This is a genomic window from Pseudomonas veronii (genome assembly GCF_001439695.1).
Lineage (GTDB): Bacteria > Pseudomonadota > Gammaproteobacteria > Pseudomonadales > Pseudomonadaceae > Aquipseudomonas > Aquipseudomonas veronii.
Map to the genome: position 1 here is coordinate 57,672 of NZ_JYLL01000017.1, position 57,671 is coordinate 115,342.

Below are 57,671 nucleotides of genomic sequence, written 5' to 3' on the forward strand. Positions count from 1 at the left end.
GACATCACCGGTGTTGGCGTGAAAGCTGAGGGCAAGCGTCACTTCTACCTGTCCATCGACGGCATGCCCGAAGAAGTGGTGTTCGAACCGCTCAACGAGTTCGTCGGCGGTGGCGGCAGCAAGCGCAAGCAAGCCACCGAGCCAGGCCATGTGAGCACCACGATGCCGGGCAATATCGTCGACGTGCTGGTCAAGCCAGGCGACGTCGTCAAGGCCGGCCAGGCGGTGCTGATCACCGAAGCGATGAAGATGGAAACCGAAGTGCAGGCCGCGATTGCTGGCAAGGTGACCGCCGTTCATGTAGCCAAGGGCGACCGGGTGAACCCTGGCGAAATCCTGATTGAAATCGAAGGCTGATCCAGCCTTCGACACTACCGTTTAATCCTCGGGGGAGCAGGTGCTCCCCTTTTTTTTCGCCCGTAATTTGGCCGGCGCGCGCAGCGTGGGCTCAGAACCGCATTTGCCATTGGCCCATCAGGCCCTGGTTGCGGCTATGGTTGCCTGTTTCGCTGGCGTAGGTCAGGCCCACGGTGTGTTGCGGCGAGAGCGCGAGGTCCAGGCCGGCTCGGACGTTCAGGCTGTCGCGGTCCAGCGACGTGCCCTGGACAGTGAAGCTGTCAATCAGCCCCGGCGCAGCGCGAAAGGATTGGCTGACCCGGCTGTCGACGTCGCCGTACAGGTGTTTCCAACTGGCGCTGAGGTGGGGGGCCAGGCTCATCTGGTTATCGAACCGATACAGCGACGCCAGGCGAAGACCGAAGGTGCTGCTCAGGTTCTGTTGGTTTTGCGAGCCGACGTTCAGCGCGGTCAGGCCACCCCGCTCCTTGAAGCCGTCGCGGTGATAGCGCTGGTAACCGAGGCCGGCGAAGGGTTCCACGCTCAAATCCGCAGTGCCCAATTGGTAGCCCATTTCGGAGAAGACGGTTTGGCTGTTGGCGTTGTAATTGGCCCTGAGCTGCTCGGTGTAATCGAGCAACTTGACGCTGCGCTTGTTCTGCCCGTCATGGCTGCTGTAGATCGCTCCCAGGCGCAGGGCCAACGGGCCGTCCTGCCGCACGGCATAGCTGCCCAGGTGCCAGCTGTCGAGGTCGGCGGAAAAACGCGCGGCGTCGAGGTGGCTGCTGGATTTGGCGCCCATCACGCCGACACGCCAGGCGTGGTCCAGCGCCCAGTCGGCCCCCAGCAACAGGCCTTGGGTGCCATGTTTCAGACCGGCGCTGCCGCCTTTTTTGTCGAGCGTGCCGTCGTTGCCCAGGCTTTGCACCCAGAAGTGGCCAGCGTCGTCGGCGGGCAGGGTGCGCAGGATCGACAGCAGTTGGCTGCTCAGTTGCTGCGTGGTGTTCTGGGTCGCGGCGGCGAGGTTGGCGTTCTGGCTGGCGGCCAATTGCTCAAGGGCCGCGCCGATGCCGCCGGGCTGCTTGTCCAGCGCGTCGGCGAATTTTTCCAGGGCTTTGATCTGTTCGGAGGTCAGTTCGCCGGACTCCAGCAACTGAACCAGCGCAGGTTCCAGGGCCTTGGCGAGCTGCAGGCCATTGTGCGTGGTGGCGCGCTGAGTGAGGTAACCGTCGATGGGTTCGGCTTTTTCAGACGCTGCGTCGGCCCACTCATTATCAAGCGCCTCATAGGGTTGGAAATGGTACGGCCGGTATTCGATATCGCCCCGCGCCTGGGCGTGTTGAAGGCTGGCGGCGCTGATCGCAAGCGCCATGACAAGTGCAAATCGTGGGGGTGTAAAGGGCATGTGATCCCAACCTCTGATGAATGAGGCCGGAAATTTAGCGAGATGGCGGGGCGATAACTGTCAGGCTATCGACCCCTGGTTTGCGGGAGTTGTCTGTAGTGCGGTGCGATTAAAAACGCATCTGACTGAGTCCTCACCCCCGTCGCACATACCCCTTGCCGTAATGCCGCTCCATGCGCGCCTGGATCAGTTCCAGGCCGAGGGACATCACCCAGTAGATGATCGCCGCCGTGGTGAGCATTTCGATGTAGCGATAGCTGGAGCGGCCGTAGGATTGCGCGAGGAACATCACTTCCCACACGCCCATCACCGAGATCAGGGAGGAGTCCTTGAGCATCGAGATGAACTGGTTGGTGGCGGGCGGGACGATGGTACGCATGGCCTGGGGCAGGGTGACGTGCCAGAAGATCGCACTGTCGCGCATGCCCAGGGCCAGGGCGGCTTCCCGTTGGCCGTGGGGCACGCCGAGGATGCCGGCGCGGAAGATTTCGCTCAGGTAGGCGCCGTAGTTCAGCGACAGCGCGATGATCCCGGCGACGATCGCCCCCGGCACCAGGCCCAGTTGCGGCAGGCCCAGGTAGATCAGCAGGATCTGGATCAGCAGCGGTGTGCCACGGAAGAATGAGGCATAGAAACTCGCGACGCCAAAGGCCACCGCGCTTTTCGACAGGCGCCCCAGGGCGGTGATAAAGCCCAGTATCGATGACGCCACGATCGAGCACAGGCACAGGAACACCGTCAGCGCCGCGCCTTGCAGAAACCCGTTGGGCGCCAGATGCACGCCGACCAGATTGGGCAGCTTGTCGAGGATGATCGAGAACTTCAGGTCAAAGCTCAGGAAGAAGCTGGCGAACAGGCAGAACAGCGCGGCCCAGGTCAGGTACAGGCGCGTGCGAAAACCGAAGAATCGTTGTAGCCGCGACGCGCTGATCGGTGGTTTGGGTGGGGTGGGGAACGCGGTCATTGGCTGATGTCGGCGCCGATCCATTTTTGCGACAGCTTGCTCAAGGTGCCGTCCTGCTTCAACTGCGCGAAGACTTCACGCACTTTGCTGTCCCACTGCGGGTCGCCTTTTTCGATGGCCACCGAGTTGGGCTCGGCGTACAGCGCTTCGCCGGCCAGCTTGAAGCGCTTGTCCTGGCTCAGGCGCGGTTGGGCGGTGACCAGGTTGGTGAGGATCGCATCCAGGCGCACGCCGGCGCCCAGGCCCAGGTCCTGGAAGGCCACGTTGTCGGTGTCGTAGGGGGCAATCTGCACGTTCTCGAACGGGTACTGCAGTTGGGTGTCTTCGGCGCCTTCGATCACCAGGTTTTTGTTCAGGTAGCTCTCGTAGCTGGAGGCGCTGGTGAGGCCGACTTTCTTGCCGCTCAGGTCCTTGGCGCCGTGGATGCGCTCATCCTTGGCATTGACCACGATCACCGCAGGCGAGGCGTAGTACTCCACGGGGAAGTCGAACACTTCGGCGCGGGCCTTGCTTGGGGTCATCGAGCAGATGCAGATGTCGTAGCGCCCGCTCCAGCGGCCGGCGGCGATCACGTCCCAGGACGGGGTTTCCAGGCGCAGTTTGACCCCGAGTTTTTGCGCGACGGCCTTGGCCACGTCGACGTCGAAACCGTCGAGCTGGTTCTGCTCGTTGAGGAACGAGAAAGGCGGATAGCTTTCCATCAGCACGCCGACCAATTCGTGGTTTTGCTCAACCCGGTCCAGGGTTGCACCGCCGAAGGCTTGGGTGGAGGCAGCCAGCATGGTCAGGCCCAGGGCCAGTAGCGGTTTGAGTTTCAAGAGAGGCACCCGAATAAAAAAGAAGTTGTTATGAAGCGAATTTACCGTATTAAATAGTTATAAGAGCGACTCTCATAGTGAGTTATTTTCATAAGCTTATGAGTAAAAAGCATATGGCCGCAGTACGCACAGTAATTCTCGATGGTGGCATGGGCCGCGAACTGCAACGTCGCGGCGCGCCGTTCCGACAGCCGGAGTGGTCGGCGCTGGCGTTGAGCGAAGCGCCGCAGGCGGTGGAAGCGGTACACGCGGCTTACATCCAGGCCGGTGCCGACGTGATCACCAGCAACAGCTATGCCGTCGTACCGTTTCATATCGGCGAAGCGCGGTTTGCCGCCGAGGGCCAGGCCCTGGCGGCGTTGGCCGGTGAATTGGCGCGGCGCGCGGTGGTGGCGTCCGGCCAAGCAGTGCGCGTGGCCGGTTCCCTGCCGCCGCTGTTCGGCTCGTATCGGCCTGACCTGTTCGAGGCCGACCGGGTCAGCGAACTGCTGACGCCCCTGGTGACCGGCCTGGCGCCTTATGTCGACCTGTGGCTGGCGGAAACCCAGAGTTCGATCGTCGAGGCGCGGGCCATTCATGCCGGTCTGCCGGCGGACGGCAAACCGTTCTGGCTGTCGTTTACCTTGAAGGACGAAGACACCGACGAGGTGCCGCGCCTGCGTTCCGGCGAGCCGGTGGCCGAGGCGGCCGAAGCGGCTGCGCAACTGGGCGTGCAGGTGTTGTTGTTCAACTGCAGCCAGCCGGAGGTGATCGGCGCGGCGATTGATGCGGCCCGCCAGACCTTCGAGCGTCTGGGGGTGGCGATCCAGATCGGCGCCTATGCCAACGCCTTCCCGCCACAGCCCAAGGAGGCCACGGCCAACGACGGCCTCGACCCGTTGCGCGACGACCTCGACCCGCCGGGCTACCTGCAATGGGCTGCCGATTGGCAGAAGCGCGGCGCCAGCCATTTGGGCGGTTGCTGCGGGATCGGACCGGAGCATATTGCGGTGTTGGCCGAGCAGCTTGCCGACTGACACCCAGTGCGGATTGCACTGACGATCGAGTGTGGGAGGGAGCTTGCTCCCGTGGCGGCCTGTGGGCCGACCCTTCGCTCGGGTTGGAATGAGTACATATCCATTATTCAGGTGGCGGCCGCTATGGGTTCCGCCCTTACGGCGGCTCACTTTTGAAAAGCGCAAAAGTAAGCAAAACGCTCTTGCCCCACCACTCGGTGCCTCGCTTAGGCTCGGCATGCCCGAACGCAGGCTTGAATCCGTGGGCCGCCGTCATGGGCCATCCCTGGCCCAGGACGGCTAACCCGGCGTCCTGCCGGGTTGCCCACGGATTCAAGCCTGCGTTCGGCCAGCGTGGTTAACGGGGCGCCTAAGATCAAAATCAAAAACAGAGCAAAAGCAGAGCAACAGCAAAGCAACAGCAAAGCAACAGCTCGCGATACGACCGGGGTTTTCAGCGTCATCGGATGTGTAGATACCTACGCCGCGATAGCGGTAGACCAGTCGAAAATCAATCTCGACTGACCCACCGCCTCGCGGGCAAGCCCGCTCTCATATTCTGGTGCTGCGCTGTCTGTGGGATTTAGGCGCGGCACTCCGCCAGGCTTTTCAATTGGCCTGAACCTGCCTGATTGGCTTCCGACAGCCAGTGCTCAAACCCTGCCCCGATCGGCGGCCATTCCGAGTCCAGAATCGAATACCACGCCGTGTCCCGGTTCTGCCCCTTGACCACCATGTGCTGGCGGAACACCCCTTCAAAACTGAACCCCAGGCGCTCGGCGGCGTATTTGGAGCGGGCATTGCCGTTATTGCATTTCCATTCCAGGCGGCGGTAGCCCAGTTCGAAAGCATGCTTGGCCAACAGATACACGGCCTCGGTGCTTTTCGGCGAGCGCTGCATCGGCGCGCCGAAGGTGACGTGGCCGATTTCGATGCGCCCGTGGGCCGGGACGATGGACATCAGGCTGAGGATGCCCTGCACATCGCCGCTGGCGCGGTCGATCACGCTGAAGAAATACGGCTCGTTGTGCTGGGCATGGTTATTCAGCCAGGCATCGAACGCGGTGCGGTCGCTGAACGGGCCATACGGCAAATAGTCCCACAGCTTGGGGTCGGCGCCGGGGCCTTCGAGGGCTTGCCACAGACCGTCGGCGTGGCGCGCCGGGTCGAGTTTTTCCAGGCGGATGAAACGCCCTTCGAGCAGTTGGACCGTGGGCGCCGGGGCGCCTTGCCAGTCAGCGAGAGAGGTGGACATGCTGCGCTCCTTAAAGACCTTTGCAAAATTGGATGAAACCAGGGCGTTCGGCGATGCGTTCGTACAGTTGGATCGCGGTGGCATTGGTCTCGTGGGTCAGCCAATGGACCTCGCAGCAGCCGTCGGCTTTGGCCGTGGCATAGACGTGTTCGATCAATTTGCGGCCCACGCCGCCGCCGCGCTGGGCCGGCGCCACCAGCAGGTCTTGCAGGTAGCAGGAGTTTTCAATGCTCCAGTTGGAGCGATGGTAGATGAAGTTGACCATGCCTACCGCTTTGCCGTCCTGCCAGGCGAGCGCGGAGTGGGTCGGCTCACGGGCGTCGATCAGGCGTTGCCAGGTGCTCTGGCTGACGGCGTCTGGCAGTTCGGTGTTGTAGAACTGCAAGTACGCGTGCCACAGCGCCAGCCAGGCGGCGTGGTCTGCGGCGGTGACGGGGCGGATGTCGATCGGGCTCATTCTGGGGCTCCTTGGGGAATGAAACGGGCGAGGGTCTGGTCGCGCACGTCGAGGCTGGTGGCCAGCCCCTCGCGCACGCCCTGGATGTCGGCGGCACTGCGGTTCTGGCTGAGTTTGCGTTTGCCGATCAGACGTTCGATGGGCAAGGCGAAACCGACGATGGCCTTGAGCATGCCTTCAATGTAGTCGGCCGGGGCGTCGCTGACCTTCCAGGGCTGGGCGCGGCGGCCTTCGTGGCGGTCGGTGAGGGCGCTGACCACGCCGAGCAGGCGCTCGGCGTCGGTAAACACGTCGGCCGTGCCGTAGGCATGCACGGCCAGGTAGTTCCAGGTGGGCACCACTTTGCCGTGCTCGGCCTTGCTCGGGTAAAACGCCGGGCTGACATAGGCGTCGGCCCCGGCAAAGATCACCAGCGCTTCGCCGCCGTTCTGCAGGTCGTGCCACTGCGGGTTGGCCTTGGCCATGTGGCCGTAGAGCGTACCGTTCGGGCCTTCGTTGGGGTTGAGCAGCAGTGGCAGGTGGCTGGCCAGCAGGCCGTGTTCACCCACGGTCACCACCTGCGCCAGACGCGTGTGCTGGATCAGTTGCTGCAGTTCGGGCAAATCGTCGAGGGCAAAGGCGCGTGGTGTGTACATAAAAGTATTCCTTGGCGAATGCCTGCATCCTAGGCAGGCTAATGGTTCGTTGTAAGAGCCATCTATGACCCATTTCATGGGTCCAATTCCGGAGCCTGCCCAATGTCGTCCCTTGCGCCGCCGTTGTCGTTCAACCCTGCGGGAATCGAGCTGGATCGTCGTCAGGGGCTGACCCGCCAGCTGTACGAAGCCCTGCGCCAACGCGTGCTGGACGGGCGACTGGCCGGCGGCACGCGTTTGCCCGCCACGCGCGACCTGGCGGCGGCGTTGTCGATTTCGCGCAACAGCGTGGTGCGTGCCTACGATCAGCTGTATGCCGAGGGCTTTACGCAAAGCCGGGTCGGCGACGGGACGTATGTCGCCCAACTGCCCAGTTCAAAAAAACTATCCACAAAACTGTCCACAGGGTTTTCAACAGGCTTATCCCCAGCCTTATCCACAATCGAGCTGAAAAACGCCGATATTTCGAGCGAAAAAGTTATCCACAGCGCGGCGCTGGAGCGCCTCGAAAACAACCATTTGCCCTTGCCGCCCACGGGGCCTCCACGGGCATTTCGGGTGGGGGTTCCGGCCTTCGACCTGTTCCCTTTTGACGTCTGGGCCAAGCTGAATGCGGCTTTTTGGCGCAAGCCGGACCTCAAGCTACTGTGCTATGGCAACCCGGCCGGGGACGAGCGCTTGCGCAGCCTGATCGCCGCCTACCTGCGCAGCTCGCGGGGCATGCAGTGTACGGCTGAGCAAATTGTGATCACCAGTGGCGCGCAGCAGGCAATCAGCCTTTGTGCACAGTTGCTGGTGAGCCCAGGTGATGGCGTGGCGATTGAAAATCCCGGCTACCGCGCCGCCGGTCATGCCTTCGCCCTGGCCGGTGCGCAGTTGCAAGGTGTGGCGGTGGACAGCGAGGGGATCGACTGCAGCGTGTTGAACGGCCTCGACAACTGCCGCCTGGCCTATGTCACGCCGTCCCATCAGTACCCATTGGGAGTGGTCATGAGCCTGGCCCGGCGCCTGGAGTTGCTGGCCTGGGCCGAACGCAGCGGTGGCTGGGTCGTCGAGGATGACTACGACGGCGAGTACCGTTACAGCGGCGCGCCGCTGGCCCCGCTGGCGGCCCTGGATCGCAGCGGGCGGGTGTTGTATGTGGGGACGTTCGGCAAGGTCGCGTTCCCGGCGCTGCGCCTGGGTTACCTGGTGTTGCCGCCGACGCTGGTCGACGCATTCGCCCAGCGCCGCGCCGTGGACGTGCGGCACTCGGAGGTCAGCACCCAGGCGGTGATGGCGGAGTTCATGGCGGCGGGGCACTTTCAGCGGCATATCCGGCGCATGCGTCGCGCTGCGCTCAGTCGACGCAACGTCCTGTTGAACGGCTGGCCGGACGAGCTGCCGGGGGTCGGCAGCCTGCCGAACAGTGCGGCGGGCCTGCACCTCACTGTGCGGGTGGACAGCCTTGCCCGCGAACAACAACTGGTGGCGCAGGCCCGCGCAGTGGGCGTGGAGGTCAATGGCCTGAGCAGCTATTGGCTGGCGCAGGCCGGGCCCCCGGACGATCAACGCGCCGGCCTGGTGCTGGGCTTTGCCGCAGTGCCCGAGGCGGAGATCCGCCAGGCGCTCGCGCGGTTGCGCCAGGCCTGGACCGGTCAGGCTGAGGGCTGAGGCTTGGCTTTCAGGAACAGCGAGCGGGCCAGATGCAGACCGATTTCACTGCGGTACACGGCGATGTCGCTCAAGGGTTCGAACCGGCCGCCCATCAGGCGCTGTTGGCGGTTTTTCAGGTGGGCGGCGGTGTAGGCTTCCTCCGGCCCGGTGAGGGTGGGGTAGTGAAAGTGTGCGTACCACAACGGACGGTTCGTGTTGACGTCCACCACCGCATACTCCTGCAGGAAACCCTTGTCGCGGCCCCTGAGTCGGGTGCGGGCGCCGACAGGCGGGTCTACCGTGACGGCGCCCTCGCGCAACAGCAATTCGACGTGCGCCGCCTCCGGTGGTCGGCGCTTGAGCACCTCGAGCTTGATCCGTTTGCCTTCCCGGTAAAGCTGGGTGATCGCCTCATCAAGGCGGCGGTTAGTCAACGCAGCTGACGGCGAGGCGCTTTCGGTCTGGTTGCTGGAGGTCAACGCCTCTTCGATATCCTGGTTGGCCCGTTGCAGTTTTTTGGCGTGCTGGTGGAAGCGCTCTTCGATTTCCACCGGCAGTTGCCGGGTTTCCTTCGCCCAGGCTTCCTTGTTGGCGATAAAGGCTTCGACCCCATCGACCAGCGCCTGACCGTCGCTGATGCTGTTTGCCAGGTTACGCGCCTGGCTGCGGGAAGCGGGCTTGGGCGTCAGCTCGCGTTCGACCCAAACCCCCGGCTCCTTCTCATGGAAGGTTGCAATCACTTTGCCGGTCAGGGGTTCCTTTACGTCGACCAGCGTCTTGCCGTCTTCGTCGGGGCTTTCACGCTCTTCGCCGACCACCATCCCCTTGAAACGCGTCTTGATGTATTTTTTCTTCGCCCTGGGGACGGTGCGCGACGGGCCCGCGGTGGGCTCCATGGCTCTGCGTTCGCGAAGCAGGGTTGTCAGTTGTTTCTCTGCGAGCCGAGCGAACTCGTCCACTTGCTTGCGCAGGTTTTCCAGGTCGGGCTTGTTGAGGTCATTGGGAAACTCGGCCGGCAGATCCACCAGGTTCTGGTCAACCCTGGAAAACTGATCCATCAGGCTGTCCAGGGTTTCGATCAACTGCTCCGGCGGCACCAGGTTGCGCGGTTGTGCGGCCTCTCTGAAACTTTGGACCGCCAGCTCCGCCACATCGACGATACGGCGCAAGGCTTCCCTGGCGTCGGCGCGTGTGGCCGATGCGCCTTCGGCCACGCACAGGAAGTGGCCCAGGGTAATCTTGAACGCCTTGAGATCATCAAGGGCATAAGCGGGCAGGTGCGGCTCATGCTGCTGGATCAGCCTGACCCCGCGCGCACCCAGGGCACGAGCCTCCTTGAAGCGTGCCTGAAGGTAGCCCAGGCGCTCCGCCATGGCGTGTGTCGCGGTATACATGTTGCGGTAGTGAACGGTGGGCAAGGCTTCTTCTTCAACGCCCTCGATGTCGAGGTGGCCCTGTATGGCTTCCAGTCGTTCGCGAAACGGGATCTGTTGTTCGCTGATGGCGGAGCGCGCCAGAAACAGCTGATGTTCCAGGTAGCCGACCATGGCGTCCTGATAGTTGGGCACCGTGTCGAGAATATTCAGGGATTTGAGCTGGGAAATCGGTACGTCGAATTCTTTGAGACGCGTATCCACCTGTTCGAGAAAGGTGGTTCTGGCCGCGGCTTTGGCGTCACCCGCCGTGCGGTCGATGGCGCCTTGCAAGGCTTCAAGACCGTGCTGGCGCTGGGCTTGCTCGCTGTCGAAGGTTGCCAGTTGCCGGCGTAAATCGGTGATTTTCGGCGGCCTGAGGGCTTCGCCTTTTTTGCGCCGGCTGCGCAGGCCGCCTGCGCGTAGGCGCAAGCGCGTGTCGACGAACCATTGCCCCAGGCGATTGGCGATCAGCGGCGGGCCGCGCCGGCCGGGTTGGCGCGGATCGATGATCAACACGGTGTCGTTTTCGTCGACCATCACTTCAAACCATCGTGTACCCACCGGGGCGTACCAGTGTGAGGCTTTGGTATAGAGATGCTGATGAGGGCCTTCCACGGTCTGTTGCGTACCCAATTGATCGGGCTTGGCCTGCGCAAAACTGTCGAGGAACGTGCCCAGGTTCTGCGCGCTGCGGTTCAGGGCACCACTGATGTGCAGGGTGTGTTCGTGGTCGACGGGCAGCTCTGCCGTCGCGATATCCGGCTTTTGGACGACTTCTACCTTGACCTCCGGCGGCGGCAATGCGCGCGGCTTGGCGGGCTTCCCGATGGACGACTCGGGCCGATGCGCCGTGGCGACATGCGTCGTTAACACCATGCCGAGCGTCAGCAAGATATCCACCAGCGCCGAGAGCCCGGCGGAACGGTCACCGACCTCATTGGTGTCGACCATCTGTTGCAGGTCATCCATCAATTGCCAGATCCAGGTCGCGGCGCCCGCGGCGCGGCCCATGAACGGCAGCACGGTATTGAACATCAGCCACCCGGCGTGCTTGAAACTCTCCCAGCGCGCCTCGGCATTGGACACCGATTGGCGGTCGGCCAGGGTGACCAGCGCGTCGGCGTTGGCTCGGAACAGTGTGGCGAAGTCGTCGTTTGGCAGCACTTCCCGCCCCAGTTCGACGGGGCCGGTCATCACCAGTGCATTCAGCGGGTCGTTCAGCACACTGGTAAATACCCACGGCGAGGGCAGGCTGCCGGGAAACACAAACTGCGCGTAAGCCGTTCGCACCTTATCGGGCAGCCAAGCCAGGACCGATTGGCGCAATGGCGTGTCTTGTTTGATCGCGTACAGCAGGTTGGTCGGTGACGGGAACTGCATCAACGGTTGGTTGGACAGCGGGCGATAGAGCAGGCAAGGACCTTTTTTCGGGTCTTGAGGGCCAATGACGAACATGTTGCCGACGACGTCGACGGCCGAGCCCAGACGGCGTTTGGGGAGCAGGGACAAGCGGCGGATGACCACCGCCGCGCCGTCGACCACACGGGCTGCGCTGTCTGGATGCATCGCCGCGCAGACATAGCGATAGCCCTGTTCGCTCAGGTCGTGGACACCTCGTACTTTGTACTGCAACGCCAGTAGCGGCAGTTGCAGGCGTAATTGAGCGGTGTAGAGACGGTGCCTTCGCAGGGACTCGGCAGCGTCGTCAAGCAGCGTGCGTTTGACCAAGGCCGGGTAGTGCATGCCGACGTTCGCCTGGGTAATCAAGTGCTCCAGGTAGGCCGCCGTCATCCAGGCGGGCACCGCGCTGCCGTTTTCATAACCGACGGTTTTGTTGCCCAAGGGCAGGGCTATCAGGTTTTCCAGGGCCAACTCGGCGAGGGTAAAGGTTTGGGTCTGGGTGTTTCCCGGCACGATCAGGGTGCCCCAGGCTTGCACGCTGGTGACGCTGATCCGCACGCTGTCCAGCGTCGTGCGGGTCACGCCGGGGTGGTCCTTGACCATCAGGGTGTGGATCGCATCCAGGGCAAAATCGCCGATGTGCTTGATCCCATCATCAAAGGCTTTACCCGCGTGCCGCAGGTGCAGGGCCGCGAGGTCCATCATGTAGCGCCCGTAGGTGGCCTGATCCGACGAGGACGCGGTGAGTATCCAGTCGGGCAAGGCGCGATGTACCCAGCCGATTCTGTCTTGATTCAGCGGGGCGCGGGGGGCGATTTCGCTGCCTGGCTTGTCGTGCGCCATGGTCGGGATCAGCTCACCGCTGTTGAACGCGATTGCGCCGATTGCCTGAATCTGCAGGGAAATAAACGCACAGGCCTGCTGCTCGAAAAAGTCCCCTGAGGGTTGGAAGAGTCGCCAGTGGAGCTTGGTCGCCTGTGGAGTGGCCACTTGAATGCTCAGGGCGTCGCCAAGCGCTTGCAGGCTCTTGAAGGCGGCGTAACCGTCGGCGATCGAATAGCTGAGGATGATGTCGCGCTCGCCGAGGCGCCCGACCAGTACCGCCAATGCCGACAGGTTGAGGTGTTTGACCTGTGTGGCGTGTTCCAGGTCGACGTCGATCAGATAAGCCTTGGTCGCGTATTTGTCCTGGGGCAAGCGCTGGGCGTAATCCGGCGTGTGAAAAACTGCCCTGGCGACGTTGCATTCATCCTCGTCCCAACCCTCCACGCTGTCGACATTCCAGATCGTGCGCAAGGCGTTGGCAAAGGTGCGCCAGCGTGGGCCGTTCGGGTGGTTGCTGGCATTCCAGAACGCGAGTTGCTGCTCTTGGTACGCGACGCACAGCAACGGTGCCAGCTCATTGATCAGGCGGCCGACGGAGTCCACCTTGACCGGCAGATGCACGTTCGGCCCGGTGGCGGATTGATAGATCAGGTAGTGCTCGCTGTCGAGCCAGGTGACAGGTGCGCCGGATGTTGCACTGCGGCACAACGCGCCGGTCAGTGTTTGAAATCGCGGGGCTCCGGGCAGGATCGCCTCGGCGGTGATCTGCCAGTGCGGTGTCACCAGAAGGGTCAGATCGGGGTCGATGTCGAGATCCGGGTACAGCTCGCGCAAGCTCGAGCGCAGGGTGGCGGCCGCGACTTCGCGCAAGGAGGGGCCGGTGGTCAGTTGAGTCAACAGGTCGTTGGCACTGGGAGGCGATGAGGGCAAGGGCGGGCTCCTGACGGGCGAGGTGAGGCGGGTTGCCGACGGCAACCCAGGACCTCGACCACGTTAGGGCGCGTGCCCGTCCGGAGGTGGTAGTTAGATAGCGGGCGGCCTCTATGTCCCCGACTTGATCTTGGTCCACGCCCGCGTCCGGGCGCGCTCGGCGTCGCGGCCCAGGGGTTTGAGGGTATACAGCGTGGCCATCGCCGCCTCGGTGGGGTACAGGTTGGGGTTGTGGCGGATCGCTGGGTCAACCAGTTCCGTCGCGTCTTTGTTCGGGTTGGGGTAACCGACGAAGTCGCTGATCGGCGCGATCACCTGCGGTTGCAGCAGGTAGTTGATGAAGGTGTAGGCGTCCTGCGGGTTTTTCGCGCCTTTGGGCAGGGCGAGCATGTCGAACCAGATCGGCGCGCCTTCCTTGGGCAGGCGCATGTCCACGATCACGCCATTCTTGGCTTCTTTGGCGCGGTTGGCGGCCTGGGAGAAGCTGCCGGAATAACCGACGGCCACGCAGATGTCACCGTTGGCGATATCGGCCATGTACTTGGAGGAGTGGAAGTAGGTGATGTACGGGCGGACTTTCATCAGCAGCGCTTCGGCTTTTTCATAGTCCTTGGGGTTGCTGCTGTTGGGGTCCAGGCCCAGGTGCTGCAGGGCCAGCGGCAGGATCTCGGACGGCGAATCGAGCAGCGCGACGCCACACTGCTTGAGCTTGCTGATGTTTTCTTCCTTGAAGATCAGGTCCCAGCTGTCCACCGGCGCATCGGCACCCAGCGCGGCCTTGACCTTGTCGGGGTTGAAACCGATCAGGATGGTGCCGTACATGTAGGGCACGGCGAACTTATTGCCGGGGTCGTTGGCCTCGAGCAGCTTCATCAGCTTGGGATCGAGGTGGTTCCAGTTCGGCAGTCGGCTGCGGTCCAGGGGCTGGAATACTCCGGCTTCGATCTGCTTGGCGAGGAACACGTTGGACGGCACCACCACGTCATACCCGGAGTTGCCGGTGAGCAGCTTGGCTTCCAGGGCTTCGTTGGTGTCGAAGATGTCGTACACCAGTTTGACGTCGGGGTTCTGCGCCTTGAAGTCTTCCAGCGCCTTGGGCGTGATGTAGTCGAACCAGTTGTAGACCCGCAGGGTTTTCTCTTCGGCATGGGCCGCGCCACCGAGAACGGCGGCGCAGAGGACGAGCGACCTGAGCATGTTCATTGGATGGACCCCTCAAAACCTTCTAGAACGTTGACGGCGTTGATGCCGATTTCTGCCACGGCGTAGCCGCCTTCCATCACAAACAGCGTGGGTTTGCCCAGGCGCGCGATGCGTGCGCCCATGGCCAGGTAATCCGGGCTGTCGAGCTTGAACTGCGAGATCGGGTCGTCCTTGAACGTGTCCACACCCAGCGACACGACGATGATGTCGGCGTCATAGCGCTCGATCTCCCTGCACGCCTCGTCAAGCGCCGCGCTCCAGCGCGCCCACCCGGAACCGGCCGGCAACGGGTAGTTGAAGTTGAAGCCTTCCCCGGCGCCTTCTCCCTGCTCATCGGCGTAGCCCAGGAAAAACGGGAACTCCGCCTCCGGATGCCCATGGATCGAGGTAAAGAGCACGTCGTTGCGTGCGTAGAAGATCGATTGAGTGCCATTGCCGTGGTGGTAGTCCACGTCGAGGATCGCCACCTTGCGATGGCCCTGGTCGAGAAACGCCTGGGCGGCGATGGCGGCGTTGTTGAGGTAGCAATAACCGCCCATCAAGTCGCTGGCGGCGTGGTGCCCCGGCGGGCGACACAGCGCGAACGCACAGTGGGCACCGCGCTGGATCGCTTGCTGTGCGGTCAACGCGACCTGGGCGGCGCTGTAGGCCGCTTGCCAGGTGCCGGCGGTAATCGGTGCGCCGCCGTCGAAGCTGTAGTAACCGAGCTGGCCGTGCAGGCTGGTGGGCAGCACGCGGCGCAAGGTGCGCGCGGGCCAGGTGTAGGGCAACAGGTCGCCGTCCTCGCCGAATGCGGTCCAGCGTTGCCAGGCACCTTTGAAGAAGTCCAGGTAGTCGCGGCTGTGGACACGTTGCAGCGGCGCCAGGCCAAAGTCCTGCGGGGCAAGGACCGGGCCCAGCCCACGGGCTTTGACCCGTTGCAGTACGTGGTCGGCGCGCGAGGGCATTTCGAAGCAGGGCATCAGTTGCCCGTCCATCAGTTCACAGCGGCCGTGGTGCAGGTGGTGATCGTCCGAGTAGATCGTCAGCATTTTGTTGTTCTCCGCAGGCGGTATCGGTGCCTGCAGTCTTGCGGGCGGGGCGCTTTATGAGAACGGCAGGAGCGGCCAAAAGGGGATAAATCGGGCCAAATTGTGTGTCCGCAATTCGCCCATCAATGGGGCGTCATGCACGAAATTGGCTCGGCGCCACGCCGCTCCAGCGCACAAAGGCATGCCGGAAGCTGGCGGTTTCGCTGAAACCCAGTTGCTCGGCGATGCGGTAGATCGGCAGTTCATCCGCCGCCAGCCATTGCTTGGCGCGCTCGAAGCGCAGTTCGTCGAGCAGTTCCTGATAACTGCACCCCAGGTCGTGCAAGTGGCGGCGCAGGGTGCGCGGCGAGCAGTTCATCTGTGCGGCCAGGCCTTCGATCCCCGGCGCGGCGCCGAGTTGGCTGGTGAGCAACTGGCGGATTCTGCCCAGCCACGCCTGGCGGCCGGTGAACTCCAGGTTCTGTTTGCGGCATCGCTCGGCCATGGCCTGGTGCGTGACGGCGTCGGCCAGGGGCAGGGGCTGGTCCAGCCAGCGCTTGTCGAAGGCGAAGGCGTTGGTGCCGGCGTCGAACTGCAGCGGGCAGGCGAAACACTCGCTGTAGCGCGCGCGATAATCCGGCGCGCTGTATTCAAAGCGTGCGCCAAGCAGCGCCAGCGGCTGGCCGAGCAGGTCGTCGCAGATCACCTTCAGCGAGGCCAGGCACAGTTCGACGTTGAACATCTGCATGGCCGGGGTTTCGCGATAGTCCGCGGCGGTAAACCAGATGCGCTCGCCGTCCGCCTCCAGGCTCAGCTTGAAAAGTGTTCCCAGCAGCGCCGGATAGCGCAGCGCCAGGCGCAAAGCGTCACCGAAGGTGGCACTCGTCAGCAGCGCGTAACCGAGCATGCCGTAGGCCGATACATGCATCTGGCGGCCCAGCGCCAGGCCGACATCCCGGCGCAAGGCCACGGCATTGGCGCATACGCGCATTTCCTGATTGGTGGTAATGCGCGTGTCGGCGCGGCTCAAGTCCGCCGCGCAGATGCCGCTGCCCGCGAGCAAGGCCTCGCTGGGCAGCCCTTGGGCCTTGAAGGTGTCGAGCACCAGCGACACCGCGTTGAGGGTGGTGAGATGAGCGTGCAGCATCGACGGCTCCAACGTGTCAGGTACGGTGAAAGAGCAAGTTGTGTGCCGTCGGCCGTGTGTCAGGCGAGGTTGAAAAACAGCGTACTGGCCTGACTCTCGTTGATCTCGCTGCGGTGGAATGCCACGCGTTGTGCGCTGCTCAGGCCTTTGGTGGTGTCGGCTGCCGCGCCCAGGCTGTGTTCCTGCGGTGTCTTGAGGCGCGCGCTGATAAACGCCCTGGGCGTGGTCCAGTCGGTCGAGTAGTGGAAGTGTGCATACCACAGCACCTTATGGGTGCTGCGGTCGGTGATGGTGTATTCGTCCAGGTAATCCGGCCGGGCGGACTTGATGCGTCGGCGGCTGATGGTTTTTTTGATGCTTATCGCGTTGCGGGCCTTCAGCCATTGCACGCCGGAGGGTGTCGGCGGGTGCTGTTGGGTCATCCTCAGCACATTGTCTACGGATTGTTGATAGAGGGCTGTGGTGGCGTCGCTGAGGGTCTTTTTGACGGTGCTGGCCAGGGCCACGTCGCCTTGCGCGAGGTTCTTCTGGCTCAGGGCTTGCTCGATACTGCGCGTGGCTTGCTCCAGGCGCTGGGCGTGTTGATGGTACAAGTATTCGATGCCGATGGGCGTGCGTTGGGCTTGGCTGGCCAGGCCGGTGATCCGTTGTTTGAAGTCCGGTAGGCCGTCGAGCAGGTTCTGGCCGGCGTCCACGCTGGTTTGCAGGTCGATGGGCGTGTTCACCGTTTGTTCGCTCCTGGCCCGTTGCACCCAAAAGCCGTCCGGTTTCTCGTGAAACGTGGCCACCACGGTGTTGGACAAGGGCGAGCGAACATCCACCAGCCCGGTGTCCAGGCCTGTGGCGGACAATTGCGGCTCACCGACGACCATGCCGTGGTAACGGGTGCGGATGAATTTTTTCTGCGGGTGTGGCGGGACGGGCGGCGGGCTGGGGGTGGCTCTCAGTGAGGTGCGTCGGTCGGCCATTTGCGCAAGATGGGTGCTGGCGCGTTTGGTGTACTCGCCGAGTTGCTCGCGCAGGCGGGTCAACGGTTCCGTCAGGGAGACGCTGGGGAATTCCGTGGGAAAGTCCTGCAGGCGCTCGCCCAGCACCGTGAACTGTTCGATCAGGCTGCCCAGGGTCTCGATCTGTTCGTCGATGCGCTTGTCACTGCGCTCGCGCAGGGTGTCGCGCAGGGCCTGGATGGCGATGTCGCAGGCGTCGACAATATGGTCGATGGCGGCCCATGCCAGTGGTGCGCTGAGGGTGGTGGTTTCGCGCAGGCACAGGTTGCGGGCCAAGGTGACTTGCAACGCCTTGAGGTCGCCGCTGCTGTAGGCAGGCAGCAGGCTTTTGGTGTTCTTGATCAGGCGCAGGCCTTCGCCGGGCAGGTCACGCAGTTCGTTGAACCGCGTTTCGAAGTAGTCCAGGCGCTCGATCATGCCGTGCAGTATTGCGTTCATTTGCAGTGCGTCGGGGATGTTGCGCACGCGTGCGTCGGCGGCCTGCTTCGCGATGTGGTCGAGGATTGTACGGAGTTTGGGCGTAAAGGCTTTGAGCACTTCGTTGAGCCCGGCCCAGCTCAGGCTCAACTGAGCCTTGAGATACCCCACGGCGCTGTGCAGGTAGTCCGGCGTGGGGGCAAGTACATTCAATTCTTTCAGGTTTTTCAGGGCGGTCTCGTAGTCTGTGCGTTGGGCCTCCAGTTGATCGAGGTAAGCCCTTTGCGCGGCCTGGGCCGAGGTGGGCGGTGCGTCGACCAGTGCCTGATAAGTCTTTTCCAGGGTGTCCTGGGCGGTCTTTTTTTGTTGCTCGAAGGCGGTGATCTGCCTGCGCAGTTGGCTGGCCTGACGTTCGGCTTGCGCCCGGGCTTTGCGCTCCCGGCTTCTTGAACCGCCGCCACGCAGGCGCAGCCGGGTGTCGATGAACCACTCGCCCTTGAGATTGCCGATCAGAAAGGGACCGTTGCGCGCGGGTTGTTGGGGATCGGTGATCTGCACTTCGTCATTCTCATCCACCGTCACTTCGAACCAGCGTTCGCCGACCTGTGCGTACCATTTATCGAGCAGCGGGTAGAGGTGGCGATGGGGGCCGATGCGCGATGAGGCCTTGTTGCGCACCTTCGGCTTTTCGACCTTGAAACTGTCCAGCAGGCTGCCCAGGTCGCTGGGGCTGCGGTTGATCGCGGCCAGGGTGTGCAGTGCATGCGGGTGATTGCCTGGCAGCTCAACTGCCGAAAGGTTGGCCAATTGTTTGACTGTCACGGGCTTGGCGATCACCTCGGGCCTGGCGGCAGGTTTCGGTGCCGGCTCGTCCTTGCTCAAGGCGGGGGCTGACGGCGCTTCGCGGCTGGCGATGTGCAGGGTCAACACCATGCCCAGGTTGAGCAACAGCCCGACCAGGGCGGACCATTCGGCCGGTTTGTCCTTCTGCTGTTGCGCGTCGACGACCGCTTGCACCTGATCCAGGATCTGCCAGATCCAGGCGGCGGTGTTCACGGTGCGGCCCAGGAACGGCAGGGCTGCGTTGAATATCAGCCAGCCCGCCTGCTTGAGCGAGGCCCAGCGACTTTCGGCATTCGACGCCGACTGACGGTCGGCCAGCGTGATCAGCGCGTTGGCGTTGGCCTTGAACAGCTCGCCGGGCAGATCACCGCTGAGCACTTGCGTGCCCAGGTCCATGGGCCCGCTCATCATCACGAGTTTGACCGGGTCCGCCAGCAACGTCACGACTGCCCAGGGCGAGGGCAGTTCGCCAGGGAATGCGTAGCGTGCGTAGTCGTCGCGCACGTTGTCCGGCAGCCAGGCCAGGACCGAGTCGCGCAGGTGGCGTGATTGGCGGATCGCATACAGCAGGTCGGCCGGTGACGGATATTGCAGCAGTTGTAATTCCGCCATCGGGCGATACAACAGGCAGGGCCCGGCGTTCGTGTCCTGGGGGCCAATCACAAACATGTTGCTCACCACGTCTTGCGTGTCGGCGCTGCGGTTTTTCGGCAGGAAGGCCAGGGGACGAAGAACGATGGCTTGCCCGTCGACCTGACGGTCCGCTGCCTCTGGCGCCAGCACGGCAGCGACGTAGCGATACCCCAGTTCGTCGATCCCGGCGTGTCGGCTCATCTTGTATTGCAAGGCTTGCAGCGGCAGTTGGATGCGCAAATGGCTGCTGTACAGGGCGCGTCGGCGGCTGGATTCGAGCGGGTTGTCGAGCAACTTGCTTTTGGCCAGGGCCGGGTAGTGTTGGCCGACGTCCACCTTGCGGATCAGCGTTTCGATGTATGCCATGGTCAGCCACGCCGGCACGGTGCTGCTGTTGCGCAAGCGCACGCTTTTGTCGCCGAGGGGCAGGCCGATCAGGTTTTGCAGGGCCAGGTCGGCCAGGCTGAAGGTGGTGGTGTCGACCTTGCCCGGCAGGGTGAAACTGCCCCACACAATCGGGCTGCGTACCTGAATCTCGATGTTCTCCAGGCGCAGGTTCGCCGCGTCGGTGTGGTCCTTGAGCATTTCGGCGCGCAGTCTGTCGAGCGCGTAGGTCTGGATGTGCGGGATGTCATCGTCGTAGGACTTGCCCGCGTTGAGGCTGTGCAGCGCGGCGAGGTCTTTCAGGTAGCGTGCGTAGAGACTCAGGTCGGTGGTGGAGGCGGATGTCAGCCAGGACGGGAGTGCGTCGAGGTAGGGTTTGAGGTCGGGTTGCTTTTCGCCGACCAGCTCTTGGGTGGCCGGTGGCAGGTTGAGTGAGGATTCGCTGGGGGCGGTGCGCCGCAGTTGCTGAGTGTCGAGCTGCCCGATGAACGCAAGCTGTTGGGCAATCAGCGTGCAAGCCTGGTGATCGAAAAAATGCCCGGTGGGTTCGAACAGTCGCCATTGGATGTCAGTGGGTGCATGGCGACCTACGTAGCCGGGCAAGCTCTGGCCCAGTTGCTCCAGCGTGGCGAATTTCTCGTAGCCGTTGAACAGGGAGTACGTGAGGATAAGCGTCTCGCCGTCGTGGTTGCCGATCAGCACGGCAATCGACAGCAGGCCCAGGTGGGTGACGGTTGCGCCATCGACCTGATCGACGTCCACCAGGTAGGCGCGGCAGGCGAATGCATCGTCGCTCTGGCGGCGTGTCAGTTCCGGCGCGGCGTACAGCGTGCGGGCCATGGCGCAGTCCTGCTCGTCCCAGCCGTCGACGCGGGTCACGTTCCACACCGAGCGCAGCGTGCTGGACAAGGCTTGCCAGTGGGGGCCGGAGGTGCCGTTGCTGGAGTTCCAGAACGCCACTTGTTGTTCCTGGTAGGCGGTGAGCATCACCGGTGCCAGCAGGTTGATCAGGGTGGCGATCTGCGTGATGCGTACCGGCAGGTGTGCGGTGGGTTGCTGGTTTTTCGGCTGGATAAGGTAGTGCGCGCCTTCGATGTAGAGCGCGGGTTCACCTGAGATGGCCTGATTGGTGAGGATGTCGGTGAGGGTTTGGTGCGCGGTGGGGCCGGCGACGATTTCATCGTCGACAATGCCCCATGTCGGCGTGCCGACCATGGCGATGTCCGGGTCGATGCCCAGGTCCGGGTAGAGTTCTTGCAACGAGCGGCGTAACAGCGTGCTGGCGGCTTCCCGGAAGGCGGGGCCGACGCAGAGTTGGGTGACCAGCGTATCGGAGGGGTTGTAACGAAGGGTGGAGGTTTGTTGGCTCATGGGTTCCTGCCTTGCCATTTCATGGACGCTGCCGGAAGAACAGCTTCGGCATGCTAGAAAGCGGCAAGGCAGGGAGGAGGCTAACTATATAGTTGGCCGAGGGTTTTTACGCGGGTTCGGCTGTACGATTCAGGCCAGTTCACCGCACAGATCGAGTTCCACCAGGTGCCGGATGGTCTGGGTGTCGAGCCCGGCGCCGAGCAGCGCGTTGAGTTTGCCGAACGCCGCTTCACGGGTCATGCCGCCACCGGACAGCACGCCCATTGCACGCAAACGGCTGCCGGCTTCGTACACGTCCAGTTCCACGCCGCCCTCATGGCATTGGGTGATCGCGACCACGACCACGCCTTGCGCCTGCGCGCGCTGGAGGCTGGCGAGGAACTCGGGGTTATCGCTGGGCCCGGTGCCGCTGCCGAAGCATTCCAGGATCAGCGCCTGCAGGCCGCTGCCGATCAAACCGTCCAGTTGGGGCGCGCCGATACCCGGCACCAACGGCAGCACGCCGACATTGGCCAGGGCCTTGGGCTGACGGTAGTCCAGCGCTGCAGGAATCGACGCGGCGCGGGCCACGCCGCCCTGGCGTTGCAACGCGGCGAACGGGTGGCGCCCGAAGCTGCGGACTTTCGCGCAGCGTGTCGGCGCCATCAGCGTGCCGTGGAAGTACAACTGCACACCCGGCGCCAGGCCTTGGCCCAGGGCCAGCAGCGCACCGCTGACGTTTTCCCAGGCATCGCTGTCGGGTACGCCGGCCGGGAGCATGGAGCCGGTGAACAGCACCGGCGCCGGCAGGCCCAACAGTTGGAAGCTCATGGCGGCTGCGCTGTAGGCCAAGGTGTCGGTGCCGTGCAGGATCAGCACCGCGTCGCAACCGTCGTCCACGGCTTCGACCACGGCAGTGCGCAGGCGCTGCCAGTAGGCCGGGGTCATGTTGGCGCTGTCGATCAGCGGCGACATTTCCCGGAAGCGCCATGTAGGCACCGGCTGGCTGGCGAGTTGTTCGCGCATGCGGGCTTCGAAACCGGATGCGGGGGTCAGGCCGTTGGCACTGGCTTGCATGCCGATGGTGCCGCCGGTGTAGAGCACCATGACGTTGTTAGCTGCTTGCATCGAAAATCTCCTGAACGAAAAACGCCGCCAAGCCCAGAGCATGCCCAAGGCCCGGCGGCGTGTCATCTGCGCTTAGCGTTGCGACAGTGCGATCGATTCAGCAGGCGCTTTAGCGGCAGGCTCCGGTTTCACCGGGTTGGCCGGCCAGGCCTTGTGGTCCAGGTCCAGGTCGGGGAACTGGCTGGAGTCGAACACCGGGGTCTTGATCCCCGCCGCGCGCTGGTTGTCGTAGTCATTCAGGATACGCATGGCGATCTTGAACAGGAACGCCAGGGCGAACAGGTTGACGAACGCGAGCATCGTCATGGTGATGTCGGCGAAGGCGAACACGGTGCTCAGGTTCTCGATCGAACCCCAGAAAATCAGCACCAGCACCAACGCGCGGTAGCCCATCAGCACCTTGCGGTTGTTGCCGACCAGGAAGCGCAGGTTGCTCTCGCCGAGGTAGTAGTTGTACATGATCGAGGTGAACACGAACAACGCCAGGGCCACCGAGATGAACATCCGGCCCCAGTCGCCGACCACGGCTGCCAGGGAGTTCTGGGTCAGGGCAATGCCGTCGCCTTCAAAGCCCGGGGTGTAGAAACCGGAGAGCAGGATCAGCAAGGCGGTGCAGGTGCAGATCACGAAAGTATCGAGGAACACGCTGAACGCTTGCACCACGCCTTGGGCGATCGGATGTTCCACCGACGCGACCGCCGCCACGTTAGGCGCACTGCCCAAACCGGCTTCGTTGGCGAATACGCCGCGCTTCACACCCATGATGATCGCACTGCCCACCAGGCCGCCGAAGGCCTGGTCGAGGCCGAACGCGCTCTTGACGATGGTCGCGAGCATGGCCGGCACGTGGTCGAATTGCAGCACGATCACGTAGAGGGTCACCGCGATGTAGACCAGGGTCTTGACCGGCACCAGCAGGTCGGCGATCGAGGCGATCCGCTTGATCCCGCCGATGAACACCAGGCCCAGCAATGCCGCCAGGGCCAGGCCGGTGTAGGTGGTGTCGAGGCCGAAGGCGTTGTTCAGCGAATGCGTCACGGCATGGGCTTGCAGGCCGTTGAAGGCAAAACCGAAAGTCACCAGCAGCAGGAACGCCATCACCATGCCCAGCCAGCGCTTGTGCAGGCCGTGCTGGATGTAATAAGCCGGGCCGCCGCGGAAGGTGCCTTCGGCGTCGGTGCGCTTGTACAACTGGCCGAGGGAGCACTCGATAAAGCTCGAGGACATGCCCACCAACGCGGTGACCCACATCCAGAACACGGCACCGGGGCCGCCCAGGGTCACGGCAATGCCGACACCGGCGATGTTACCGGCACCGACGCGGCCGGCCAGGCTGAGCATCAGCGCCTGGAACGAACTGAGCTGGTCGGAGCTGTTTTTCAGGCTGTCGCGAAACACCGAAAACATGTGGAAAAAGTGACGCAACTGAACGAAACGCGAGCGGATCGTGAAATAACCGCCGAGCCCGACAATGAGCACGATCAGTACTTTCCCTGAGAGGAAGTCGTTGATGACTTCGAGCATGGAGTGTTCCTCGCTGATTTTTCTAATGGCAAACGCAGGACGGTTCGACGCTGTCACTTGGCACCAGGCAGTGCGCGACGGTTCGACCCGATCCTTTTGCGGGTGTTGTTATTCATGCGTTTTCGCGTGTGTCCGGGCCTCGTTACCGATGGCCGCTGGCGCGAAGAGGGGCGGCACTATACCTAGGCGAACGTGATCCGTCTGCCTGGGCTGATTAAAGGTTTCAGCCAGGGCGTGGCGGGCAGGTTCGATATTGGAATTTTTATGGGCGTCATTTCACAACCTTGAGGCAAAAAAAAGGGCCTGAAGAACGAGCCTTCAGGCCCTCAAAAGGTGAGAGGTGTCTAGTCCCTCAACCTGGTGAGCGGTGCAACAAACGCTTAGGCCTTCAGCGGGACCAAACGTGGAGCAATCATGTTTTCGGGGCGCAGGATGTCGTCGAGCATGGCGTCGTCGAGCAAGCCTTCTTCGCGCACCAGTTCCAGCACGCCGCGGCCGCTTTCGAGGGCGATACGCGCGATGCGGGTGGCGTTTTCATAGCCGATGTACGGGTTCAGCGCGGTGACCAGGCCGATGGAGTGCTCCACCAACTCGCGGCAGCGGGCTTCGTTGGCGGTGATGCCGACGATGCAGTGCTCGCGCAGCATGTCCATGGCCCGTTGCAGCAGGCGGATCGAGTCGAAGATCTTGAAGGCGATCAACGGTTCCATCACGTTCAACTGCAGTTGGCCGCCTTCGGCTGCCATGGTCAGGGCCAGGTCGTTGCCGATCACTTGGAAGGCCACTTGGTTGACGGCTTCCGGGATCACCGGGTTGACCTTGCCAGGCATGATCGAGCTGCCAGGCTGGCGGGCCGGCAGGTTGATCTCGTTGATGCCGGTACGTGGGCCGCTGGACAGCAGGCGCAGGTCGTTGCAGATCTTCGACAGCTTCACCGCGGTACGCTTGAGCATGCCGGAGAACAATACGAAGGCGCCCATGTCGGAGGTGGCTTCGATCAAGTCCGCCGCCGGCACCAGTGGCTGGCCGCTGATGGTGGCCAGGCGTTGTACGGCCAGGGCCTGGTAGCGCGGGTCGGCGTTGATGCCGGTGCCGATGGCGGTGCCGCCCAGGTTCACTTCGGTCAACAGCTCCGGCGCCAGGGTTTTCAGGCGGGCCAGGTCTTCGTTGAGGGTGGTGGCAAAGGCGCGGAATTCCTGGCCGAGGGTCATCGGCACGGCGTCTTGCAACTGGGTGCGGCCCATTTTCAGTACATGGTTGAACTCGACACCCTTGGCGGCGAACGCTTGGATCAGGCTGTCGAGGCTGGCCAGCAGCGCGTCATGGCCCAACAGCAGACCCAGGCGGATCGCGGTCGGGTAGGCGTCGTTGGTCGACTGCGCCATGTTCACGTCGTTGTTCGGGTGCAGGTACTGGTACTCGCCCTTGTTGTGGCCCATGGCCTCCAACGCGATGTTGGCGATGACTTCGTTGGCATTCATGTTGGTTGAAGTGCCAGCGCCGCCTTGAATCATGTCCACCACGAATTCTTCGTGGAAGTCGCCGCGGATCAGGCGGGCACAGGCTTCGCTGATCGCAGCGTGCTTGGCTTCGCTGAGCTGGCCCAACTCGCGGTTCGCGTCAGCGGCGGCTTGCTTGACCATTGCCAGGCCGACCACCAATTTCGGGTAATGCGAAATCGGAACGCCCGAGAGGCGGAAGTTATTCACCGCTCGCAGGGTCTGGATGCCGTAATACGCTTGAGCAGGTACTTCGAGTACGCCAAGCAGGTCTTTTTCTGTGCGGAATGATGCAGCGGAGGACATGACGGAAATCATCTCGATATGGACCCGGAACTGGCCGGAACGCTGTGAATGCTAGGCTTGTGGAAGTTTTTGGGCCAATGCTGTTAAACACTGGCCTATGCACAAACGGCATAATAGGCGTGTGACCCGGCTATCATGGCGGGCGTGTGTGCCAAAATGGTGCATACCCGTGGGAGGAACTGATGAACCTTGAGAGCAAATGGCTGGAAGACTTCAGCGCCCTGGCGGCGACGCGCAGCTTTTCCCAGGCTGCTGAGCGGCGCTTTGTCACCCAGCCGGCGTTCAGTCGACGTATCCGCAGCCTCGAAGCCGCGCTGGGCCTGACCCTGGTCAACCGCTCGCGCACGCCGGTGGAATTGACGGCGGCGGGGCAGTTGTTTCTGGTGACCGCGCGCACGGTGGTCGAGCAGCTCGGTGAAGTACTGCGCCATTTGCACCATCTGGAAGGCGGGCAGGGCGAAGTCATGCAAGTGGCGGCGGCCCACTCCCTGGCGCTGGGCTTCTTCCCGCGCTGGATCGCGCAGTTGCGCAACGAAGGCCTGAACATTGCCACCCGGCTGGTCGCCACCAACGTCGGTGATGCCGTGCATGCCCTGCGCGAAGGCGGCTGCGATTTGATGCTGGCGTTCTACGACCCCGACGCGGCAATGCAGATGGACCCGGAGATCTTCCCGTCACTGCACCTGGGCAATACCGAAATGCTCCCGGTGTGCGCCGCCGATGCCGAGGGCAAGCCACTGTTCGACCTGGAAGGTGAAGGCAGTGTGCCGCTGCTGGCCTACAGCGCCGGGGCATTTCTGGGGCGTTCGGTGAACCTGCTGTTGCGCCAACGTGCCCTGCGCTTCACCACGGTTTACGAAACCGCGATGGCCGACAGCCTCAAAAGCATGGCCCTGGAAGGCCTGGGCATCGCCTGGGTGCCGCAACTGAGCGTGCGTGCCGAGTTGGCCCGGGGTGAGCTGGTGGTCTGCGGCGGTCCGCAGTGGCATGTGCCGTTGGAGATTCGTTTGTACCGCTGTGCCTTGGTGCGTAAGGCAAACGTGCGGTTGTTGTGGCGCAAGCTGGAAGGTGGAGCCGCGCAGAATACGTGAGTCCAGCACCGCTTAACTGTGGGAGGGGTTTTGTGGGGTTTTCGCTGACTCTTAAGTCAATAAAACCGCCGGTTTGCGCCGCTAGACAGATGGTCATTCCAGGGGCTGTTTATCTGCGTTATTACGGTATACTGCGCGGCCTTCGGCCGGTCCAACCGGCCAAATTTCGTACACCAAGCCACGCCGGATTTCCCGCGTGGCTTGTTGTTTTTTGACGCGCCTGCGGGCGCCCAGAGAGAAGAGGCACGACGATGAGTGCATTGGTTGGCGTGATCATGGGCTCCAAGTCCGATTGGTCCACCCTTAGCCACACCGCCGATATGCTGGAAAAACTCGGCATTCCGTATGAAGTGAAAGTGGTCTCTGCCCACCGCACCCCGGATTTGCTGTTCCAGTATGCCGATGAAGCAGAATCCCGTGGCATCGAGGTGATCATCGCCGGTGCCGGCGGTGCAGCGCACCTGCCAGGCATGTGTGCGGCCAAGACCCACCTGCCGGTACTCGGCGTGCCGGTGCAGTCGTCGATGCTCTCGGGCGTGGATTCGCTGTTGTCCATCGTGCAGATGCCGGCCGGTATCCCGGTGGCGACCCTGGCGATCGGCAAGGCCGGCGCAATCAACGCCGCCTTGCTGTCCGCCAGCATCCTGGGCGCCAAGCACCCGCAGTTCCACGCGATGCTGAAAAAATTCCGTGCTGAGCAGACAGACAGCGTGCTGGACAATCCAGACCCACGTATCGCCTGAGGTTGTTGACGATGAAAATCGGTGTAATCGGTGGCGGCCAACTGGGTCGCATGCTGGCCCTGGCGGGAACGCCGCTGGGGATGAACTTCGCTTTCCTGGACCCGGCGCCGGATGCCTGTGCGGCCGCGTTGGGTGAACACCTGCGCGCTGACTACAGCGACCCGGACCATCTGCGCCAACTGGCCGAAGAAGTCGACCTGGTGACCTTCGAGTTCGAAAGCGTCCCGGCCGAAACCGTGGCCTTCCTCTCGCAGTTCGTGCCGGTCTACCCGAGCGCCGAAGCCTTGCGCATCGCCCGTGACCGCTGGTTCGAGAAGAGCATGTTCAAGGACCTGGGCATTCCGACCCCGGCCTTCGCCGATATCCAGTCCCAGGCGGACCTGGACGCCGCCGTCGCCAGCATCGGCCTGCCGGCCGTGCTGAAAACCCGTACCCTGGGTTACGACGGCAAGGGCCAGAAAGTCCTGCGCACCGCCGCCGATGTGGTCGGCACCTTCGCCGAACTGGGCAGCGTGGCCTGCCTGTTGGAAGGCTTCGTGCCGTTCACCGGCGAAGTTTCGCTGATCGCCGTGCGTGCCCGCGATGGCGAGACCCGCTTCTACCCGTTGGTCCACAACACCCACGACAACGGCATTCTCAAACTGTCCGTGGCCAGCACCGACCATCCGTTGCAGGCCCTGGCCGAAGACTATTCCAGCCGTGTGCTCAAGCAGCTGGAATATGTCGGCGTGATGGCGTTCGAGTTCTTTGAAGTCGACGGTGGCCTGAAGGCCAACGAAATCGCCCCGCGTGTGCACAACTCCGGGCACTGGACCACCGAAGGCGCCGAGTGCAGCCAGTTCGAGAACCACCTGCGCGCGGTGGCGGGCTTGCCGCTGGGCTCCACAGCCAAGGTGGGCGAGAGCGCCATGCTCAACTTCATCGGCGTGGTCCCGCCGGTTGAAAAAGTCATCGCCATCGACGACTGCCACCTGCATCACTACGGCAAGGCTTTCAAGACCGGGCGCAAGGTCGGCCACGCCAACCTGCGTTGCCAGGACCACGCGACGCTGCAAGCGCAGATCCTCAAGGTCGAAGCGTTGATCGCCGAGCAATAATCCCGGGGGCGGCGGGAACCATTGGTGGCCGCCGTCTCTCTGATTGCAGGATGATAAAGCCTGGCTAGGCTTTTTCATGACTCACATTCAATCAGAGGGAAATGCCATGGGTATCATCGGAACCATCTTTATCGGCCTGATCGTCGGCCTGCTGGCGCGTTTCCTCAAGCCCGGCGACGACAGCATGGGCTGGATCATGACCATCCTGCTGGGTATCGCCGGCTCCCTTGCCGCCACCTACGGCGGTCAGGCACTGGGTATCTACCAGGCAGGCCAGGGCGCGGGTTTCATCGGCGCATTGGTAGGTGCCATTGTGCTGCTGGTGATCTACGGCCTGATCAAAAAGAACTAATCGAGCGACAAAGTCCTCTGCGCTGCGCAGGCGCAGAGGGCTAGAATGCCGGCACTGTTTACCTTGTCGAGCTCCTCCATGCGCCGTCTCCTCTTGATGTTTCTCCTGCTGGGCCCAGGCCTGGCTCATGCTGGCGAACTGCCGGAAACCGACTGGCTCGACCTGATGCCGCTGTCGGACCAGAAAGCCCTCGAACAAATGCCGGAAATCGACCACAACTCTCCCGAAGCCCAGGGCACCTTTACCGACAAAGGTGGCTTGAAGCAGAGCAAAGGGTTGCCGGCGGTGATGTATTCCACCAAGACCGTGGCCGCCATGAACGGCAAGAACATCCGCATCGGCGGTTACCCGGTGCCTTTGGAAACCGACGCCAAGGGCCGCAGCACCCTGTTTTTCCTGGTGCCGTACCCAGGCGCGTGCATCCACGTGCCGCCACCGCCGCCGAACCAATTGGTGCTGGTGCGTTACCCCAAGGGGTTGAAGCTGGATGATATCTACACGCCGCTGTGGGTCACGGGCACGTTGAAGGTGGAGACGGTCAATAACGACCTGGCCGATGCGGCGTATGCGCTGGATGCGGGCAAGGTGCGGGCGGTGAAGGAGTCGGATCTCTAAACCACAACACCGACCAATGTGGGAGGGAGCAACACCCCCTCCCACATTTTGATTGGGTTTACAAAGCGCTACTGGTGATGCTCACGCCCAAGGTGTGGCTTTCGCCCGGCGCCAGCGTCACCACGTCATCCAGCACATTCGCCGTCTCGATGCACAGCATGCCCTGCCAGCCGTCGTCGGCCATGTCGTCGAAGGCTTTGGCACGTTCGGTCCAGGGGTTCCAGATCACGGTCGAGTGGGAGCCTTCGCTGCTGAGCCGGACGCGCCGCTGCCAGTCGTTATCGACGATGTGCAACTGCGCGGGGGTGTCGAGGTAGATGCGGTCGGTCTCGGCGCCGAAGTGCAGCGGCCCAGCCTGTTGCCGGGTGGCCCAGCCGTCGGCGGTATCGATATACGCAAGCCCGTCCAGGCCCTCGACCTGCACGTTGCGCACATCGCTCACGGCGAAGTAGGTGTGCAACGCCTGGCTGAGGGTCACGGTGTCGGTGCCACGGTTATGACTGGTCAGGCCGATGTGCAGGTGATCGTCCAGGCGCAGGCTCAGCTTCAGGTCGACCTGATGCGGCCAGCCGGGGAAGCCGCCCGCGGGTACGGGGAGCACCAGGTCGACGCGCAGGGTGTCGCCTTCGAGTTCGGTGGCGGCCAATTCCCAGAGTGCAGTACGCACGAAACCGTGGGCGCCCGCGGGCTGGTCGCTCTGGCGCATGGCCTGCACGCTGTGCGGGTTGCGATCGAACACGCCGAACCACGGCCAGCACACCGGTACGCCGGTGCGGATGCCTTTGCCAGCCTTGAAGACGGCTGCCTTGTTCGGCCAGATCAGCGGCTGTTCGCCTGCGCGTTGGTAACTGAAGAGGTGCGCGCCCTGTTGGGCCACCATCAGCTCGGCGCCGTTGTGGCGGATGCGCCAGCAGTCCAGCTCGTCGATTTTCACGGATTCAACGTGGGGCGTCGGCATAACAAAGCACTCTTAATAGCAGGCAATGGGGCAATTGACCGTCAAAACCCGGCGAGGTTTAACGCGCTCGCGACGGTACCGAACGGGTGCGGCCGCTGCCATCGATGGCGACGAACACGAACACCGCCTCGGTGACCTTGCGCCATTCGCTGGACAGCGGGTCGTCGCTCCACACTTCGACCATCATCTGGATCGAGCTGCGGCCGATTTCCAGGGCCTGGGTATAGAAGGACAATTGCGCGCCCACGGCCACCGGCACCAGGAACGCCATGCGATCAATGGCCACGGTGGCGACACGCCCGCCTGCGACCTTGCTGGCCATGGCCGTACCGGCCAGGTCCATCTGCGAGACCAGCCAGCCGCCGAAGATATCGCCGAAACCGTTGGTTTCACGCGGAAGCGCGGTGATTTGCAGGGCGAGATCGCCTTGTGGGATGGGATCTTCTTGTTCGAGTTCGATCATGCCGAGGGTGCCTCTGAGCCGTGACGCTTCATGGGTGTTTCAAATGGATAGCCGTCTTGTAGAAAAACATTTCAGCACCAACGCACGACGCGAGCTGTGTTTCTCGTAAGGCGTACTAAAGGGAAACTCTGCCAAACCGGCTGGATGGCACCCAACGGCGTTTTGGCACAGCAGCCCCTCAAGACTGCGGGTCTGGCGCTTGCAAGGGCCGAGTATATCGAGACGCTGGCGTCGCGACGACCTCTCGGCGCTCATTTGGTCGGTAAATAGACGCTGTAACGGAGCTTTTTCCGGCAACTGTTCTCCTGCCCTGGTTGACCGACTCCCTGCGCCGTGAATAGTTCACCGCGCTGCGCTATCAACCGTTCGACGCTGTGCTTTTTCCGGCGATTTGCTATCTTGCCAGACCGCCGCAAGTCCAGGGCGTGCCGTCTTTATTACGCTGATTACTATAAGAGAAGCCTTGCCATGTCCTCCGTGCCCGCAAGCAGTGCGCAACCGTCGCGCCCGCTGACCCGCAACGACTACAAAACCCTGTCGCTGTCTGCCTTGGGCGGGGCGCTGGAGTTCTACGACTTCATCATCTTCGTGTTTTTCGCCACCGTGGTCGGAAAACTGTTCTTCCCCGCCGACATGCCCGAGTGGCTGCGCATGATGCAGACCTTCGGCATCTTCGCCGCCGGTTACCTGGCGCGGCCCCTGGGCGGCATCATCATGGCGCACTTCGGTGACCTGCTGGGGCGCAAGAAAATGTTCACCCTGAGCATCTTCATGATGGCCGTGCCGACCCTGATCATGGGCCTGCTGCCGACCTACGCGCAGATCGGCCTGTGGGCGCCGATCCTGTTGCTGTTGATGCGCGTGATCCAGGGCGCGGCGATCGGCGGCGAAGTCCCGGGCGCCTGGGTGTTCGTCTCCGAACACGTGCCGCCACGCCACATCGGCTACGCCTGCGGCACCCTGACCAGTGGCCTCACCGCCGGCATCCTGTTGGGTTCGCTGGTGGCCACCGCCATCAACACGCTCTACAGCCCGGAGCAGGTCTCCGATTACGCCTGGCGTATCCCGTTCCTGCTCGGCGGTGTGTTCGGCCTGCTGTCGGTGTACTTGCGCCGCTGGCTGCATGAAACGCCGATCTTCGCCGAGATGCAGCAACGCAAGGCTCTGGCCGCCGAACTGCCGCTGCGCGCGGTGCTGCGCGACCACCGTGGCGCCATCGTGCTGTCGATGCTGCTGACCTGGCTGCTGTCGGCCGGCGTGGTAGTCGTCATCCTGATGACCCCGACCGTGCTGCAGACCCTCTACCACTTCAGCCCGACCGTTGCGCTGCAAGCCAACAGCCTGGCCATCGTGACCCTGAGCCTGGGCTGCATTGCCTCCGGCGCCCTGGCCGACCGCTTCGGTGCCGGCCGCATACTGGTGGTCGGTTGCGCACTGTTGCTGGCGACCTCCTGGACGCTGTATCACAGCCTGCTGGACCACCCTGACTGGCTGTTCCCGCTGTACGCCCTGACCGGCCTGTTTGTCGGCACCATCGGCGTGGTGCCCTACGTGATGGTGAAAGCCTTCCCACCGGTGGTGCGCTTCAGCGGGTTGTCGTTCTCCTACAACGTGGCCTACGCCGTGTTCGGCGGGCTGACGCCGTTGGCGGTGTCGCTGCTGATGAAAGAAAGCCCGATGGGCCCGGCCTACTACGTTGCCGTCCTGTGCGTGATGGGGATGGGGGTGGGTGGGTATCTGTGGAAGCGCGGGCGGTAGATAGCTTTAGTCATGAAGGGTGTCGTTTCATTGGTTATCCAATGTCCATGCTGACTTTCTATATCACGCGCCAAGTCGAGAGTCTGGTTTGGCATTCTGATACGGGTAAGCGCGCGCCCCCGGTCAGCATATTTTCTAGTGCCGTTGCTGCAACGGCATTATTGATGACCTGATATTCGACCATTAGGTCGAGTAACCAAAGCGCACCATGCACTTGCAGTCCGTCCCGAATGGCCTGGCGACGGAGCTTTCCATCTCCAGTGAGTAGCGGTCTTCCGGTTGCTTGTGCGAGCAAGTAGCAGGAAACGTCAGCCAAGGAACTGTTGTTGTGTTCGACTTTAAGCGTTAAGAGCTTCTGCACACCGCCTTCGTCAAATGCCTCGACAACCAGCCCCCGGGCGAGCAGTTCATCGTGGGGGAAGTCCTCAAGTTCGTGCATCACGAAATCGGTACAGCACAGAGTGAATGGCAGCCTGAACATATGCTCCAGCAATCCCGCATTTCTGAAGTCAATCCAGATATTGGTGTCGCTGATATAGATCAGGCTCATGCACTCTCCAGTGAGCCCAAAAAATTAGGGTCTAGAGCCTTTATTGGGCGCCGAAGTAACTCTGCCGCTCTTGATTTGGTGATAAGGCCCTCCGCCAATCCCCAGAACACCAGTGATTCGAAACGCTGGGGCGGCTTGCAAGGTAGCGGTTCGGGTTCCGCCTTGCGCCAACCGTTGCTACTGAATTGGATGGTTAGGGATTTGTAACCACCTTCCCCCAGTAGATTGAGGTCCTTCAATCGACGGAGTGCTGCATGCATTGAGAGCCCATATTGGCGTTTGGCTATCAAGAGTTCACGGGGGTGGACGCGTGAACGTTGATGGCTCCCAAAATCGCCGGTGACGCTTTTAGCTGGATATAGAAAAGCCCCCGCAAAGCGGTGACAGCAGTTTTCTTTATCTCGCTCCGGCATATCGTCGGGCAGTTTCATTACCCAGTGCCCCAATTCATGGGCTGCGGTGAAGCGGATACGCTCACCTGGCCGCTGGGCATTCAATGCGATCAGTACATGTTCGCCCTCATTAGTGGCTGCGCAGGCACCGTCGAAATCATCGGGCCCTGCCAGCATTACTACCTTGATGCCATGCTCTTCCAATTGCTCAGTCAGATGGGCGATAGGATCTTCACCGATGCCCCAATATTTGCGGAGCTGATCTGCGGCTCGTTCAGCGTCGTCAATTGAGGACACCGACAGCATTTGTGCGGGAGTTTTGGCAGTCTGGATATCCAACGGATCGAAGCACTCTTCAAGGGCGATGTACCGCTCTAGATGCTCGCGGATCTGTTCCTCAACCTGTACTTGGCGGTATTTGGGCATTTTCGCCAGTTTGCGGAACTCCAGCGGCGCGAGTGGTAGTGCTTGGGGGCGGAAAAAATACTCAGGGCTCACCTCCAGCGCCTTTGCCAATTGTAGAAGGCGCCGCGAGTTCGGGGTACTCAACCCTTTTTCATATTTGCTCAGGCCTTGCTTGGTTATATCGCCGAGACTGAGCGCCAGTGCTTCCAGCGACATGCCACGCAATAGCCTTGCGCGGCGAATCCGGTCATTGATCATGTGCGATCTCCTTAGGTTGACAAGACTATGCTTTGGTTTTGTTTTGTCAACCTGGGACTCGCCGTTCGCTGGTCAGGCTGCAGGCAGCGTTGATGAAGCAACGATTACAAAGTGTTTCTAAATTCAAGCAACATGAGCGTTGCCGCCCCGCAGACTCCAGTTGTTCCGCATATTTCTCGCGCCTAGCCTGATTCCTTTCCAATACTGGCCTTTCATCTAATTGTCATATTCCAGACATAGAGTGTTCACACGGCCTATCAATACTTGGCCCCGATCCAACTATCCCTATCTGCTAGGAGTAAGGCATGAAACTGAAGCGTTTGATGGCGGCAATGACTTTTGTCGCTGCTGGCGTTGCGACTGCCCACGCGGTGGCCGCTGGTGTTGACCCGGCTATTCCGGCTTATACGAAGACCACTGGTGTGTCGGGCAACTTGTCCAGCGTCGGTTCCGATACCCTGGCTAACCTGATGACCCTGTGGGCCGAGGGTTACAAAAAGGAATACCCGAACGTCAACATCCAGATTCAAGCTGCTGGTTCTGCCACTGCGCCACCTGCGCTGACTGAAGGCACCTCCAACCTGGGCCCGATGAGCCGCAAGATGAAGGACACCGAACTGGCGGCCTTCGAGCAGAAGTACGGCTACAAGCCAACCGCTATCCCGGTTGCCGTGGATGCCCTGGCCGTGTTCGTGCACAAGGACAACCCGATCAAGCACCTGACCATGGAACAAGTCGACGCGATCTTCTCCTCGACTCGCCTGTGCGGTGCCAAAGCCGACGTCAAAACCTGGGGCGACCTGGGTGTGACCGGCGACCTGGCCAACAAGCCAGTGCAACTGTTCGGTCGTAACTCGGTATCCGGCACCTACGGCTACTTCAAAGAAGAAGCCCTGTGCAAAGGCGACTACAAGCCTAACGTGAACGAACAACCAGGCTCGGCTTCGGTCGTGCAGTCGATCAGCTCCTCGCTGAACGGCATCGGTTACTCGGGCATCGGCTACAAGACCGCCAGCGTGAAGACCGTGGCCCTGGCCAAGAAAGGCAGCACTGACTTCATCGAAGACAGCGAAGAAAACGCCCTGAACGGCAAATACCCGCTGTCGCGTTTCCTCTACGTTTACGTCAACAAAGCCCCGAACAAGCCGCTGGCACCGCTGGAAGCCGAGTTCGTGAAGCTGGTTCTGTCCAAGCAGGGCCAGGAAGTTGTGGTCAAAGACGGCTACATCCCACTGCCAGCCAAAGTTGCCGCCAAGGCACTGGCTGACCTGGGTCTGAAAGAAGGCAACTAAGTTGCTGGGCCGGGTAAAACCGGCCGTTCTGTAGGAGCGGGCTTGCTCGCGAAAGATGATAGAGCACCGCGTTTATTCAGAAGCGGCGCGTTATCGTTAACGCTCTTCGCGAGCAAGCTTGCTCCTACAGAAACTCCTAATTTTTAGTCCGCTGCCGGCTCTGCCATGCGGCGGATTTCTTGCGTCACTGCATTGTCATCTTTCTGTCATACAGGACCGCTAGGGTGTGCGCATGAATGATCTGGCCAATTCCACTATGACGACGACTTCTCCCCCCAAGCGTATTGACTTCAATACGCCTGAGTTGCAACGCAAGCGCCGCATTCGCGCGCTCAAGGATCGCCTGACCCGTTGGTACGTGCTGATCGGCGGCCTCGCCGTCCTCGGCGCTATCACTCTGATCTTCTTCTTCCTGGCCTACGTGGTCGCGCCCTTGTTCCAGGGCGCCTCGTTGACCAAGGAAGCCGCGCTGACACCGGCGTGGATACAAGACGCGGGCAAGCCGTTGATGATCTCGCTGGAAGAACAGAACCAAGTCGCCATGCGGGTTTCCGACAAAGGCCAGGCGCTGTTCTTCGACGTGAGCACCGGCGCCGAACTCAAGCGCATCGACCTGCCGCTGGCGGCCGGCGTCAGCGTCGTGTCGATTGGTAAAGACCAGCCGGGCAGCCCGCTGGTGATCCTCGGTTTGTCCAATGGCCAGTCCCTGGTGTTCCGCCACACCTACAAGGTGTCCTACCCGGACGGCAAGAAGACCATCAGCCCGGCCATCGAATACCCTTACGGCGAAACGCCGATCGTGCTGGATGACGCCGGTCGCCCGCTGGAACATGTCGCGCTGAACGTCACCGACACCTCGCTGGTGGTGGCCGGTTCGGCCGGTTCGCACTTGAACGTGCTGTCCCTGAGCCGTGAAGAAAACATGATGACCGGCGAAGTCACCAGCGAGCAGAAGCGTATCGAGCTGCCGCAGATGACCGAGCCGGTGAAGGCGATCTTCATCGACCCACGCCAGCAATGGCTGTACGTGATCAACGGCCGTGCCCTGGCGGATGTGTTCAGCCTGCGCGACAAGAGCCTCAACGGTCGCTATAAACTGCTGGAAGACGGCGACGCCGAAATCACCGCCAGCACCCAGCTGGTGGGTGGTATCTCGCTGATCGTCGGTAACTCCAAGGGCGGCCTGGCCCAGTGGTTCATGGCCCGTGACCCGGATGGCGAACAGCGCCTGAAGCAGATCCGCACCTTCGAGATGGGCACTGCGCCCATCGTTGAAATCACCGCCGAAGAACGCCGCAAAGGCTTCACCGCCCTCGACGCTTCCGGCAAGTTCGGCGTGTTCCACAGCACCGCCCACCGCACCCTGCTGGTGGACCCGGTGGTCGATGGCCAGGGCGTGTTCGGCCTGTCGCCACGGGCCAACCGTGTGATCGTCGAAGCCGGCGGCAAGCTGCAACCGTTGCTGCTGGACAACCCGCACCCGGAAGTGTCGTGGAGCGCGCTGTGGAGCAAGGTCTGGTACGAAAACTACGACGAGCCTAAATACGTCTGGCAATCGACCGCCGCCAACACCGATTTCGAACCCAAGATGAGCCTCGCGCCGCTGACCTTCGGTACGCTGAAGGCCGCGTTCTACGCCATGTTGCTGGCCGCGCCGCTGGCTGTTGCCGCAGCGATCTACACCGCGTACTTCATGGCGCCGGGCCTGCGCCGCAAGGTCAAGCCGGTGATCGAGCTGATGGAAGCGATGCCGACGGTGATCCTCGGCTTCTTCGCCGGCCTGTTCCTCGCGCCGTATGTCGAAGGGCATCTACCGGGGATTTTCAGCCTGCTGATGCTGGTGCCGATTGGCATCCTGGTGGCCGGTTTTATCTTCAGCCGCCTGCCTGAGTCCATTCGCCTGCGGGTTCCCGATGGCTGGGAAAGCGCGATCCTGATCCCGGTGATCCTGTTTGTGGGCTGGCTCTCGCTGTACATGAGCCCGTACCTGGAAACCTGGTTCTTCGGCGGCGACATGCGGATGTGGATCTCCCATGACCTGGGCATCACCTATGACCAGCGCAACGCCCTGGTCGTCGGCCTGGCGATGGGGTTCGCGGTGATCCCGAACATCTACTCCATCGCCGAAGACGCCGTGTTCAGCGTGCCGCGCGGCCTGACCCTGGGCTCTTTGGCCCTGGGCGCCACGCCGTGGCAGACCATGACCCGCGTGGTCATCCTGACCGCCAGCCCGGGGATTTTCTCGGCGCTGATGATCGGCATGGGGCGCGCCGTGGGCGAGACCATGATCGTGCTGATGGCCACCGGTAACACCCCGGTGATGGAGATGAACCTGTTCGAAGGCCTGCGCACCCTGGCGGCCAACGTCGCGGTGGAAATGCCCGAGTCGGAAGTGGGCGGCAGTCACTACCGCGTGCTGTTCCTCTCGGCGCTGGTGCTGCTGTTGTTCACCTTCATCATGAACACCCTCGCCGAGCTGATTCGTCAGCGTCTGCGCAAGAAATACTCGTCGCTTTAAGAAAGGTAGAAGTCTGTGAAACAGAACTCCCTGAATGGATGGTTCAAGAGCGGCGCCCCCGGCGTCTGGATCAGCGGTGGCGCGGTGTCCATCGCGGTCATCATGACCCTTGGTTTGCTGGCTGTGATTGCGGTGCGTGGTTTGGGCCACTTCTGGCCGGCTGACCTGATCCAGGCCAACTACGATGTCCCGGGCCAAGAAAACCATATCGTCATCGGCGAAGTGGTACAGAAAGAAGAAGTGCCGCGCGAGCGCCTGAAAAGCGCTGGCCTGCCCGTGCCCGACGTGGGCCCGGAATTCATGACCCGCGAGTTGATCAAAGTCGGTAACCGCGATCTGAACGGCAACGACTTCACATGGATCGTCGGCGAATGGCTGAAGAACCAGACCAAACCGCTGGAATTGATGACCATCGAGCGCCGTGAGTGGGGCAACTTCTACGGCACCCTGGTCAACGTCAAGCAGGATGGCAAGGTCATCGCCGAAGGCCAGGCCGCGTGGCCGGAGCTGCAGGCTCGGGTCGACCGCGTGAACAAGCTGGCGACCCAGCTCAAGACCCTTGAGAAGTCCGACATCGGCGCGATCAACGCCGGTCTTGAACGTATCCGTCTGCACGGTCGCAAGCTGGAACTGGAAGGCAAGCTCGACGCCGCCGCCCAGGCCGACATGGACTCGGGCCGCGCCGAACTGAATGCCCGTTACCAGGACATCGAAGCGCGCCTGGCCGACCTGCACGCCCAATTCAACCGCGACGCCTTGACTGCCCGCGATGCGAACGGCAAGGAAGTCGAAATCGGCATCGGCAAAGTGGTCCACGCCTATCAGCCGAACGCCATGGGCACGATGACCAAGGTCGGCTTCTACTTCAGCAAGGTCTGGGAGTTCCTCAGCGACGACCCACGGGAAGCCAACACCGAAGGCGGGATCTTCCCGGCCATCTTCGGCACCGTGATGATGACCCTGATCATGGCGATGATCGTGACCCCGTTCGGCGTGCTGGCGGCGGTGTACCTGCGTGAATACGCCAAGCAGAACACCCTGACGCGGATCATCCGCATTGCCGTGAACAACCTGGCGGGCGTACCGGCCATCGTTTACGGCGTGTTCGGCCTGGGCTTCTTCGTGTATGTATTGGGTGGCTCGGTTGACCGCCTGTTTTTCGCCGAAGCCCTGCCGGCCCCGACCTTCGGCACGCCGGGCCTGTTGTGGGCGTCGCTGACCCTGGCGCTGCTGGCGGTGCCGGTGGTGATCGTGGCTACCGAGGAAGGCCTGGCGCGGATTCCTCGCACTGTGCGCGAAGGCTCGCTGGCACTCGGCGCGACCAAGGCGGAAACGCTGTGGAAGATCGTGCTGCCGATGGCCAGCCCGGCGATGATGACCGGCATGATCCTCGCCGTGGCCCGTGCCGCCGGTGAAGTAGCGCCGCTGATGCTGGTGGGCGTGGTCAAGCTGGCCCCGTCGCTGCCGCTGGACGGCAACTACCCTTACTTGCACCTTGACCAGAAGATCATGCACCTGGGCTTCCATATTTATGACGTCGGTTTCCAGAGCCCCAACGTCGAGGCCGCAAGGCCGCTGGTATATGCCACCGCGCTGTTGCTGGTGCTGGTGATCGCCACGCTCAACTTGTCGGCGGTGTGGATCCGTAACCACCTGCGCGAGAAGTACAAGGCGCTGGACAGTTAATTGAAGTAAACGCGGACTAAATGTGGGAGGGGGCTTGCCCCCGATAGCGGCGTATCAGAAACACATATGCTGGCTGACACACTGCTATCGGGGGCAAGCCCCCTCCCACACTAGACCACGATATACGCAGAATTTGAGTAAACCGCCCCCGGCGGTTCAACAACACGAATTGGTAGCACAGGGAGCATCCCATGCAACAAGAAACCCATTCCCATGGCATCAACATGTCTGCCCTGGGTCGTGACAAGCAGAGCCTGAGCCTGGCCCAGGAAACCGTGGCCATCGAAGTGCCGGGCCTGAGCCTGTACTACGGCGAAAAACAGGCGCTGTTCGACGTCAGCATGAACATCCCCAAGCAGCGCGTGACCGCCTTCATCGGCCCGTCGGGCTGCGGCAAGTCCACGCTGCTGCGCACCTTCAACCGCATGAACGACCTGGTCGACGGTTGCCGCGTGGACGGTGCGATCAACCTCTACGGCAGCAACATCTACCGCAAGGGTGAAGACGTGGCCGAGCTGCGTCGCCGGGTGGGCATGGTGTTCCAGAAGCCCAACCCGTTCCCCAAGACCATCTACGAAAACGTGGTCTACGGCTTGCGCATCCAGGGCATCAACAAGAAGCGCATCCTCGACGAAGCGGTCGAATGGGCGCTTAAAGGCGCCGCGCTGTGGGACGAGGTCAAGGACCGCCTGCACGACTCCGCACTCGGCCTGTCCGGCGGCCAGCAACAACGCCTGGTGATCGCGCGTACCATCGCCGTGGAACCGGAAGTGCTGCTGCTCGACGAACCTTGCTCGGCACTCGACCCGATCTCGACGTTGAAAGTCGAAGAACTGATCTACGAGCTCAAGTCCAAGTTCACCATCGTCATCGTGACTCACAACATGCAACAGGCGGCGCGGGTTTCCGACTACACCGCGTTCATGTACATGGGCAAGCTGGTGGAGTTCGGCGATACCGATACCCTGTTCACCAATCCGGCGAAGAAACAGACCGAAGACTACATCACCGGTCGCTACGGCTAGGAAGCTGTGGTTCAGATTGCATTGACGCTGCGGTTCTCCGCACCTTTCCGGACGCTCCAAGGACGCCAACATGATTAGCAAAGAAGGCCTTACCCACCACATCTCCGCGCAGTTCAACGCCGAGCTTGAGGAAGTGCGCAGCCACCTCCTGGCGATGGGCGGGCTGGTGGAGAAGCAAGTCAACGATGCGGTCACCGCGCTGATCGAGGCCGACTCGGGCCTGGCCCAGCAAGTGCGCGAGATCGATGACCAGATCAACCAGATGGAACGCAATATCGACGAAGAATGCCTGCGCATTCTCGCCCGTCGCCAGCCGGCGGCTTCCGACCTGCGCTTGATCATCAGTATTTCCAAGTCGGTGATCGACCTTGAGCGTATCGGCGATGAATCCACCAAGATCGCCCGCCGCGCCATCCAACTGTGCGAAGAAGGCGAAGCGCCGCGCGGTTATGTGGAAGTGCGGCATATCGGTGACCAGGTGCGCAACATGGTGCGCGATGCCCTGGACGCGTTTGCCCGTTTCGACGCCGAACTGGCGTTGTCGGTGGCCCAGTACGACAAGATCATCGACCGTGAGTACAAGACCGCCCTGCGCGAGCTGGCCACCTACATGATGGAAGACCCGCGCTCTATCACACGGGTCTTGAGCATTATCTGGGTGCTGCGTTCGCTGGAGCGGATCGGCGACCACGCGCGCAATATCTCGGAGTTGGTGATCTATCTGGTGCGTGGCACCGACGTGCGGCACATGGGCCTCAAGCGCATGAAAGCCGAAGTTGAAGGATCTACCGATCAAATCCCTAATGTTCCGGGCGAATCTGACGATAAGTAAGGTTGCCCGAGATATTAACGCCCGGCCTTTGGTCGGGCGTTTTCGTTTGTGGGCGCTGATTTTTTTGTGCGTGGGGTGAAAGAAAGTCCCAACACAACTACAGAGTTTTGGCAAAATGCCATCAGTCAGGCGTTCTGCGTGCCGCGTTTTTATAGGATAAAGGGTCGATGAGTAAAGTCAGTGTATTGGTGGTGGATGACGCCTCGTTTATTCGCGACCTGGTGAAGAAGTGCCTGCGCAATTACTTCCCCGGGATCAAGATTGAAGATGCGGTGAACGGCAAAAAGGCCCAGGCCATCCTGATGCGCGAAACCTTCGATCTGGTGTTGTGCGACTGGGAAATGCCCGAGATGTCCGGCCTGGAGCTGTTGACCTGGTGCCGTGAGCAACCGCAGCTCAAAGCCATGCCGTTCGTGATGGTGACCAGCCGCGGCGACAAAGAGAACGTGGTGCAGGCGATCCAGGCCGGGGTTTCCGGCTACGTCAGCAAACCGTTCACCAACGAACAGCTGTTGACCAAGGTCAAGCACGCCCTGCACAAGGTCGGGCGCCTCGACGCCCTGGTCGCCAGCGCACCGACCAAGATGAACTCAGCGTTCGGCAACGACTCCCTGAGCGCCCTGACCGGTGGCAAGCCCGAAGCGGTCAAGGTCGCTCCTGTCGCGGCGGCTGCACCGAGCAAAGGCCTGCTCAACAGCCCGCCTGTGAAGGCGGCTGCCGCCGCTGCTCCCGCCAGTGGTCGCGGGCAGGGTCAGTTGCGCCTGTCCAGCGGCACCCAGCAATGCGTGATCAAGGGCCTGAGCATCAAGGAAGCGTTGCTGGTGGTCCGTCGCGGTGAGGTCCTGCCTCAGGTACTGGAAAGCGCGGTGCTCGACCTTGAGCAAGGCGACAACGCCGAAGTCGCGCGCCTCAACGGCTACCTGCACGCCGTCGTCGCCTTCGAGCCCAAGCCCGACAGCGACTGGCTGCAACTGACTTTCCGCTTTATCGACCAGGATGCGCAGAAACTGGACTACATCTCGCGGCTGATCGCGCGGGGTACGGCGCAGAAGCATTTTGTGCCGGGTGCCTGATTCACAGAACGCCACCTGTCCTCTGTGGAAGGGGGCGTGCTCCCGATGGTCTTTCATTCAACATCTTCGTTGGCTGAACTACCGCAATCGCGAGCAAGCCCGCTCTTACATGTGAAGTTCGTTGTTTTCAGTATCGGGTAAATCTCACACGGTCTTGTCATCAAGCCTTGCTAGCCTGCCATTCAGTCCCCCCGGCAGGTTCGCGTCATGCTCATTCGCCTACTGCTGCTCTGCGTATTGGCCACGGTTGCCACGTCGACCCCGGCCATGACCCTCTACAAATCCACCGACGCCAATGGCGAGGTGTTTTTCAGCGACCGGCAAACCCCCGGCGCCCAGGCGTTTGTGATCCGGGAGCGGGGGGCCGTGCGCGTGCAACGGCCGGTGCTCGACCGGCCAAGGCCCGGTTATCCCCAGCAGGCCTACCGCTACCCCTTGCCCTGGCGCGGCGGGCCGTTTCGCCTGAGCCAAGGCCCCAACGGCAGCTTCAGCCATACCGACGCCAAAAGCCGCTACGCCATGGACATTGCCATGCCCGAAGGCACGCCGATCATTGCGGCGCGCAGCGGCAGGGTGGTGAAGATCGAGAATGACCAGGCCGGGCGCGGCAACGATGCGTCAGGGAATTTCGTGCGGGTGCTGCACGATGACGGCACCCAGGGCGTGTACCTGCACCTCAAGCAAGGGTCGGTCAGCGTCAGGCCGGGGCAGCGGGTGGCGGTGGGCAGTGCGCTGGGGTTGTCGGGCAACACCGGCAACAGCAGCGGGCCGCACCTGCACTTTGTGGTGCAGCAGCGGACCGAGGCGGGGCTGGTATCGATCCCGTATGAGTTCAACCAGCCCGTGGGGGTATTGCCCAATTTTGCCTTGGGCAATTGACGGTCAGTCCAGCAGCAGGACCTTGGCCAGCACGATTTTCGGCCCTTTCATCTTCTTGATGATGATCCGCAGGCCTTCAACCTCGAGAACTTCTTCCTCTTCCGGCACCCGCTTGAGGGTGTCGTAGACCAGCCCGGCCAGGGTTTCCGCTTCGATGTGGTCGAGGTCGACGCCAAGCAGGCGTTCCACCTTGAACAGCGGCGTATCGCCGCGTACCAGCAGTTTGCCCGGCTGGTAGGCGAGGATGCCGCGCTCGGCCTTGCGGTGTTCGTCCTGGATATCGCCCACCAGCACTTCGAGCACGTCTTCCATGGTCAGGTAGCCGATGACCTTGCCGTCGGCCTCTTCCACCAGGGCGAAGTGCGCGCCGCCTTTGCGGAACTGCTCCAGCAACTGCGACAGCGGCATGTGCCGCGACACGCGCTCCAGCGGGCGGGTCAGTTCGGCCAGGTTGAACGACTCGGGGAGATGGTCCAGGTTCGCCAGTTCCAGCAGCAGGTCCTTGATGTGCAGCAGGCCGACAAACTCGTTGCGCTGCGCGTCATACACCGGGTAACGGCTGAATTTGTGGCGACGGAACAGCGCGAGGATTTCCTTGAGCGGGGCGTTGAAGTCCAGGGTCACCAGGTCTTCCCGCGAGTTGGCCCAGTCGACCACTTCCAGTTCGCCCATTTCCACGGCCGAGGCCAAGACGCGCATGCCTTGGTCGCTGGGGTCCTGGCCACGGCTGGAGTGCAGGATCAGCTTGAGTTCTTCGCGGCTGTACTGGTGCTCATGGTGCGGGCCGGGTTCGCCTTGCCCAGCGATCCGCAGGATGGCATTGGCGCTGGCGTTGAGCAGGTAGATTGCCGGGTACATGGCCCAGTAGAACAGGTACAGCGGCACGGCCGTCCACAGCGACAGCAGTTCCGGCTTGCGAATGGCCCAGGACTTGGGCGCCAGTTCACCGACCACGATGTGCAGGTAGGAAATCAGGAAGAAGGCGGAAAAGAACGACACGCCTTTGATCACTTCCGGCGACTCGACGCCAGCGGCGCCCAGCAGCGGCTCGAGGATATGCGCAAACGCCGGCTCGCCGACCCAGCCCAGGCCCAGGGAGGCGAGGGTGATACCCAGCTGGCAGGCCGACAGGTAGGCGTCGAGCTGGCGGTGGACGGTGCGCAGGATCTGCCCGCGCCAACCGTTGGTGTGGGCGATGGCCTCGACCCGCGTGGAGCGCAGTTTGACCATGGCAAACTCCGCCGCAACGAAGAACGCGTTGAGCAGTACCAGGATCAGTGCAAAAAGAATCATGCCGAAATCGGCGAAGAGTGTGGCGAGGGTGATACCTGGGGAAGGGTCCATGATGGGGTTTTGCGGGTTCCGTATGTTCAATAGGGGTGACAGGAGCGCCTGAAAGGCGGACACAAGTCGGCCAATGTAGCGGCTGGCGCGGCGCTTGCCTAGTGGTTGCTGCCTGGTGGAGCCAGGAATACCTGCTTTGGAACAATGCAATTCCAAATGTGGGAGGGGGCTTGCTCCCACATTTAGCGTTGTATTGTGTCCGGGCTATTCATCATTCACGACCATCCGCGAACGGGTTACCTGGGGCGGCGGAAAATGGCAGGTAAAGGTGCTGCCGTGGCCGAGCACACTGCTGATTTCCAGGCGTGCGCGGTGGCGCAGCAGCACGTGCTTGACGATCGCCAGGCCCAGCCCGGTGCCGCCGGTGTTGGAGTTGCGGCTGGAGTCGACGCGGTAGAAGCGCTCGGTCAGGCGCGGCAGGTGCTTGGCGTCGATGCCGATGCCGGAGTCTTGCACGCTCAGGTGCGCGCCCTGGGCGTCGGCCCACCAGCGGATGCGGATATTGCCCTTGTCCGGTGTGTACTTCACGGCGTTGAACACCAGGTTGGAAAACGCGCTGCGCAATTCGCCTTCGCTGCCTTTGAGCAGTACCGACGGGTCGGCTTCCAGGGTGATCTGTTGCCCGCGTTGGCCGGAGAGGGCCTGGGCGTCGTTCTTGATGGTCTGCAACAGGCTTTGCACCGCCACCGGGTGGTTATCCGACGGGTAATCGGTCGCCTCCAGCTTGGCCAGCAACAGCAGGTCATTGAGCAGGGTTTGCATGCGCGAGCCTTGCTGCTGCATCTGCTGCAGGGCGCGGCTCCAGCGCGGGTTGATCTCGTCGACGTTGTCCAGCAGCGTCTCCAGGTAGCCGCAGATCACCGTCAACGGGGTGCGCAGCTCGTGGGAGACGTTGGCAACGAAGTCCTTGCGCATCTGTTCCAACTGGTGGATGCGGGTTACGTCGCGCACCAGCATCAAGTGTTCGTTGTTGCCGTAGCGCGTCAGGTACAGCTGGATGCGTACGCGGTCGTTGGTGGGCGAGGGAATTTCCAGGGCTTCTTCGTAGTTTTCCTGCTCGAAGTATTCCTTGAAGCGCGGGTGGCGGACCAGGTTGGTCACCGGTTGGCCGCTGTCCTGGGGCGTCTTGAGGCCCAGCAGGGTCTCGGCGGCGCGGTTCCACCATTCGAGGTTGCCGTCGCTGTCGAGCATGATCACTGCGTCTTTCAGCGCGGCGGTGGACTCCTGCACCCGGTCGATCACCGCTTGCAGGCGCCCGCGTACCCGTTGGTCGCGGCGTTGCAGGTGATAGATGCTGTCGAACACCTCGCCCCACAGGCCGTAGCCGTCGGGTGGCGCTTCATCGGGTTTGTGTTGGCGCAGCCATTCATGCAGGCGCAGCAATTGCTTGAGGGTCCAGCCCAGGTACAGACCAATGCCGACGGCCAGGCTCCAGCCGTATTGGCCGCTGATCAGGCCTACCAGCAAGCAGCCGGTGATCAACAGCAGCAGGTGGCGGATCAGCGTGCCATGCCAGTTTTGGTTCACTTGAACATGCGTCCTTGTCAGCTGTTAAGTCAGGCTCTTGCGTTCAGAAACCGGCTGGCTCAGCCCTTGGTGGAAAACCGATAGCCGGTGCCGCGCACGGTTTGTACCAGATTCTCGTAGGCATCGCCCAGGGCTTTGCGCAGGCGACGGATATGCACGTCCACGGTGCGCTCTTCCACGTACACATTGCCGCCCCACACTTGGTCCAGCAACTGGCCGCGGGTGTAGGCGCGTTCCTGGTGGGTCATGAAGAACTGCAGCAGACGGTATTCGGTCGGGCCCATCTCGGCGGGCTTGCCATCGATGGTCACGCGGTGGCTGATCGGGTCCAGCAACAGGCCGCCGACTTCGATCGGTGCTTCGCCATCGGTCGGGCCGGCGCGGCGCAGTACGGCTTTCAGGCGTGCGACCAGTTCCCGTGGGGAAAACGGCTTGGTGATGTAGTCATCGGCGCCGACTTCCAGGCCCTGGATCTTGTTGTCTTCTTCGCCCTTGGCCGTGAGCATGATGATCGGGATGTCGCCGGTCAGCTCGTCACGCTTGAGGCGCCGCGCCAGTTCGATGCCGGAGGTGCCGGGCAGCATCCAGTCGAGCAGAATCAGGTCCGGTTTGCGGTCGACGATAATGGCATGGGCCTGCTGCGAGTTCTCCGCTTCCAGGCAGTCATAGCCGGCCATTTCCAACGCGACGGCGATCATCTCGCGAATGGGCGCTTCGTCGTCGACGATCAGAATGCTCCTGCCAACCATGCCTAAAATCCTCTTGTCATTTAACTGTCTTGCGCCGCATTAGATAACGGAATTATTGCAGTCGTGTGACAGTAATTTAGCTGCTCGCGCAATTCCCGCCTGCGTGGACTACGCTTTGGGTCCGAATCCTGACAACCACAAAAGGAAGGTTCCGATGACTTACAGTACTTTTTCCTGGAAGGCCCTGCTGGTCACGGCGGCGTTGACGCTGCCGACCCTGGCATTCGCGGCGGACCCCGCGACGACCAAAGACGGGATACTGGTCGATCACAACGGCATGACGCTCTATACCTTCGCCAAGGACGCCAATGGCAAATCCATGTGCAACGATAAGTGCGCCGCCAACTGGCCGCCATTGACGGCGGCGTCCACCGACAAGCCCATGGGCAAATGGACCGTGATCACCCGTGACGACCAGAAGAGTCAGTGGGCCTACAGCGGCAAGCCGCTCTACACCTTCGTCATGGACAAGAAGGCCGGCGACATGACCGGTGAAGGCAAGATGGACGGGGCCTGGAAAGTCGCCAAGCCTTAGTTGGGCCCTCGCGATGAGGGGCCTGGCCCCTCATCGAAACCCGTAATCCGCGACAATCCCGACAAAGATCGCCAACCCGGCCCAGTGGTTGTGCAAAAACGCCTTGAAGCACTTCATCCGGTCCCTGTCCCGGGTGTACCAGAATTCCCAGGCAAAACAGCCCGCCGCCGCCAGCAACCCCAGGTGGAACCAGCCGCCCAGCTCGAACCGCGCGCCGGCCAGCAACAGGCACGCCAGCGCCAGGCCTTGCAGGGTCAGAATGATCGCCCGGTCGGCGTCGCCAAACAGGATGGCGGTGGATTTCACGCCGATCTTCAAATCGTCGTCGCGGTCGGTCATGGCGTAATAGGTGTCGTAGCCCACCGTCCACAGCACATTGGCGATGTACAGCAGCCACGCGGCGGCAGGCAGGTTGCCGGTTTCGGCGGTGAACGCCATCGGCATGCCCCAGGAAAACGCCGCGCCCAGCACCACTTGCGGGTAATAGGTGTAGCGCTTCATGAACGGATAGCTCGCCGCCAGCGCCAGGCCGCCGAGGGACAGCAGGATGGTCGTCGCGTTGGTCAGCAGCACCAGCAGGAAGCTGATGCCCATCAGCAGCGCGAAAAACACCAGCGCCTCTTTCGAGCTGATCTTGCCGCTGACCAGTGGGCGTTGCTCGGTGCGCTTCACGTGGCCGTCGACCTTGCGGTCGGCCCAGTCGTTGATCACGCAACCGCCGGCGCGAGTGAGCACCACGCCGAGCACGAAAATCAGGATATTGATCAAGGACGGCGAGCCCTTGCCGGCGATCCACAGCGCCCACAGCGTCGGCCACAGCAGCAGGTAGATGCCGATGGGTTTGTCCATGCGCGTCAACTGAATGAAATCCCAGGCCCTGGGGTTCAGACGGTTCAAGGATTTGAGCAGGCGTTGATACATCAGCGGTTCTCCGGGTGGTCATGCACCGCGTGCCACAGGCTCGGCAGGAAGATTTCGGCGACCAGCACGCTCAGCGCCCCGCGATCGAACCGCGAGCGGCGCGCCCACAGCCCGTCGAGCTGATCCGCGGGGGGCAGCCATGGGCGCGGGTAATGGCAGACCTCGATCGCCCGGCGCGTGAAGGCGCGGTCGCAGAACAGCAGCTCGCCCAGGGAGCGGCTCCCCAGCTCGTCCATATGCAACCCGTCGCCTTGCAACGCACTGCGCGACGCCACGCTGCGGGCAAACACCCACGGCTGGCCATGCCCGCGCAAATACACCTCGCGCACCCAACCGATGCTGGCCTGGGGCAGGTCAAGCGCCGCGCACTCATCGTCGCGCAACGGCTGCCAGCCTTCGCACAGCGGCGTCACGCTGAAACTGTCGCTGGACAGCCCCGTCAGGCGCCGCGTCAGCGAGCCCTCGTCGAACAGCCAGTCAAGGGTCAACGGCGCGGGCAGGGGGCTCAGAAGGCTCTGGGTCAGCCATTGGCAAGCATCGGGAAGGGCGATTGAGTGCGGCACGGTGCGTCAATATTGGCAGCAAAAGAGGCGGCGAGCTTACCATGGCGTCCGGCTCTTTTGCCGGGCTGAACCGGTGCCTTGTGTCGATCGTACTTGCATCTGCAGGCCCCGATCAGTACAAAACGCGCTGAGCCGCACGGCAACGCGGGATCTATCGACCGTCGGCCAACCTGCCTGGACCCTGAGGAAGCAAGTAAATGAAGAAGTGGCAATGCATAGTCTGCGGCCTGATCTATGACGAGAAAGACGGCTGGCCGGACGACGGAATCGCTCCGGGTACCCTGTGGGAGGACGTTCCGGAAGACTGGCTGTGCCCGGACTGCGGCGTGGGCAAAGTGGATTTCGAAATGATTGAAATCGCGTAATCGCGAATTTAAGAAACGTACTACAAGGAGAAAGGAATGAACGCACCTGTCGTGATCATCGGCACAGGGCTCGCCGGTTACAACGTGGCCCGCGAGTTTCGCAAGCTCGACAGCGATACCCCGTTGTTGCTGATCACCGCGGATGATGGGCGCTCCTACTCCAAGCCCATGCTCTCCACCGGCTTTGCCAAGAACAAGGAAGCCGATGGCCTGAGCATGGCTGAACCCGGTGCCATGGCCGAGCAACTCAAGGCCGAGGTACGCACTCATACCCGTATCACCGGTATTGACCCGGGCCACAAGCGCTTGTGGATCGGCGAAGAAGCGGTGACTTACCGCGACCTGGTCCTGGCCTGGGGCGCGGAAACCGTGCGCGTGCCGGTCGAAGGCGACGCCGCGGAGCTGATTTTCCCGATCAACGATCTTGAAGACTACGCCCGCTTTCGCGCGGCAGCCGTCGGTAAACGCCGCGTGCTGCTGCTTGGCGCCGGCCTGATCGGCTGCGAATTCGCCAACGACCTGATCCTCGGCGGCTACGAAATCGACCTGGTGGCACCGTGCGAGCAAGTCATGCCGACCCTGCTGCACCCAGCGGCGGCCGCAGCGGTACAAGCCGGGCTGGAAGGCCTTGGGGCGCGCTTCCACCTGGGCCCGGTGCTCAACCGCCTGCAACGCAGCGCCGAAGGTCTGGAAGCGCACCTGTCGGACGGTGAAGTGATCCAGTGCGACCTGGTGGTCTCGGCCATCGGCCTGCGCCCGCGTGTCGACCTGGCCGCGGCTGCCGGCTTGCAGGTCAACCGTGGGATCGTGGTCGACCGCCACCTCAAGACCTCCCACGCCAACATCTATGCCCTGGGCGACTGCGCCGAGGTCGATGGCCTGAACCTGCTGTACGTCATGCCGCTGATGAGCTGCGCCCGCGCCTTGGCCCAGACGCTGGCGGGCAACGCCACGGCCGTCAGCTACGGGCCGATGCCGGTCACCGTGAAAACCCCGGTCTGCCCGCTGGTGGTTTCGCCACCGCCACGGGGCGCCGAAGGCGTATGGAGCGTCGAAGGGCAGGGCGCTGACATCAAGGCCCTGTGCCGCGATGCCAGCGGCCGCCTGCTGGGCTACGCGCTGACCGGCAGCGCCGTGATGGAAAAACTGGCGTTGAACAAAGAACTTCCGCCGCTGCTGGCGTAAATACTGGTCGTTCTGTCGGAATAACCCTATTTTTCACCCTAGAAAGGTCGCCACGAGACTGGCGCGGCGTCCGAGGGCATGCCATCCTCACTCCCGTCTGCCGCAGAGTAGAGCCTGCGGCGCCTTGGGCGCTGCTCCATTAGAGAGCAGCACGGACATAACAACAAAAAACCGTCAAAGAGGCTTCACTTATGCGTAAACCAGAACTCGCAGCCGCCATCGCTGAAAAAGCGGACCTCACCAAAGAACAGGCGAATCGCGTCCTCAACGCCGTTCTCGAAGAAATCACCGGCGCCCTGCACCGCAAGGACAGCGTCACCCTGGTTGGCTTCGGCACCTTCCTGCAACGCCACCGCGGCGCCCGCACCGGCAAAAACCCGCAAACCGGTGAGCCTGTGAAAATCAAGGCCAGCAATACCGTTGCGTTCAAGCCGGGCAAGTCGCTCAAAGACAGCGTCAACCCGTAATAGCGGTATCGTCTCGAAGGGGGCGGGGAGGTAGAAAAAGTGGGCACGCCGACTGGGTCGGGTGCCCATTTTTTGTGCGTGTGGAAAAGCAATCGAGGCGCAAGGAGGGGGCTCACGGCTTATACAGTTATTAATATTAGCGGGGCAGAGTTTTTTATTGTTTGTAAAGGACGATTACTTACGCACTGGAACTTAATGGGTATGAGGCGCCACCTATTAGTCGAGATTGCAGGGACGCGCTCAAGACTATTTTAAAGAGGTGTCTCAATGAAACTCACTGATCTAACTTATATTCCTCCAATTACTCCATCACCTCAGCCAACTGTGCCAGGAAACTCAGTTCCGTTGACGTCGGGTAATGGGCAGCAAACGGCTGACTCCTCGAAGATTGTATATGGTTCGAATGCGGGTAACGGAGGGGGTATTGAATATCCCACGGCGAGTAATGAGAAAATAGGTGCTTCTGAGTTAAGTGGCGCTACTAAGGCTGGCGGAGGACGCAGGGGGGGAGGGTCAAGTGGACATGGAGGTTCCGGAAGTGGACCGAATCCAGGTTCGAATCCTCTGCCAAATGGACAAGGAGGTTCGAATCCTCTGCCAAATGGACAAGGAGGTTCGAATCCTCTGCCAAATGGACAAGGAGGTTCGAATCCTCTGCCAAATGGACAAGGAGGTTCGAATCCTCCGCCAAATGGGCAAGGAGGTCCGAATTCTCACGCAAATGGATCAGGGGGCTCCAATCCTCGGTCAAATAAACAAGGAGGCTCCCATCCTCTGCCAAACCCCAAAGCCGCGTCACCTGGTATTAAGGATTCTTTAAAGACCACGCAAAATATTAACGATCTACACGATAAAAATGGGTTCCCGCCGCTCTCTTCTGAACTGGCGTCCAGCGCGCGCAACTCACTTATCAGTGGGGGGGTAAATTTACTGGTGAATATCCCCTTGAATGTGGGGGAACATTTGGCTTCCAAAGCCATCATCGATAGAATCGAAGCGCAAGCTGCAATGCCAGGCGCGGCAAAAAAGAACGCGGACGGCACGACCACGACCGTAGACCCGGCAGCAACAGAAAAGCAAAAAATAGACGCGCGCCTCGAAGACAGTGAAATAAAAACAGAGTTGATGGTCAACCAGATCCTTTCCATTAACGAAGGATCTGAGGCTAATGCGGTTAGTAAAAAATCGGATGCACCAAAAGACACAGCCGGGCGCTTGACCAATCAAGAAAAAACCATGGATGGCATAGAAGCCCAGCTGCAAGACCTGGGTACACGATACGACCTTGTTTATAAGCCGTATGAAGCGCCGAAGTCGTCGGACGCACCGACTGACAAGTCTCGTATGGATGCGATTGAACTGCGCCACAAGCACATGAACAGAATGATTAAAAGATTGATAACGCTTGTAGAATCGGATGTAACGTAGTTTTGATAGACTCTTGATTCAAGAGTGGAGAGTGGCGGATTTGTTTAGGCAAGTCCGCCCTTTAATTTTGAAGTGTTTTTCATACTGTGCAACTGAACCGCCATGTGGGTACGTAGCCTCATAGGCAGACTTTCTGACAAGCTGCATTGTTGTATTGCCGGATTTTGCGTCGAAGTCATCAACCTGGTGCCAGGTATAGTGTTTCTTGGCGCTTCTAGGAATACCTGGTTCTTTGTAGGCTTGAGTAAAGTCGCGCGATTTAGAGCCTTGCATCTTGATCGTCACGATACTTCTGTGTGAGCCTTTTATCGGATACAGGTCACTGCTGCCAGTAAAGTCCACCCCTGCATACGCCCAGCCCCATGGATCGGCCCATCCAATTGGGTTTGGCGCGTATTGGTAAAGATTGAGGCCACCTTCCAACCCAATCGGATCCGGCGTCGTAAACCGCCCCACATCCGGATCATAAAACCTAAACGTATTGAAATGCAGCCCCGTCTCCCGGTCCAGATACTGCCCCTGAAACCGCAAATTCTGCTCTTCAATGTAATAAGGCTCGCGCACCTCTATCTAGCGTGTTACCCCATATCTGATACGTTACCTGCCAGGCCCTGTGTCTGGGGTCAACTTCCCAGCACCGCGCTTCACTTCAAATATATGTGGTTTGCCGTGGCTGTCTTTGGCAACAAACGGAAAATTTCCGCTGCTGCGCCTCCAATTCAAAAGTCTCATCGTAGATCTGGCGACGTGCGATTTTAATTGAGCCAATAGGATGGGTTCCTGCCATATATCAATATAGAACCTTGCTGTTAGTCCTGGGTTTATTAAGCGGGGTATTTATTTGATCTGTGATTTTAAATAAGTTTGCCTCATGTGATATGGTTGAAGTTCGTCGATGTTTATTCCGGATTCTTAAGTTTGTCCGGAGGCAATTTTCGCACTTCCTTACGTATAGCGTTATAAATGCTATCGATTGGCTCCGACATCTGGATCTTTAATGCATCAAAGACCTCTTTTACACCTTTTTCGTGGTACTCAAGGTATTTTTCATAGCCTGTAGGGTCTTTGTTGATAGGTTGGCTGGGCATTCTCAAGGAGTAGCTCACTGCTTTATTTCTCTTAGATACCTCAGGGCCTGTAACATTTAGGTCCAGTAGCCCAGACACGCTTGAGTCCCTCAGGCTCAGCCAATAATTGTCACCATATTTTTTATCGAACACTTCGGTGTTTATTATCTGGCGTTCGAGTTGTTCTCGAATAATTCGGCTAACATGGTGCGATACATAAAAAACAGCAGCGGGATCTGGGAAAAGTCCGCTTATGGCGATAGGGTATGGGTTGCGCATTATTTATCCTCTCTTATTTGCCACATAGCGATTTAGGGCCTTTATAGCTCTTTTTGTTTCCTTCAGGAATCAGTCCGCCAGTTTTTTTGTAATGTGCATCCAATTTGGCAGTTTCGATGGTCTTGGCCGCCTGGGTCGTGCTTATGCCGCTTTCTAGAACGGTACCCTTAATCGTTTTACCAGGATTCAGCCGTTCTAATTTTTCTACTTGTTGGTGAAGTCTGGTCGGGTTGCCGCTGGATTTTGTTACACGGTTCATATCGGCCTTGCCGTACTTGTACAGCTCACCGTCTATTCGAATTTCGTACACACCGAAATTACCTGCAGCGCCGTTGGTGTTGAGATTAAGAAGTCCCCATGGGTCAATCCAAGAGATGGGATTTTGTGCGTATTTGTAGAGGTTGATTCCCCCCGTCAACCCAATCGGATCCGGCGTAGTAAACCGCCCCACATCCGGATCATAAAACCTAAACGTATTGAAATGCAGCCCCGTCTCCCGGTCCAGATACTGCCCCTGAAACCGCAAATTCTGCTCTTCAATGTAATAAGGCTCGCGCACCTCCTCCAGTGTGTTGCCCCACACCCGATACGTCGCGCGCCACACCGTTTCTCCATCTGCTTCGGTCAGTTGCTCCGGCAACCCGTTCAGATCGTTGTGGTAGTAGCGGATTTTCTGCAGCGGGCCGATGCCGTCGACTCGGGCCAAGGGTTCGTAGCCTTCGTCTTCATAGACATACAGGCTCGTCTGACTGTGTTTATGCTCCTGCAACAACCGCAGGCCATCCCACATGAACCGGGTTTCGCCCAGCGGATAGCCGTCGCGGCCATGCTCGGTTTTTTCAATACGCCGGCCCAGCGGGTCATAGGTCATCCTGAGCACGCTGCCGTTTTCATTGCGTACTTCAATCAGCCGGCTTTCGGCGTCGTAGGCAAAGCGCTGCACGCCGCGTTTGGCGCTGCGTTTTTCGATCAGTCGGCCAAAGCCGTCGTAGCGGTAACGCTTGTCCTGATAGGTCAGCAATCGGTTATGGCGCACCAAGCCGCCAGAGGTTTGCGGGCCGTCGAGCAGGTTGGCGGCCGCGTCGTAGGCGAAGGTTTCGCGCTGGCCGTGCAGGTTGTCCTGGCTGGCGATGATGCGGCCGGTGGCGTCGTAGTGCAGCAGTTGGCGATGTTGCGCTGCGGGTTGCTGGTCGAGTTTGCCGATCAGGTTGTCGGCGGGGTCGTACTCGAAGTGTTTTTGTGTGGCCGCCGGCATCAACGAGGGCTGGCTGGCGTGGCGGCGCTGGCGTGCGCGCAGGCGACCGCTGCGGTCGTATTCGCTACGGGTGCTGAGTTGGCCTTGGGTGCGCAGCACTTCGCGGTGCAGGCGGTCGCGTTCGAAGTCGCTGATGACCTGGCCGTCGAGGTTGATCTGGTGCAGGTGGCCGCTGCCGTAGTACAGGCGATTGAGCCAGCGGCCGTCGGGCAGTTGGGTTTGGATCAGGTTGCCGAGTTCGTCGTAGTGATGGTGCAGATTGCCCGCTGAACTTTGTTCGGCAAGCAACTGGCCAAGGGCGTCGTAAGCGAAACCAAGAGCCTGGGTATTGCCCTGCAAGTCGGTGAAGGTGACGGCGGTTAGCTGGTCCACCGCATCGTAGCTGTAGTCGGTGCGGCCATCGTCGGTGGTCTTGGCAATCAACCGGCCAACCACATCGCGCTCCAGCCGATGAACGATGGGGGGCGCTGGCATCTCGGGAACCACCGCCAAGCCATTGCCATAAGGCGCCGCAACGGCGGTCACTGCCGTGATGTTATCCAGCCGGTCGTAGGTGTAGCGCTTGGCGCTGCCGTCGAGGTCTTGTTGTTGGGTCAGCCGATCCCCTGCATCCCACGCGAACCGATAGCTTTCGCCGTTCTCGTTGACCAGCGCTTGCAGCCGCCCATAGCTGTCATAGCCGAATTGCACCTGCCGGCCATGGGCGTCGGTGCGCTGGCGTACCTGGCCGCGACGGTTGTGCTGGTAGAGCGTGGTGTGCCCGGCGGGGTCGGTATAGCCCACCAACTGACCGCTGACATCGCGCTGATAGCGCTCAATGCGTCCGTCCGGCAGTTGGCTGCTGAGCAAACGCCCGTTGGCGTCATAGCTGAATTGAGTGCGTTCGCCGAGGGCGTCGGTGATGACCTGCAAATAGCCTCGCTCGTCATAGCTGAAGCGCGTGGGGTAACCCGAGCAGTCAATGTGCTCGACCAGTTGCCCGAACGAATTCCACCGCAGCTTCTTGCGTTTACCCGTGGCGTCGACGATTTCCACGACCTGTCCATGGGCGTCGTAGCGATAGCGAGTGATATGACCCAGCGGATCGGTTTCGGCGATGCAGTTGCCGCGCGGGTCGTAGCGATACTGCCAGCTGTGGCCGGCGGCGTCGGTTTCCACCAGCGGTAAGGCCCAATGTTCCAGCCACAGCGTCGAATCGCTGCGGCCCAGCGGGTCGGAATCGTCGATCAGGTTGCCGGCCTCGTCGTAACTGTATGCGTGGCGCCCACCCTGTGGATCAGTGGCACTGAGCAATTGGCGTTCGTCGTTCCACTCGAACAACCAGGTCTGGCCGAGGTTGTCGCTGTATTGAATGATCTGATGCTGGGTATTCCAGTGGCGGCTGCTGACGCGTTGCAAGCCGTCCGTAATGCGGGTGAGGCCGGCTTTCAAGTCATAGTCGAACTGGTAGGCGTCACCCTCGTCGGTCCAGTGCCGGACCACGCGCCATTCCAGGTCTTCGACCAGCGCCCATTCATAGAAGCAACGCAACCCGGTGGGCAACTGATGCTCCACCATCCGGCGCCCGGCGTCGTAGGCGAAGCGCCGCTGCACCTGGCCGGTGGTATCGCGTACCTCAGCCAGATTTCCCGCCGTGTCGTAGGTATAGCTGACGAGCACTTCGCGGCGTTGATCGGGATAGATGCGTTCGATATGAGTGACGCGTTCACGCTCGCGCACCAGTTCGACTTGCACCAGATCGAAAGTATCGTGCAGGCGCACCAGGCGCCCGGCGGCGTCATAGTCGACGTGGATACGGTTGTCGTTGCGGTCACCGAGCTGAGTCAGGCGGAGCAAGCCGGCATTGGTCGGGGTCGGTTCGAACAGCCGGTACAGGCCGTCATCACTTTCGATCAGCAATTGCCCGTTGAGGTGGCGCCGCACGGAGAGTCCTTCACCGGCGCTGAACACCGCGCCGCCCAGGGCAATCGAGCCCATGTCGATCGGTCGGCCCTGCTCATCGGTGTAGACCAGCGTATCGCCGCCGTCGGGATGAGGGCGGATCTCGACGCACACCTCATAGGCGACACTCCAGCCCGCGCCGAACAGACTGCCGGGGCGTTCGTCGCGGCTGTTGTAGATGCGTTGCCAGTCGATTGGCAGGATGCCGGGCAGCACGAAATCCAGCTCCTCGACATCGCCCAGCACTTTCGCGCCGGTCGCCGCATGCACCGGGTTGGACGAGCCCATGGCCGCGTTGGCCATCGCGCCCATTGCACTGCTGACCGCCATCGAAGTCGCGCCGCCGATCAGCATGCACGGCAGCTTGCTGAAGAACTTGCCCTTGCCGCCCTTGAGCATCAACAACGCCGTGACTGCGAGCCCGACGCCGGGTGTCTTGCCGCTGCGGATTTCCCGCACCACCACTGAGCCGCCGCCAATCGTCACGTTGGGTGAAATCAGCCCGGAAGACACCACGCTGGCGTCGCACGTACTGC

At 61.5% G+C, this 57,671-nt stretch carries 47 protein-coding genes and 1 pseudogene (2 of these 48 cut by a window edge); 21 read left to right on the forward strand and 27 right to left on the reverse strand.

Features of this window, described 5'->3' with window-relative positions:
• Positions 1-357 carry the final stretch of a sodium-extruding oxaloacetate decarboxylase subunit alpha gene (oadA, locus tag TU80_RS19875; protein WP_046381604.1) on the forward strand. 1,452 nt of this gene lie to the left of the window's left edge, so only the last 357 of its 1,809 coding nucleotides appear in the window; the start codon falls outside the window, past its left edge; the stop codon is at positions 355-357.
• Positions 358-448: 91 nt separating this feature from the next.
• On the opposite strand, the gene TU80_RS19880 is transcribed toward oadA, so the two are convergent.
• The 3 genes from TU80_RS19880 to TU80_RS19890 form a co-directional block, all read right to left on the reverse strand.
• A complete protein-coding gene (locus tag TU80_RS19880; protein ID WP_026140406.1) occupies positions 449-1,741 on the reverse strand; it encodes an autotransporter outer membrane beta-barrel domain-containing protein in 1,293 nt (430 codons plus the stop codon).
• A 133-nt stretch (positions 1,742-1,874) separates the two neighbouring features.
• Positions 1,875-2,705: an amino acid ABC transporter permease gene (locus TU80_RS19885; protein WP_057005205.1), complete on the reverse strand. Its 831-nt coding sequence runs from the start codon at positions 2,703-2,705 to the stop codon at positions 1,875-1,877.
• Positions 2,702-3,523, reverse strand: a complete 822-nt coding sequence (locus TU80_RS19890; RefSeq protein WP_017850025.1) for an ABC transporter substrate-binding protein — start codon at positions 3,521-3,523, stop codon at positions 2,702-2,704. The genes TU80_RS19885 and TU80_RS19890 overlap by 4 nt, the downstream gene beginning before the upstream one ends.
• A gap of 113 nt (positions 3,524-3,636) precedes the next feature.
• Between TU80_RS19890 and TU80_RS19895 the strand changes: the two genes are divergently transcribed.
• A complete protein-coding gene (locus tag TU80_RS19895; protein ID WP_026140405.1) occupies positions 3,637-4,539 on the forward strand; it encodes a homocysteine S-methyltransferase family protein in 903 nt (300 codons plus the stop codon).
• A gap of 562 nt (positions 4,540-5,101) precedes the next feature.
• On the opposite strand, the gene TU80_RS19900 is transcribed toward TU80_RS19895, so the two are convergent.
• From TU80_RS19900 to TU80_RS19910, 3 genes are read right to left on the reverse strand one after another with little or no spacing between them, the layout of a single operon-like run.
• Entirely contained in the window at positions 5,102-5,773 is a 672-nt protein-coding gene (locus TU80_RS19900) for a GNAT family N-acetyltransferase (RefSeq protein WP_017850023.1), read from the reverse strand.
• 10 nt (positions 5,774-5,783) lie between these two features.
• Positions 5,784-6,230: a GNAT family N-acetyltransferase gene (locus tag TU80_RS19905; protein ID WP_057005206.1), complete on the reverse strand. Its 447-nt coding sequence runs from the start codon at positions 6,228-6,230 to the stop codon at positions 5,784-5,786.
• Entirely contained in the window at positions 6,227-6,865 is a 639-nt protein-coding gene (locus TU80_RS19910; protein ID WP_046381607.1) for an FMN-binding negative transcriptional regulator, read from the reverse strand. The genes TU80_RS19905 and TU80_RS19910 overlap by 4 nt, the downstream gene beginning before the upstream one ends.
• A gap of 102 nt (positions 6,866-6,967) precedes the next feature.
• On the opposite strand from TU80_RS19910, the gene pdxR reads away from it, so the two are divergent.
• On the forward strand, positions 6,968-8,518 hold the full coding sequence (gene pdxR, locus TU80_RS19915) for a MocR-like pyridoxine biosynthesis transcription factor PdxR (RefSeq protein ID WP_057005207.1): 1,551 nt from the start codon (positions 6,968-6,970) through the stop codon (positions 8,516-8,518).
• Here pdxR and TU80_RS19920 read toward each other — a convergent pair.
• From TU80_RS19920 to aspA, 8 genes are all read right to left on the reverse strand, one after another.
• Positions 8,503-13,071, reverse strand: coding sequence for a dermonecrotic toxin domain-containing protein (locus TU80_RS19920; RefSeq protein WP_057005208.1), 4,569 nt, complete (start codon positions 13,069-13,071; stop codon positions 8,503-8,505). The genes pdxR and TU80_RS19920 overlap by 16 nt on opposite strands.
• Positions 13,072-13,182: 111 nt before the next feature.
• On the reverse strand, positions 13,183-14,274 hold the full coding sequence (locus tag TU80_RS19925; protein ID WP_057005209.1) for a polyamine ABC transporter substrate-binding protein: 1,092 nt from the start codon (positions 14,272-14,274) through the stop codon (positions 13,183-13,185).
• Entirely contained in the window at positions 14,271-15,305 is a 1,035-nt protein-coding gene (locus TU80_RS19930; RefSeq protein WP_046485934.1) for a histone deacetylase family protein, read from the reverse strand. The genes TU80_RS19925 and TU80_RS19930 overlap by 4 nt, the downstream gene beginning before the upstream one ends.
• Before the next feature lie 133 nt (positions 15,306-15,438).
• Positions 15,439-16,431: an AraC family transcriptional regulator gene (locus TU80_RS19935; protein ID WP_017850016.1), complete on the reverse strand. Its 993-nt coding sequence runs from the start codon at positions 16,429-16,431 to the stop codon at positions 15,439-15,441.
• Between the two features lie 59 nt (positions 16,432-16,490).
• Positions 16,491-21,086 carry a dermonecrotic toxin domain-containing protein gene (locus TU80_RS19940; protein WP_057005210.1) on the reverse strand — a complete coding sequence of 1,532 codons (4,596 nt, stop codon included), beginning with the start codon at positions 21,084-21,086 and terminating at the stop codon, positions 16,491-16,493.
• Positions 21,087-21,215: 129 nt separating this feature from the next.
• Positions 21,216-22,193, reverse strand: a complete 978-nt coding sequence (locus TU80_RS19945) for an asparaginase (protein WP_057005211.1) — start codon at positions 22,191-22,193, stop codon at positions 21,216-21,218.
• Between the two features lie 72 nt (positions 22,194-22,265).
• On the reverse strand, positions 22,266-23,717 hold the full coding sequence (locus tag TU80_RS19950) for an alanine/glycine:cation symporter family protein (RefSeq protein ID WP_046381614.1): 1,452 nt from the start codon (positions 23,715-23,717) through the stop codon (positions 22,266-22,268).
• Between the two features lie 380 nt (positions 23,718-24,097).
• Positions 24,098-25,522 (reverse strand): aspartate ammonia-lyase, encoded by a 1,425-nt coding sequence (gene aspA, locus TU80_RS19955; protein ID WP_017850012.1) that lies wholly within the window; start codon positions 25,520-25,522, stop codon positions 24,098-24,100.
• 182 nt (positions 25,523-25,704) lie between these two features.
• On the opposite strand from aspA, the gene TU80_RS19960 reads away from it, so the two are divergent.
• The 5 genes from TU80_RS19960 (at position 25,705) to TU80_RS19980 (ending at position 29,420) form a co-directional block, all read left to right on the forward strand.
• Positions 25,705-26,613 (forward strand): LysR substrate-binding domain-containing protein, encoded by a 909-nt coding sequence (locus tag TU80_RS19960; protein ID WP_017850011.1) that lies wholly within the window; start codon positions 25,705-25,707, stop codon positions 26,611-26,613.
• A 251-nt stretch (positions 26,614-26,864) separates the two neighbouring features.
• Positions 26,865-27,356, forward strand: a complete 492-nt coding sequence (purE, locus tag TU80_RS19965; protein ID WP_017850010.1) for a 5-(carboxyamino)imidazole ribonucleotide mutase — start codon at positions 26,865-26,867, stop codon at positions 27,354-27,356.
• An 11-nt stretch (positions 27,357-27,367) separates the two neighbouring features.
• Positions 27,368-28,453, forward strand: coding sequence for a 5-(carboxyamino)imidazole ribonucleotide synthase (locus TU80_RS19970; RefSeq protein WP_057005212.1), 1,086 nt, complete (start codon positions 27,368-27,370; stop codon positions 28,451-28,453).
• 106 nt (positions 28,454-28,559) lie between these two features.
• Positions 28,560-28,805, forward strand: a complete 246-nt coding sequence (locus TU80_RS19975; protein ID WP_046381616.1) for a GlsB/YeaQ/YmgE family stress response membrane protein — start codon at positions 28,560-28,562, stop codon at positions 28,803-28,805.
• 78 nt (positions 28,806-28,883) lie between these two features.
• Positions 28,884-29,420, forward strand: a complete 537-nt coding sequence (locus tag TU80_RS19980; RefSeq protein ID WP_046381617.1) for a DUF3299 domain-containing protein — start codon at positions 28,884-28,886, stop codon at positions 29,418-29,420.
• A 58-nt stretch (positions 29,421-29,478) separates the two neighbouring features.
• Here TU80_RS19980 and TU80_RS19985 read toward each other — a convergent pair whose 3' ends face one another.
• Both TU80_RS19985 and TU80_RS19990 read right to left on the reverse strand, forming a co-directional pair.
• Positions 29,479-30,378: a D-hexose-6-phosphate mutarotase gene (locus tag TU80_RS19985; RefSeq protein WP_046381618.1), complete on the reverse strand. Its 900-nt coding sequence runs from the start codon at positions 30,376-30,378 to the stop codon at positions 29,479-29,481.
• Between the two features lie 58 nt (positions 30,379-30,436).
• Positions 30,437-30,841, reverse strand: a complete 405-nt coding sequence (locus TU80_RS19990; protein WP_010566936.1) for an acyl-CoA thioesterase — start codon at positions 30,839-30,841, stop codon at positions 30,437-30,439.
• Positions 30,842-31,309: 468 nt separating this feature from the next.
• Between TU80_RS19990 and TU80_RS19995 the strand changes: the two genes are divergently transcribed.
• Positions 31,310-32,599: an MFS transporter gene (locus TU80_RS19995; protein ID WP_017850005.1), complete on the forward strand. Its 1,290-nt coding sequence runs from the start codon at positions 31,310-31,312 to the stop codon at positions 32,597-32,599.
• Positions 32,600-32,657: 58 nt separating this feature from the next.
• On the opposite strand, the gene TU80_RS20000 is transcribed toward TU80_RS19995, so the two are convergent.
• Positions 32,658-33,149, reverse strand: coding sequence for a PIN domain-containing protein (locus TU80_RS20000; protein WP_057005213.1), 492 nt, complete (start codon positions 33,147-33,149; stop codon positions 32,658-32,660).
• Positions 33,146-34,204 carry a helix-turn-helix domain-containing protein gene (locus tag TU80_RS20005; RefSeq protein ID WP_046485942.1) on the reverse strand — a complete coding sequence of 353 codons (1,059 nt, stop codon included), beginning with the start codon at positions 34,202-34,204 and terminating at the stop codon, positions 33,146-33,148. The genes TU80_RS20000 and TU80_RS20005 overlap by 4 nt, the downstream gene beginning before the upstream one ends.
• Before the next feature lie 305 nt (positions 34,205-34,509).
• On the opposite strand from TU80_RS20005, the gene TU80_RS20010 reads away from it, so the two are divergent.
• From TU80_RS20010 to TU80_RS20040, 7 genes are all read left to right on the forward strand, one after another.
• Complete coding sequence (locus tag TU80_RS20010; protein ID WP_017850004.1) at positions 34,510-35,496, forward strand: phosphate ABC transporter substrate-binding protein PstS; 987 nt, start codon at positions 34,510-34,512, stop codon at positions 35,494-35,496.
• A 484-nt stretch (positions 35,497-35,980) separates the two neighbouring features.
• Complete coding sequence (locus TU80_RS20015) at positions 35,981-38,014, forward strand: ABC transporter permease subunit (protein ID WP_169850591.1); 2,034 nt, start codon at positions 35,981-35,983, stop codon at positions 38,012-38,014.
• Positions 38,015-38,029: 15 nt separating this feature from the next.
• Positions 38,030-39,700, forward strand: coding sequence for a phosphate ABC transporter permease PstA (gene pstA, locus TU80_RS20020; protein ID WP_057005215.1), 1,671 nt, complete (start codon positions 38,030-38,032; stop codon positions 39,698-39,700).
• A gap of 191 nt (positions 39,701-39,891) precedes the next feature.
• Positions 39,892-40,725, forward strand: coding sequence for a phosphate ABC transporter ATP-binding protein PstB (gene pstB / locus TU80_RS20025; RefSeq protein ID WP_057005216.1), 834 nt, complete (start codon positions 39,892-39,894; stop codon positions 40,723-40,725).
• 70 nt (positions 40,726-40,795) lie between these two features.
• Complete coding sequence (phoU, locus tag TU80_RS20030; protein WP_017850000.1) at positions 40,796-41,557, forward strand: phosphate signaling complex protein PhoU; 762 nt, start codon at positions 40,796-40,798, stop codon at positions 41,555-41,557.
• Positions 41,558-41,724: 167 nt separating this feature from the next.
• The gene (locus TU80_RS20035; protein ID WP_046381620.1) at positions 41,725-42,630 is read left to right on the forward strand and encodes a response regulator; all 906 of its coding nucleotides are present in this window, start codon (positions 41,725-41,727) and stop codon (positions 42,628-42,630) included.
• Between the two features lie 207 nt (positions 42,631-42,837).
• On the forward strand, positions 42,838-43,509 hold the full coding sequence (locus tag TU80_RS20040; protein ID WP_017849998.1) for a M23 family metallopeptidase: 672 nt from the start codon (positions 42,838-42,840) through the stop codon (positions 43,507-43,509).
• A gap of 3 nt (positions 43,510-43,512) precedes the next feature.
• On the opposite strand, the gene TU80_RS20045 is transcribed toward TU80_RS20040, so the two are convergent.
• The 3 genes from TU80_RS20045 to phoB form a co-directional block, all read right to left on the reverse strand.
• Positions 43,513-44,853 (reverse strand): hemolysin family protein, encoded by a 1,341-nt coding sequence (locus tag TU80_RS20045; protein ID WP_046381622.1) that lies wholly within the window; start codon positions 44,851-44,853, stop codon positions 43,513-43,515.
• Between the two features lie 204 nt (positions 44,854-45,057).
• Positions 45,058-46,380, reverse strand: coding sequence for a phosphate regulon sensor histidine kinase PhoR (gene phoR / locus TU80_RS20050; protein WP_017849996.1), 1,323 nt, complete (start codon positions 46,378-46,380; stop codon positions 45,058-45,060).
• 59 nt (positions 46,381-46,439) lie between these two features.
• Positions 46,440-47,129, reverse strand: coding sequence for a phosphate regulon transcriptional regulator PhoB (gene phoB / locus TU80_RS20055; RefSeq protein WP_003176964.1), 690 nt, complete (start codon positions 47,127-47,129; stop codon positions 46,440-46,442).
• 154 nt (positions 47,130-47,283) lie between these two features.
• On the opposite strand from phoB, the gene TU80_RS20060 reads away from it, so the two are divergent.
• A complete protein-coding gene (locus TU80_RS20060; protein WP_046381623.1) occupies positions 47,284-47,664 on the forward strand; it encodes a COG4315 family predicted lipoprotein in 381 nt (126 codons plus the stop codon).
• Positions 47,665-47,694: 30 nt separating this feature from the next.
• Here the strand turns inward: TU80_RS20060 and ubiA are convergent, their stop codons facing one another.
• Positions 47,695-48,585, reverse strand: a complete 891-nt coding sequence (gene ubiA, locus TU80_RS20065) for a 4-hydroxybenzoate octaprenyltransferase (RefSeq protein WP_046485965.1) — start codon at positions 48,583-48,585, stop codon at positions 47,695-47,697.
• Entirely contained in the window at positions 48,585-49,148 is a 564-nt protein-coding gene (locus TU80_RS20070; protein ID WP_017849993.1) for a chorismate lyase, read from the reverse strand. Before TU80_RS20070 ends, ubiA begins: the two co-directional genes overlap by 1 nt.
• A 197-nt stretch (positions 49,149-49,345) precedes the next feature.
• Here TU80_RS20070 and TU80_RS20075 point away from each other — a divergent pair, with 197 nt between their 5' ends.
• From TU80_RS20075 to TU80_RS20095, 4 genes are all read left to right on the forward strand, one after another.
• A complete protein-coding gene (locus TU80_RS20075) occupies positions 49,346-49,513 on the forward strand; it encodes a rubredoxin (RefSeq protein ID WP_046381624.1) in 168 nt (55 codons plus the stop codon).
• Positions 49,514-49,549: 36 nt separating this feature from the next.
• The gene (locus TU80_RS20080; protein ID WP_057005217.1) at positions 49,550-50,698 is read left to right on the forward strand and encodes an NAD(P)/FAD-dependent oxidoreductase; all 1,149 of its coding nucleotides are present in this window, start codon (positions 49,550-49,552) and stop codon (positions 50,696-50,698) included.
• Positions 50,699-50,889: 191 nt separating this feature from the next.
• Positions 50,890-51,165, forward strand: a complete 276-nt coding sequence (locus tag TU80_RS20085) for an HU family DNA-binding protein (protein WP_003213368.1) — start codon at positions 50,890-50,892, stop codon at positions 51,163-51,165.
• 933 nt (positions 51,166-52,098) lie between these two features.
• Complete coding sequence (locus TU80_RS20095) at positions 52,099-52,593, forward strand: type III secretion effector protein (protein WP_231589857.1); 495 nt, start codon at positions 52,099-52,101, stop codon at positions 52,591-52,593.
• An 18-nt stretch (positions 52,594-52,611) separates the two neighbouring features.
• Here TU80_RS20095 and TU80_RS34030 read toward each other — a convergent pair whose 3' ends face one another.
• The 4 genes and pseudogenes from TU80_RS34030 to TU80_RS20110 form a co-directional block, all read right to left on the reverse strand.
• Positions 52,612-52,866, reverse strand: a complete 255-nt coding sequence (locus TU80_RS34030; RefSeq protein WP_428839093.1) for an HNH endonuclease — start codon at positions 52,864-52,866, stop codon at positions 52,612-52,614.
• A gap of 78 nt (positions 52,867-52,944) precedes the next feature.
• A pseudogene (locus tag TU80_RS34035) lies at positions 52,945-53,209 on the reverse strand (RHS repeat-associated core domain-containing protein); the annotation flags it as partial.
• Positions 53,210-53,492: 283 nt separating this feature from the next.
• On the reverse strand, positions 53,493-53,939 hold the full coding sequence (locus tag TU80_RS20105; protein WP_057005220.1) for a hypothetical protein: 447 nt from the start codon (positions 53,937-53,939) through the stop codon (positions 53,493-53,495).
• 13 nt (positions 53,940-53,952) lie between these two features.
• On the reverse strand, positions 53,953-57,671 hold the 3' portion of the coding sequence (locus TU80_RS20110; protein WP_082643877.1) for an RHS repeat-associated core domain-containing protein. It continues 628 nt past the right edge of the window; the window shows 3,719 of its 4,347 coding nt (coding positions 629-4,347); the start codon falls outside the window, past its right edge; the stop codon is at positions 53,953-53,955.

Excerpts from the sequence above, each read along its gene's own strand:
- phoB (WP_003176964.1), bottom strand. The coding sequence starts at position 47,129 with ATGGTTGGCAGGAGCATTCTGATCGTCGACGACGAAGCGCCCATTCGC.
- TU80_RS19885 (WP_057005205.1), bottom strand. The coding sequence starts at position 2,705 with ATGACCGCGTTCCCCACCCCACCCAAACCACCGATCAGCGCGTCGCGG.
- TU80_RS20000 (WP_057005213.1), bottom strand. The coding sequence starts at position 33,149 with ATGAGCCTGATCTATATCAGCGACACCAATATCTGGATTGACTTCAGA.
- pstB (WP_057005216.1), top strand. The coding sequence starts at position 39,892 with ATGCAACAAGAAACCCATTCCCATGGCATCAACATGTCTGCCCTGGGT.
- phoU (WP_017850000.1), top strand. The coding sequence starts at position 40,796 with ATGATTAGCAAAGAAGGCCTTACCCACCACATCTCCGCGCAGTTCAAC.
- pdxR (WP_057005207.1), top strand. The coding sequence starts at position 6,968 with ATGTCGTCCCTTGCGCCGCCGTTGTCGTTCAACCCTGCGGGAATCGAG.
- aspA (WP_017850012.1), bottom strand. The coding sequence starts at position 25,522 with ATGTCCTCCGCTGCATCATTCCGCACAGAAAAAGACCTGCTTGGCGTA.
- TU80_RS19990 (WP_010566936.1), bottom strand. The coding sequence starts at position 30,841 with ATGATCGAACTCGAACAAGAAGATCCCATCCCACAAGGCGATCTCGCC.
- TU80_RS19940 (WP_057005210.1), bottom strand. The coding sequence starts at position 21,086 with ATGAGCCAACAAACCTCCACCCTTCGTTACAACCCCTCCGATACGCTG.
- TU80_RS20060 (WP_046381623.1), top strand. The coding sequence starts at position 47,284 with ATGACTTACAGTACTTTTTCCTGGAAGGCCCTGCTGGTCACGGCGGCG.
- TU80_RS19910 (WP_046381607.1), bottom strand. The coding sequence starts at position 6,865 with ATGTACACACCACGCGCCTTTGCCCTCGACGATTTGCCCGAACTGCAG.
- TU80_RS19950 (WP_046381614.1), bottom strand. The coding sequence starts at position 23,717 with ATGCTCGAAGTCATCAACGACTTCCTCTCAGGGAAAGTACTGATCGTG.
- TU80_RS19905 (WP_057005206.1), bottom strand. The coding sequence starts at position 6,230 with ATGAGCCCGATCGACATCCGCCCCGTCACCGCCGCAGACCACGCCGCC.
- purE (WP_017850010.1), top strand. The coding sequence starts at position 26,865 with ATGAGTGCATTGGTTGGCGTGATCATGGGCTCCAAGTCCGATTGGTCC.
- TU80_RS20105 (WP_057005220.1), bottom strand. The coding sequence starts at position 53,939 with ATGCGCAACCCATACCCTATCGCCATAAGCGGACTTTTCCCAGATCCC.
- TU80_RS20075 (WP_046381624.1), top strand. The coding sequence starts at position 49,346 with ATGAAGAAGTGGCAATGCATAGTCTGCGGCCTGATCTATGACGAGAAA.
- TU80_RS20035 (WP_046381620.1), top strand. The coding sequence starts at position 41,725 with ATGAGTAAAGTCAGTGTATTGGTGGTGGATGACGCCTCGTTTATTCGC.
- TU80_RS19935 (WP_017850016.1), bottom strand. The coding sequence starts at position 16,431 with ATGCTGCACGCTCATCTCACCACCCTCAACGCGGTGTCGCTGGTGCTC.
- TU80_RS19985 (WP_046381618.1), bottom strand. The coding sequence starts at position 30,378 with ATGCCGACGCCCCACGTTGAATCCGTGAAAATCGACGAGCTGGACTGC.
- TU80_RS19925 (WP_057005209.1), bottom strand. The coding sequence starts at position 14,274 with ATGAACATGCTCAGGTCGCTCGTCCTCTGCGCCGCCGTTCTCGGTGGC.
- TU80_RS20085 (WP_003213368.1), top strand. The coding sequence starts at position 50,890 with ATGCGTAAACCAGAACTCGCAGCCGCCATCGCTGAAAAAGCGGACCTC.
- TU80_RS19930 (WP_046485934.1), bottom strand. The coding sequence starts at position 15,305 with ATGCTGACGATCTACTCGGACGATCACCACCTGCACCACGGCCGCTGT.
- TU80_RS20040 (WP_017849998.1), top strand. The coding sequence starts at position 42,838 with ATGCTCATTCGCCTACTGCTGCTCTGCGTATTGGCCACGGTTGCCACG.
- TU80_RS19895 (WP_026140405.1), top strand. The coding sequence starts at position 3,637 with ATGGCCGCAGTACGCACAGTAATTCTCGATGGTGGCATGGGCCGCGAA.
- TU80_RS19880 (WP_026140406.1), bottom strand. The coding sequence starts at position 1,741 with ATGCCCTTTACACCCCCACGATTTGCACTTGTCATGGCGCTTGCGATC.
- TU80_RS34030 (WP_428839093.1), bottom strand. The coding sequence starts at position 52,866 with ATGCAAGGCTCTAAATCGCGCGACTTTACTCAAGCCTACAAAGAACCA.
- TU80_RS19975 (WP_046381616.1), top strand. The coding sequence starts at position 28,560 with ATGGGTATCATCGGAACCATCTTTATCGGCCTGATCGTCGGCCTGCTG.
- TU80_RS20080 (WP_057005217.1), top strand. The coding sequence starts at position 49,550 with ATGAACGCACCTGTCGTGATCATCGGCACAGGGCTCGCCGGTTACAAC.
- TU80_RS20010 (WP_017850004.1), top strand. The coding sequence starts at position 34,510 with ATGAAACTGAAGCGTTTGATGGCGGCAATGACTTTTGTCGCTGCTGGC.
- TU80_RS19945 (WP_057005211.1), bottom strand. The coding sequence starts at position 22,193 with ATGCAAGCAGCTAACAACGTCATGGTGCTCTACACCGGCGGCACCATC.
- TU80_RS19960 (WP_017850011.1), top strand. The coding sequence starts at position 25,705 with ATGAACCTTGAGAGCAAATGGCTGGAAGACTTCAGCGCCCTGGCGGCG.
- TU80_RS19900 (WP_017850023.1), bottom strand. The coding sequence starts at position 5,773 with ATGTCCACCTCTCTCGCTGACTGGCAAGGCGCCCCGGCGCCCACGGTC.
- TU80_RS20045 (WP_046381622.1), bottom strand. The coding sequence starts at position 44,853 with ATGGACCCTTCCCCAGGTATCACCCTCGCCACACTCTTCGCCGATTTC.
- ubiA (WP_046485965.1), bottom strand. The coding sequence starts at position 48,585 with ATGTATCAACGCCTGCTCAAATCCTTGAACCGTCTGAACCCCAGGGCC.
- TU80_RS19995 (WP_017850005.1), top strand. The coding sequence starts at position 31,310 with ATGTCCTCCGTGCCCGCAAGCAGTGCGCAACCGTCGCGCCCGCTGACC.
- TU80_RS19980 (WP_046381617.1), top strand. The coding sequence starts at position 28,884 with ATGCGCCGTCTCCTCTTGATGTTTCTCCTGCTGGGCCCAGGCCTGGCT.
- TU80_RS20005 (WP_046485942.1), bottom strand. The coding sequence starts at position 34,204 with ATGATCAATGACCGGATTCGCCGCGCAAGGCTATTGCGTGGCATGTCG.
- TU80_RS19970 (WP_057005212.1), top strand. The coding sequence starts at position 27,368 with ATGAAAATCGGTGTAATCGGTGGCGGCCAACTGGGTCGCATGCTGGCC.